The sequence below is a fragment of the Pontibacter sp. LHS1 genome, from assembly GCF_058932855.1.
Genome location: NZ_JBZYWF010000020.1, coordinates 1 through 41,126 on the forward strand (window position 1 = coordinate 1; position 41,126 = coordinate 41,126).

The following is a 41,126-nucleotide window of genomic DNA, read 5'->3' on the forward strand; positions in this document are numbered from 1 at the left end:
ACCTATAAAATAAAAAAGCCTCCGCTTAGCGGAGGCCCTTTTCCATAGTTCTAAGTATAGTACGTTATATGCGCTTTGGCTATTCTTGTTCTTTAGAAGCGTCCTGGCCTTGTTCGTCAAGAGTGATCGTGCCAGTCTGACCTTCTTTGTTTGTCAGGGCGATTTCGTAGACAACTTTTGCGTTCGCGTCACCTTCAGCTGGCTTCACTTTGTAGATATCGCCTACTGTCCACTCTTTGTAAGCTTCGTGATCCAATACCGCCTTTACAGGGGCTGGAAGCTGATCTTTGGTAACTTTTTCTCTATTGTCGTTCTGAGTTTGCGTCTGGGCTTGCTCAGCAGCCTGTGTAGCTTGTGCGTTCGCATCGATAGATGTAAAACCAAGTAAGGCAATGGCGGCTGCTAAAAAAGTTGCTTTTTTCATGTTATGTTAGTTTAGTTCGATTAACATTTGTTTCGCATAGCCCTATTGGTATAACCGTGCCAGAACCTTTTGAATTACATAGCGATCTGCTTATGAGGTAGTTATGGTTTTTTGGCGGGTTTTGTAAACTGTGGAGGAACACAGGGACATGGGGAATGATTTCCACACATTGTGGTGTGAGTACACAATTATAACCTGTCTCACAGAAGTACAGTTGCAGGTATACAACAGGTATAGCTGTTCAGGCCATGGCAAATAAAAAAGCCAACCCCTAGGAGCTGGCTTTGCTATCGTTCTGAGCTTATACCTTACGCTGCGCTCACTGATTTCTCTGCAGGAGCTGGAACAGCGGCTGGTTTCTGGTCTGTGTCGAACAGGAACTGGTTGAGCTTCACACGCAGGTCGGCAGAAGAAAGGTTGCGGTATACCTCGGCGTTGCGCACCAGTGCGATTTGGCCCGTTTCTTCTGATACTACCAATACGACACTGTCGGTTACTTCCGTAAGGCCGATGGCGGCACGGTGACGCAGACCCATAGAAGCCGGTATTTCGTTGTTCTCCGTAACGGGCAGAATGCAGCGGGCTGCTTTGATGCGATTACCCGATATGATTACGGCACCATCGTGCAGCGGACTTGTCTTGTTAAAGATCGACATCAGCAGACGCTTCGATATCACAGCATCTATCAGGTCACCTGATTCGGCGTAGTATTTCAATTCGGAGCTTTTGGCAAATACGATCAGTGCACCTGTGTTTTTGGCAGCCAACGATTTGGCGGCTTCAATGAAAGGGGTGAGGCTAAGCTTTTCCACCTGATCGCGACGCCAAGGGAAACCGCGGAAAAGGCGGTCGTTGTTAAAAGCGGTCGTTTTACCAATAAGAAGGAGGAAACGCCGGATCTCGGGTTGGAACACGATGATGGCTGCGAGTACACCCACTCCCATAAACTGGCCGAGGATGATGCTGAGCAACTCCATACCTGCCGCCCTTACTACCAGGTATAGCAGGTATACGGAGAGTAGGCCCAGGAAAATCTTAAGCGCCACACTACCAGTCAGAAGTTTATAGAGCTGGTAAAGCAATACCGTGACGAGCAGGATGTCAAGCACATCGAGCAGCTCAATTTCCAAAAAGCCTACTGTAAATAAAGGAATCAATGCGTTACTTTCGTGTATAGTTGGATAGTCTGTTTTGTCTCTTTTACGTCGTGCACCCGCAAAATGTCGGCACCTTTTCCTAACGCGATGGTGTTGAGTGCTATTGTGCCGGCCAGTGCTTCAGATTGGTCGATGCCCAGGTACTTGTAGGTCATGGACTTGCGGGATACTCCCACTAATAACGGTAGCTCAAGCACACGTAGTTCCTCAAGTCGGTGCATTAGCTCAAAGTTCTGATCCACAGTCTTGGCAAAACCAAAGCCAGGGTCTAAGATGATGTCGTTCACACCCAAACTTTTTAACTGCGCCACCTTGACCTGCAACTCGTCCAGCACGTCCAGTACGAGGTCCTTATAGTCCGTCAGGCTGTTCATAGTCTGCGGTGTGCCGCGCATGTGCATGAGGATGTAAGGCACCTGCAGTCGCGCCACGGTTTCGAACATGGCCTCGTCGAGGTTGCCGCCCGAAATATCGTTGATGATGGAAGCACCTGCCTTTACACTAGCCTCGGCAACTTTGGCCCGGAAGGTATCAACTGAAATCACAGCTCCCGGAAAAGCGTGTATGATCGCCTCAACGGCAGGTATAACTCTGTCCAGTTCTTCGGCTACTGAAACATCCGCAGCACCCGGCCGGGAAGAATAACCTCCCAGGTCAAGGATGTCAGCACCGTCTTCCAGCATGCTTTCGGCTCGTTGAACAACTTCGTCGAGAGAGCTGAGGCGGCTGCCTGCATAGAAAGAGTCAGGAGTAACATTGAGGATGCCTATGACCAGCGGTGTATCCAGTGAAAGGATTTTTCCGCGGCAGTTAAGTGTACTTTTCTTTCGAAAAAACTTATCTTTCGATTCCAATGTTGGCGTATCTGTCAATCGTTTAAAATTAAAGCTAAAAAGTTGATTAGTCAAACACTCCAGGAATATAATCAGGTAGTAAACCGCTGCAAAGATACCTTCGTCAAGAAGACCAAAGACTACGGCACCGCCTGGCGCGTGCTCCGATTGCCATCCATCACCGACCAAATCTTTATCAAGGCGCAGCGCATCCGCTCCATTCAGGAGAAGGGCAAGCAAATGGTGGAGGACGACATCCGCGACGAGTTTGTGGGCATCATCAACTACTGCGTGATCGCCCTGATGCAGCTTGGCTTGCAGGATAGCGACGAACTGACGCTTTCGGCAGAGGAAGTGGAGCGTATGTACACGGAGCACATTGAAGAGAACATCAAACTGCTCAACGCTAAAAATCACGACTATGGCGAAGCCTGGCGCGACATGCGTGTGAGTTCCATTACGGACATCATCCTGATGAAGCTCTACCGCACGAAGCAAATCGAAGACAACGAGGGCCAGACCCTGATCTCGGAAGGTGTGGAAGCCAACTACCGCGACATGATCAACTACGCCGTGTTCGCGCTCATTAAGTCGGGTTTTGCGGAGACGGTGAAGTAAGGTATAAATTAGATACACACGAGTATGTCATCTCGACGATAGGAGAGATCTGATTTTGTTATGTGAGACAGTTTCAGATTTCTCACTTAACGAGGGCCCCTACCCCCAGTTCGAAATGACAAAAGGCTGAAATGGAAGATTGTGGGGTATGTAGGTGATCCAGTTGTTGTGGTCTCCTAAACTCCCAAACTCTTAAAATCTCAAATTCAAAATGCGATATATCACTAAATTTTTCTGGCTCTTCGTGGGCGTGCTGTTCATCTTCTCTGGCCTGATCAAGATCAACGATCCGGTAGGTACAGCTATTAAACTGGAAGAGTACTTCGAGGTATTCGCCCACGACATTTCGCCGGTGTTCCTGTCGCTGGTGCCGGCCGCGCTGTTTCTGTCCATCTTCCTGAGTGCGGCGGAGATCGTGCTGGGCGTGGCGCTACTCATTCGCTGGAAGCTGAAAGAAGTGCTGTGGCTGTTGCTGGCCATGATCGTGTTCTTCACCTTCCTGACCTTCTACTCGGCTTACTTCAACAAAGTGACCGATTGCGGCTGCTTCGGCGATGCCATCAAACTCACGCCCTGGGAGTCGTTCACCAAAGACATCGTGCTGCTGGTGATGATTGTGTGGTTGCTCTTCAACCGTAAATACTTGCAGCCGCTAATGCAGCCAAAGGTAGGAGCGGCCGTAACAGCCCTTACCGCCCTGATTTCGGTTGGCATCGGCTGGTACGCTTATGAGCATCTGCCTTATGTCGATTTCCGCGCATATAAAATAGGCAACAATATCCCGGCGCTGATGAAGCCTTCGGCACCGTTGCGCTACAAGTATGTAATGGTGAAAGACGGAGAAGAGCAGGAATTTGAGGAATACCCGATGGACGAAGCCTATACCTTCAAGGAGATGGTGGCTGTGAATCCGGAGGATGGTCCGAAGATCACCGACTTCAACGTATGGAACGATCAGGGTGACTTTACGCAGGAAATCCTCAGCGGCAACAAGCTGCTGGTGATCGTGCACAATGTAGAGAAAGCCAACCGCAGTAACATCGATCAGATCAGCAAACTGGTTCAGGAGGCCGAGCAGCAAGGTATAACGCCAGTAGTGATCACCTCGTCCGGTCGTCAGGAATTCGAAGCCTTCCGCCACGAAGTAGGCTTGGCTGCTCCCTACTTCTTCGGCGACGGCACCGTGCTGAAAACCATGATGCGCGCCAACCCCGGCACCATGTTGCTGCAAGACGGCACCGTAAAAGGCATGTGGCACCACAACGACACGCCAAATGTGTCGGAACTGGTGAGCCTGCTGTAAAAGGAACTCTATACCTTGACCTTGCACACGCAACGCATTTTCCTGATCGGCATGATGGGGGCCGGCAAGACCACACTGGGCCGTGAGCTGGCTGAACGGCTAGGCTATGCCTTCGTGGACCTGGACGAGTACCTTGAGCAAAGGGAAGGCTGCAGCATTGCGCAGCTGTTTGCCGCAGAAGGGCAGGAGAGCTTTCGACTGAAGGAGCGGCAGGCGCTGGAGTCGGTGGTGCAGGAATTTGAGCAAGCTGTGGTAGCTACTGGCGGCGGCGCTCCCTGCTTCTTCGACAACATGGCGTTTATCAACCAGCATGGCACGAGCGTTTTTCTGGACGTGCCGGCTGAAGAACTCACGCAGCGATTGCTTTTAACAAACTTGAGTCAGCGTCCCTTGCTGGCTCAGAAAAGCGAAGAAGAGCTAAAGGATTTCATAGTCAAAACATTAGCTGAACGCCTGGTATTCTACAAACAGGCCAGGTATACTGTATCGGGAAAAAGGTATAACATTGAACGATTAGAATCGTTAGTTAAACCATAACAAAAACTCCTCGTTACCGCTTATGTATTGCAGCGGATAAATACATACGGGATACCTAATATTTAACTAGTTTTGCGGTAAATATCCGTTTTTAGCAAAATCTGACTATGAAACCCAATCACAAAGGACAAGCCCAGATATTCCAGAATCCTGTGCTGGAAAGACTGACCCGTACACACATTGCACTGCCTATTTCCATCTTTATCGTCATTGCCATCGGACTGATTTACTATGGCATCACGTATAGCTTTATCAATGTGCTGGAGGCGATCGGCTTCTTTCTGCTAGGCTGGCTTATCTTCTCGCTGATCGAATACTGCGCGCACCGCTTCGTGTTCCATATGGATACAGACACACCCATGAAAGAGCGCATCCAATATACCTTCCACGGAAATCACCACGAGTACCCGAAAGACAAAGAGCGCCTGGCTATGCCGCCGATTGTTAGCTTGTTCATCGCCTCGTTCTTTTTCTTTGTGTTCAAACTAATCTTCGGGCAGTTTGTTTTCGGTGTGGTGGCCGGGCTGCTGTTTGGCTATGCGCTATACCTGTTCGTGCACTATGCGGTACACGCCTATGCGCCGCCTAAGAATTTCCTGAAGCAACTTTGGATACATCACAGCATTCACCACTACAAAGATCCGAACGTGGCCTACGGCGTGTCATCTCCGCTCTGGGACTACATACTGGGTACTATGCCGAAGCGCAGCAACTCGAAGTAAGCGATCATAAAATCAAAAAGGGAGCCAATTGGCTCCCTTTTCTTTTGTTAGGTATTGCGTTTATCGTCTGAATCTGCTGAACAGCCAGCCTACCAGGGCTACGATCAAAACGATGATGATGAGCGCGGTCCACATACCGGCTTTAAATATATCGCCAATGATCTCGCAACTAGACATTGTCAGCGCCATAAATACGAATAAGATTGGCAGGTATAGTCTTATATTTTTCATAGTCTTATTATGTTTAAGTTATAGCACAGCACTTTAAGTTCTTAATAGAGAGTGCGGTCGCAGTTAATATGACGAAATTGTCATATATATAAGATACTTGCTTTTTGTGGAAAAGGTTGGCTTATAGGGTAGTGGACGCCTTAGGAAGATTCATAGCACTTTATTAACCAAAGGCAACCCGTATGAGTAAACACATGAAAATGTCTTCATGCTTATAAAGAACTGTTTTCTTAATGATAGATTTTTACAACTTTGTCAAGCGTTTTGCGACAGCGGTGTTTATCGTCCTGTTTGCTTACTTGCTGGTAAGCCAGGGTTACTTCTTTTTGCTTGTATTTTCGGGTATTTTGCTTGCCGTGCTCTTCAGTGGCATGGCGGAGTGGGTGGTCAAAAAAACAAGAATGAATCGTGGGATCGCACTGCTGCTGTCAGTGTTACTTTTCTTTGGGTTAATTGTAGGGGCTTTTTGGTTGTTGGCACCTACGATTGTTGAGCAGGTGGGGCAGATGCGAGAAACTTTGCCCAAATCTGTGGAGCAACTGCGGGGCTGGCTCAGTGAGCGGGGTTGGGGGGAGCGGGTTGAGAAGAAGCTGCCTGAGGACTTAAAAAGTGCACTCCCGGCACAAAAAGACCTTCTCTCCAGTATTGGCGGTGCCTTTTCTACTACGCTTGGGTTTCTTGCCGATTTTGTGATCGTAGTGATTACTGCCTTGTTTCTGGCCTCTAACCCCACCCTTTACACGCACGGCCTGACTAAACTGTTTCCAGTCCATAAGCGCACGCGTATACTGGAGGTGCTGGATAAGTGCTACAACACCCTTCGGAAATGGCTGATAGCCATGCTGCTGGCTATGACTATAATTGGTGTCAGTACCGCCATCGGCTACAGTCTGATAGGGCTGCCCCTGGCATTTGCCCTGGCCTTCATTGCTTTTCTTTTCGCGTTTGTGCCCAACATTGGTCCATTGCTGGCTGGAGCTCCTGCAGTGCTCGTCGGCCTGATGGAAGGGGGGCAGATGGCGCTATACGTGATTCTGATATATGGCGGCATACAGATGGTGGAGAGCTATGTGGTAACCCCCATCATTTTCAAAAAGACAGTGGACCTGCCGCCAGCTTTGCTGCTGTTCTTCCAGGTGCTGCTTGGTTTGCTGCTGGGAGCGCTAGGGCTGCTGCTGGCTGCTCCGATACTAGCCGTGCTCATGGTGATTGTGCAGGAGTTGTATGTGAAGGACGTATTAGAGGCTCAAAAGGGGCACTTATAAAAATGAATTGATCTTATAAAAGCACTTATATAGTAACACTGATAGTAACTTACCAGATAAAGCAAAAGTGTTACCTAGTCTCTCGTTTTTCTACTGATCTACTCGAAACTTAATAAATTACTCCATCTATGAAGAAGACTTTGCTAAGACGCAACTCCAGAAGCCAATAGGAATTTATATGGATATTTAGCTTGATTTTTAGAAATCAACTGAGAGTAAGAGGACGACTACTCCTATATTATTTATGCCTACATGTAATGCTTAGGGCTCTCTTCCCCAATTATATTAAAGGTTGTTCAATTAAAAGGTTCATATTAGGCTTATAGTCTTTCGTTCATCACATCAAACCCATCAGGCAACTGGTAGCCAAACTCTATACTGTAAACTAAATAAAATACAAATGCATAAGCGGTAACTGTAAAATAGTGAAATATCTGAAAGAAGACCGGTAGTTCGTCCTCTCCGAATGCAGAAGAAGACAAGATAATGTAAGAAAGTAGTGTTAAAATTATGATAGTGGTCATTACCATTCTTGCAAAGCGCCCAAAAATATAAGGTAACCTATGTATCCAATCAACTAATATGTTTCTTTCGTTAGGTATTCTATACTCTTCGATCTGTTCTAGGCCCTTAATAGCACCCGTCATACTAATATGATCAGAAGATGCCCTGCAGGAGTTTAACAGAAGTATCACAGCTCCTTCTTTTGGGTTGATGTAGTCAAAATCAACCTTTATAGTTGTAGCGGGCTGTTGAGTTTTAGTGTAAACGAAAGATTTTTCATCCCTTTTTGCTATGAAACCATTTGCAGGATTTTTCTCGTGAATTAGTTTAAAGCCAATTAATTCATTCATCAAGTAGGAGTGAATGTGCAGAGGAGCCTTCTTAGCTATCTCGCTTCCGTCGATCATTATGTCTCCTGAGTTCCAGATAAGAACTTTAGTAAGTGATATGTAGTTAAAAGTTTTTCTTTTAAACACCTCATACTTTTCAGCTAGCTCTGGAAGTTCAACTCTTAAAACTATAATAGTTTTAACATAGTAGGAGAGACGTTTTACCTTTTTACTTGAATAGTATAGAGCTGCGGAGTAAGCAATTCCGAGAAGGAAAGTTACAACAGAGAACCAAGGGCTTGTGACTATATCGGTTAAGGTAATTGAAAAGCGAAACATGAGGAGTTAAGGTTCCATTATTCAAATTGAAAGATAAGATTAATATTAAATTTATAACATGTTTTAATCTTGGTATACTTAATTTTATTATAATAAAAAGTAGTTTATGTGTTTTTGCGAGATTATACTTAACTATTTACCCAATAAGCTTGCGAAGGGCTTACAAGATTATAACTATGAATTCTAGGCAGTCCCCTGCCACCTATATCCGTTATTAAGAAGCTTCCAAAGTTTGAAAAGGCAGTATTACAAACGTAACATTGTGTTTCGATCTCTATGAACTTCACTTTAGGAATAGCTGTACGCATAGCTAGTAAACCGTAAGTCTATAGATCTGTAGGGCTTACTTAGTGAACTCTATGTAAGAATGTGAGATTAAATGCTATTTGCTGTTGAGATATCTGCAAATAAAAAAAGCCACTTGACGATTTTACTCGTAAGTGGCTTTTTTTAAGCTCCCCCTCCTGGGCTCGAACCAGGGACCCCCTGATTAACAGTCATGGCTATGGCCTTTATTGTTGGTTTTATATATTTGTAAAAATTGCCTATGAGATGAATAAAGGCGGTTTATACTTCTCTTTATTCACTGTTGTTTCTTGCTTTTTTGAGGGTTTGTGTGCAAATTGTGTGTACATAAAATTATTTGCACACACATGATACCCGTACTCACCTCCGTCATACTGGATACCCGAAGGGCACTGAAAGACGGCTCCTTCCCGGTGAGGCTGCGGCTCACCTTTCAGAGACAGCGCAAATACTACAGCACAAGCTACTCTATGAGCGAGCAGGATTTCGCGAAGGTGCAGGCCGAAAAGCCGAAAGGAAAATTCAAAGAGCTCCAGATAGCCTTTCAGGCAATAGAGCAGAAGGCCATCGGCATCATTCGCGGTTTGGAGCTTTTCACCTTTGAGCAGTTCGATAAGAAATACCTAAACGCTGCCGTTAAAAACGACGTTTTTGCCGCCTTCGAGCACCAAGTCAAAAAGCTGGCCGAGGAGGGTAGGGTAGGAACTGCGAGCAGCTACGAAAGCGCTAGCCTGTCCCTGGTATCCTTCATTCACAGGGAGCCCCTGACGAGAAACAAAGGCCTGTCAAGAGCCAAAGCCATCGAAAAAAGGGAGAACCTGCTTAAAAAGTGCAAGCCATTGGCCTACGCCGCTATCACAGTTGATTTCCTGACAGGCTATGAGAAGTGGATGCTCCAGAACGGGAGTTCCATCACCACCGTCGGTATTTACCTGCGGGCACTCCGAGCCATCTACAATGAGGCTATCGTGGCCGGGGAGGCGAAAGCGGAGCTCTACCCGTTCGGCAAGAGAAAGTACCAAATCCCTTCTAGCCGAAATGTGAAGAAAGCCCTGGCGCTAGCTGACATCGAGAGGATATTCTCTTATGAGCCAGCCTCCGAGAGCGAGGCCCGTGCGAGGGACTTGTGGGTCTTCTCTTACCTCTGTAACGGGATAAACATGAAAGATATAGCCCGGCTAAAATACAAGCAACTAGGTAAAGACACTATTACCTTCATCAGGGCCAAGACTGAGAGGACCAGCCGCCAGAACATCAAGGCCATTACAGCCATGCGGACACCGGAGATAGACCGTATCATTGAGCGGTGGGGCAACAAACCGGCTTACAATGAAGCTTATGTGTTTCCTTTGCTTGATCCGGGGCTGTCGGCGGAACGGGAGCGGGCGAGAATCCAGCATGCCACCAAGACGATAAATAAGTACATCAAGCGGGTAGCGGCCGCAGTGGGTATCGACAAGAACGTGAGCACCTACACGGCCCGGCACTCTTTCTCCACCGTGCTCAAACGAGCGGGAGCACCGATTGAGCTTATTTCTGAATCGCTCGGGCACTCCAACCTGAGGACCACCGAGAGTTACCTAGACAGCTTTGAGAATGACGTGAAGAAGCAGTTTGCGGCACAGCTAACTGCGTTTAATGCGAGTAAGATCTAGTTGATTAGCATCTGAAAGTCAAAAATTATGGAAAGATAAGTTCCTGAACAACTTCTACCACTTTAATTATGGATAAAACTAGACGTTCAAAAATCCTTATTATTTTGGAATAGGTTTCAAAGAAAATGTCAAGCCCCTACTACAGCAAATTGAGTGAAATTTCAATCCTCTTTACTCTTGAGCATCTGCGTGATAATATATGAACACAACTGATCCAAAGTACGAATCAAGGTTTCAATCCTTATTACTCTGGATAAACTATTGGAAGTCTTAACCTGTTCGCCGTTCATTATCAATCATAACAGTTTCAATCCTTATTGCTTTGGACAAGTTATTGGAAGTGATGGACGGGTAAGAAGGGACGGCTGTGCTCATCTGTTTCAATCCTTATTAATTTGGATAAGCTATTGGAATCACAAACGACCCTAACCACGGCGTTAACGGTCTGTTGTTTCAATCCTTATTGCTCTAGGTAAGTTAATGGAAGCTCAACAATACAACTTTAAACGACCATGATAGCACAAGAGATACGTTTCAATCCTTGTTACACTGGATGAGCTATTGCAAAAGGCTTTCCCTTTGGTGTTTGCTCCTGTCAGAACCTAGTTTCAATCCTTGTTACTTGGAAGAGCTATCGGAAGCAAGGACTCGAAGATTGGCTAGCCGCAGAAGGTATTATTTCAATCATTAATAGTAGCCTTTGCTCTGAAATGGATAAGTGATACGCTTAACCCGTTTCAATCCTCGTTACTTTGGATAGGTTATTGGAAGGCCACAAGGCAAGTGGATCAGAAAAGTGTATTACAAATTTCAATCCCTGTTACTCTGGATAAGCTATTAGAAAAAAAGCAACCAGTGCCAAAGCAAAGCATAGGCAGGAGTTTCAAACCTTATACTTTGGATAAGTTATTGGAAGGTTTACTGTGTTGAAACGATACCCGAAACCGGAATAGTTTCGACCCTTATTACCCTGGATAACCTATTAGAAGGATAGCAAAGTGGCTTTACAAGAATATCGATAAGTAGTTTCAATCCTTATTACTATGGACAAGCTATCGGAAGTTCGTTCGAGAAGTTCTTCTGCGAAAAGGTGATGCGGTTTCAATCCTTATTGCTTTGGACAATCTATTGGAAGCTAACACCTGCGGAAACGTGCGGTGCGCGTCACGTTGTTTCAATCCTTATTGCTCTGGATAAGCTATTGGAAGTTTCAACGGTATGCGCGGCAGGGTTTCGCGGCGCCCGTTTCAATCCTTTTTGCTTTGGATAAGCTATTGGAAGAGGGGCGGGTATACATATTCCCGCAGGATGGCAATAGTTTCAATCCTTATTACTCTGGATAAACTATTGGAAGCTTACTGCATTCTGTTCACTGGGTTCTCATGTGCCGTTTCAAACCTTATTGCTCTGGATAAGCTACTAGAAGTAGGTGCCCCCTACGCAAAGCAAGGATAGTCCCTTTAAGTTTCAATCCTTATTACGTTGGACAAGCTATTGGAAGTTCATCAATTACCCAGAGCGCTACGCCCTGTGCATGTTTCAATCCTTATTACTTTGGATTAAGCTATTAGAAGTGAAGTGCAAAAACATTCAGTGGGAAAGACGCCACTTGTTTCAATCCCTGTTATTCTGGATAAGTCGCTTAAAGTGGTGCATCGGTGGCATATACCTGTAAATATATGCAGTTTCAATACTTATTGCTATGGATAAGCTATTGCTATTGGAAGTTGCGGCCTAATCAGTATAGTTACCTCTGCCATTTTGTTTCAATCCTTATTGCTCTGGATAAGTTATTGGAAGGGTTGAGGTTCCCTTCGATCTACGACTTTTTTACCCGTTTCAATCCTTATTACTCTGGATAGGCTATTGGAAGCAACCTGTTGGGTGGTAATCCGGTGTTCTCCTTCCTGGTTTCAATCCTTATTGGTCTGGATAAGCTATTGGAAGAGCGATTCAGTGCGCTTTGGGGAACGCCCTGAAAGGTTTCAATCCTTATTGGTCTGGATAAGCTATTGGAAGTCGTGTCCGTGTACCACGTCTCTTTTTGCAATCTGTGTTTCAATCCTTATTGGTCTGGATAAGCTATTGGAAGCTTCTGCCCGTCCTGCTGCAAGATTTTGCCAACGGGGTTTCAATCCTTATTGGTCTGGATAAGCTATTGGAAGTGGATAACTTATCTATATTATAATTTGCGCAAATCAGTTTCAATCCTTATTGGTCTGGATAAGCTATTGGAAGGGAGTTCACGTCCACCACCGTTTCGTCATCGGTCAGGTTTCAATCCTTATTGGTCTGGATAAGCTATTGGAAGTGGCACCCAACACGCGGGAGGCATACACCTTCGAGGGTTTCAATCCTTATTGGTCTGGATAAGCTATTGGAAGCTTTCAGGCATACCCCGTATTCGACTGGACAGACTTGTTTCAATCCTTATTGGTCTGGATAAGCTATTGGAAGAGAGGAACCGGACGATTTACCTTTTTAGGAACAGTAGTTTCAATCCTTATTGGTCTGGATAAGCTATTGGAAGTGTATTGTCCATGTTGCTTTGTTTGTGTGTAGTGAAGTTTCAATCCTTATTGGTCTGGATAAGCTATTGGAAGGTTGTTTTAGAGTGTTAATTTTAAGAGTGAATTGTAGTTTCAATCCTTATTGGTCTGGATAAGCTATTGGAAGAAGACTACGGAGAAAAGGTAGAGTTTTCTTACATAAGTTTCAATCCTTATTGGTCTGGATAAGCTATTGGAAGACTTAACAGAGGCACTTAGCCGCAACCAGTTCAACAAGTTTCAATCCTTATTGGTCTGGATAAGCTATTGGAAGGATGTTGAACGCCTGCACCAGCCAGAACATGCCCAGACGTTTCAATCCTTATTGGTCTGGATAAGCTATTGGAAGTTCTCAGCAGCTCAGGGGTCAGGTAGTCCATCTGCTGTTTCAATCCTTATTGGTCTGGATAAGCTATTGGAAGTCAATAGACCTGATCTTATAGGTGTAGTTTTTATAGGTTTCAATCCTTATTGGTCTGGATAAGCTATTGGAAGTTGCCCAGTTAGTTGCGTCTTCTTTGCTAGAAACGCGTTTCAATCCTTATTGGTCTGGATAAGCTATTGGAAGTCCTTTACGGTTTGCATAGCTGCTGTAATTCTGTACGTTTCAATCCTTATTGGTCTGGATAAGCTATTGGAAGATTACCGTAACCTTAGACGCTAACGAGTACCAGGATGTTTCAATCCTTATTGGTCTGGATAAGCTATTGGAAGTGATGAAGATAGAGCAGAGCGGAGCATGAAGATTCTGTTTCAATCCTTATTGGTCTGGATAAGCTATTGGAAGATAGGAACTTGTACTGCGGTCTTTTGATGACTTCTGGTTTCAATCCTTATTGGTCTGGATAAGCTATTGGAAGGCAGTAGCAGGGCACGATAGCTTGTATTAGGCAAAAGTTTCAATCCTTATTGGTCTGGATAAGCTATTGGAAGATCTTAGACCCTTGCATCCCATAATCATAGGCAATCTGTTTCAATCCTTATTGGTCTGGATAAGCTATTGGAAGATGTGGTTTACTATTGGCTTGTTATCAGGATTTGGGAGTTTCAATCCTTATTGGTCTGGATAAGCTATTGGAAGAGTAACCCAACGCCTCAGAGCTTGTGCCCAACTCTAGTTTCAATCCTTATTGGTCTGGATAAGCTATTGGAAGTTCCCTGTTGAAAGCGGGATCGCTTAACTTATTGGCGTTTCAATCCTTATTGGTCTGGATAAGCTATTGGAAGATCCGGGGGATGTTACCCTGAGTGGCGATCAAGTCAGTTTCAATCCTTATTGGTCTGGATAAGCTATTGGAAGTTATAGACTTCTCAGGTCAGACCGTGGCGCACTTCTGTTTCAATCCTTATTGGTCTGGATAAGCTATTGGAAGCTGGGGGTGCACTGATTTTATACTTGACAGACAGACGTTTCAATCCTTATTGGTCTGGATAAGCTATTGGAAGGCTTCCTGAAAGTATTTCCAACACTTGAAGACGCAAGTTTCAATCCTTATTGGTCTGGATAAGCTATTGGAAGGTTTGAGTGGCTTCACTTTGATGCACTGCACATCAAGTTTCAATCCTTATTGGTCTGGATAAGCTATTGGAAGCTTTCATCTTCAGAAATGCCATAGTACTCAGGGCGGGTTTCAATCCTTATTGGTCTGGATAAGCTATTGGAAGTTTCTGCTTGACGGTGGCATCGGTCAGGATACTGTCTGTTTCAATCCTTATTGGTCTGGATAAGCTATTGGAAGTGCCGTGGTTCTTAAGCAGGTTGGCGTTGATTTCCTGTTTCAATCCTTATTGGTCTGGATAAGCTATTGGAAGGCTAGTATTCTCTCCTTTGCCGTCATTAGCTTACACGTTTCAATCCTTATTGGTCTGGATAAGCTATTGGAAGCTAGGGGTGCGATAGGATTATACTTGACAGATTGACGTTTCAATCCTTATTGGTCTGGATAAGCTATTGGAAGGCATGACCTATGAAACAATGAAGCCGTGACACTCTCGTTTCAATCCTTATTGGTCTGGATAAGCTATTGGAAGAAAACCCAAATCAGATAATCATGACAGCACAACAGCGTTTCAATCCTTATTGGTCTGGATAAGCTATTGGAAGATTTGGCGAGTTCACTTCTCCTATGTTCCCAGATCCGTTTCAATCCTTATTGGTCTGGATAAGCTATTGGAAGTGTAGAGGCATATTATTAGGCAGTGTGGATAAAATGTGTTTCAATCCTTATTGGTCTGGATAAGCTATTGGAAGTATTTCCTGACTGAGTTCTTTGACTACTTACTAACAGTTTCAATCCTTATTGGTCTGGATAAGCTATTGGAAGGAAATACCCGATTCCAACAGCCAGTCGAGGCGGGTTTGTTTCAATCCTTATTGGTCTGGATAAGCTATTGGAAGCCCTGGGCCAGAGATAGCGTGGCAGCTGATTAGAAAGTTTCAATCCTTATTGGTCTGGATAAGCTATTGGAAGAGGAGCGGCTTTTTTAATTACCCCGAATTCAAGGGAGTTTCAATCCTTATTGGTCTGGATAAGCTATTGGAAGCTTGCGGTCTGATTTGGTCTGGTTGTGCAGGTCTATGTTTCAATCCTTATTGGTCTGGATAAGCTATTGGAAGAATACTGTGACCTCAATCCCGTTTCCTCTGTCAGGTGTTTCAATCCTTATTGGTCTGGATAAGCTATTGGAAGAGGAGGTGCCCATCATGCTCACCAGGAAGGCGAGTGTGTTTCAATCCTTATTGGTCTGGATAAGCTATTGGAAGAATCGCACTACATATTCCGACTGGTACACCCTTTTTGTTTCAATCCTTATTGGTCTGGATAAGCTATTGGAAGAGGCAAGCCCGGTAAAGTGGAAACGGTGTTTTACCCGTTTCAATCCTTATTGGTCTGGATAAGCTATTGGAAGTAATTGCTTATTACAAAGATAATACATTAATCATAAGTTTCAATCCTTATTGGTCTGGATAAGCTATTGGAAGTTTTTCCATCCGCTTGCATTGGCACGCTCCACTATCGTTTCAATCCTTATTGGTCTGGATAAGCTATTGGAAGTTATGAAAACTTTACCAAGTGTAGAGATATGGGTCTGTTTCAATCCTTATTGGTCTGGATAAGCTATTGGAAGAGGTGCCCAACGCGGAAATAGCCTGGAACGAGGTGAGTTTCAATCCTTATTGGTCTGGATAAGCTATTGGAAGAGGTGCCCAACGCGGAAATAGCCTGGAACGAGGTGAGTTTCAATCCTTATTGGTCTGGATAAGCTATTGGAAGTTCTTCCGATTAGGTTCTTCATTCCTTATGAATTTCGGTTTCAATCCTTATTGGTCTGGATAAGCTATTGGAAGGCCTGCCTTATATGACGCAGATAGGGATTCAAGTTGGTTTCAATCCTTATTGGTCTGGATAAGCTATTGGAAGTCACCGAACAGATCGCGCCTTCCATCTGCGAGTCCATGTTTCAATCCTTATTGGTCTGGATAAGCTATTGGAAGACTAATCCCGATCTAACGCTATATACGAATTTATCAAGTTTCAATCCTTATTGGTCTGGATAAGCTATTGGAAGCACAGGAGCAAAAGAGTACACAAGAGAGTTACTAACGTTTCAATCCTTATTGGTCTGGATAAGCTATTGGAAGGCAAAGATGGGGTTGCATGGAACGGAATCGCATGTGGTTTCAATCCTTATTGGTCTGGATAAGCTATTGGAAGAAAAAAACCGTGCTTATGAATATGTGCCGAAGTATCGTTTCAATCCTTATTGGTCTGGATAAGCTATTGGAAGGAGCGTGGCAGGGCAAAAGGGACAAAAGACCCTGCTGTTTCAATCCTTATTGGTCTGGATAAGCTATTGGAAGTGTACCTGAGTTACTGCCTGAACGGGAAGCGGGATTGTTTCAATCCTTATTGGTCTGGATAAGCTATTGGAAGCCGTGCTTTTGTGCTATGATTTGACTTTCAATAATATACGTGTTATTTACTACACCTCTTTTTCTTAATTTACAATACGTCAAAGAGCTTTTTTTCATATTAAATTAGAATTTTTCCGAAAATGTTAACCTCTGACAATGAGTAAGTTATTGTATTTTTTAGATAACATCGAAATAATTTTGTGCTTGGAAACGACTTATTTCACACAGATATTCCTGTAAGTGCAATCTAAACATCTTTTACGGTACTTTGTAGCTTTTGGGAAAAAGTTCTTGTCGATAATCTCAAGAATCTGGTTGGCACAGTTCTCCACATCCTTCTTGTCCGATTCAGAGATTGCAACCTCCACCAACTTGTGCTGACTTCGGGTATAAACCAGGTAACCCTTGTTCACTTTTCTTCCGAAGTTCTGCTCTATTAGCCAAGCGTAGCAGTAGAGCTGGGTGCGGTAGGTATCATATATCTTGTCTTTAAACTGGGCGAACTTATAATCGAGCGGCGCCATTGAGCCATCGTGCAGCAACAGCACCTCATCTATGCGGCCGCGTAACAGTTCGTTGGTCAGGTATTGGTCCATGAATTTCTCCTGAACGCCTATCTTTCTGCGCAGGTAGTCTTTGTTGCGCTCCAGCTTTTGATCATGGACTTCGCGACCACGCATTACTTTATAGTTCTTCGTCTCATATTGCGGTATTGCCAGCACGTACTCAAAGTACGTGAACCGGGGGCAGTAGAGGTACTCAATGATATGTGAGGGGGTGAGGCTCATAAAGCTTAAAAAAATAGGGCTCTCACCTCATCAGATACCAGATCCTTGTCAAAGGCCTGTCCTAATAGCTCAGTCTGCTGCAGCTCAGCCTTATTCATCGGGAAGATGTATACCTTGTCGATTTCCTCATCTATTAAATCCTCGATTTGCAGGCGCAACGTATCCTTCTCGTGGGCGTCCAAGGAGCCCAGGAAAACAGAGAATTGAACGCGGTAGAGACCAGCCTGTTTACAGATTTTTGCCACCTTTGTGCGGCAGCGATCGTTTTTGATATCGTAGAGAACCCAAACTATCATGCCTTCTGAATTAAACTGTTGGCAAATGTGTGCGCGTCGTACTGGATGCTGTTACTGCGTGTCTGGTTCTTGCCCTTGTACCGTATCGTTTCCTCATCAAAGTACTTATTGAAAGCAGCCACCAGCAAGGCCTTCCCCTCGTTGTTGAGCGAATAGCCATTGGTGATTTGGTCGGTGTGTAGTTTGTTCACCTTCTTGCCGGAGAAGAGTCGAAAGACTACAGTCTCGGCATAGATACGGTAGGGCTCGATAAAGTCATAAACGAAGCTGAGCTGATTGTAATCGTCGCGGTGCAGGAAGCCCAGATAAGGGTCGAGGCCCGCTATAATAAGAGACTTCTCTATTTTGCTGTAGAGGATACCAAAAGCGTAGTTAAGGAAAGCATTGAAAGGGTCTTTTGCCGGACGGGTGCTGCGTCCGCTGAACTGATGTTCTTTAGTAAGCACGTAACTTAGTGTCTCAAAATATAGTCTGCCTGCCGTTCCCTCCAATCCCCGCAACGTATCAGCAATGTCAGACACCCGCTCTGCCTGCAGCGACGAAATGGAAACAGCCAGGGCCTCCAGCCGCGCAATTTTGTCGTTGAGGTAATCGGCATGTGGGGCGCGGTGTTTCTTCAGGTCCTGAATGAAGTCGCGCTGGTTCTCAATCTTGGTCAGCAGCCAAGTTTTTGTCCACTGCACTCCTGTGCCATTCAAGCTTGCTTCCAGCTGCTGCTTCCGAATTTTGGTGGTACTGCCCAATTTGCTGTGCCAAACACGTCCCAAGGGCTGCCCGTCCTTCTCAGTAAACACAATGTCCACGTTGTTTAGTATAGCCAGCCGTATGGCATCGGTGCTCAGCGCGGCCCCCGTCGTCATGATGATGCTGGTGACCTTAGAGGCGGCGAAGTGGTGTTTTTTGATGTCGTTCGTCTCCTTTTCGCGGATCCGTACCTCGAACATCTCGTCTTTGATGTGGACGTAGGTGCCGTAGGTGTTGATATACAGTTGCATGCTTTGTTATGTTAGAGTACACATAGAAAGTAAGGGTGAGACGTAGTTCGTTGCCGCTACACCTTCTTCACCGTGCCAAATCCCCTGGATACGGATTTACCCAGCCCTACGAAGTCGGGCAAGATCGCATTGGTGGTGAAGCCGCCGCTGAAGGCCAGCATATGCTGATTTTTGAAGCGTGTGCTTTTCTCCTGCACCTGCAGGCTCAGCAGGATACGTTGCTCCTCAGCCAGGCGCAAGTCAAAAGCTTTATAAAAAGCCAGGATGTTGCTAACGGCGATACGTTTAAGTTGTATATGTCGCTCTTGTTCTGACGATGCCTGCATGTACTTGCGGTGGTTATCCTGGTTTAGCCCCATCCAGAGCGTCTCGTAGCGGTAGTGGTGCAGATCGCTGTCGAGTCCGATCGTCCAGCACCTGTTGCTAATGTTCTTGCTTAGGATAGGGTAGGTTTGGTCGTCCAGCTGCAACTCCTGCACTTTCAAAAATAGCGAAGTGAGGAGCTCAGCCCCCTCGTTGATGCCCAGTAACATTGGTGTGTTGTCTGTTACCTTGTACTGCACCAAAGGGTAACGGTACTGGCTCTCGCCGCTCTCCAAGTGGTTATGCAACAGCGGTGAATGGTCTCTGAACAGGTTACCGAAATAGCCCCTCAGCTTATGTGCGTCGCGTGGGTTCAGCTGAATTTCGGGGAAGGTGATGGTGGTGGTATGGATGGTTTGTTGCATATTGTGCTACAGGTATTACAGCATCAAATAAGTTATTACTTCTCTTTCCTCTATTGCTTGTCTTATGAATCCTGTATCAAAATCATAATCTTCAGGCTGTGCTAACATAATGGAATCACCAAGATTCAGATTTTTATCCAAGTGCTCTGTATAATAAGAAGGAACAGCAATGATGCGTTGGTGAAAATCCTTTTTAAACTCTTCATCAAATTCCTGCTTGCTCATTTTATTGCTGAGCAGATTCATGAATGCTTGTCTACCTTCCGCAGCCCGTTCATCAACGAGTACAAACACTGAGATAGCTTTTTGTTGTTCTTCAATCACTTTAAAGTCTGAAACATATTTTACACTAGCATCTTTGTCAACAGCATCATACCTCAAAGCTTTCATGGCCTCAAATACATCACGAGAATACTTAAATGAGCTGCTATTGGTAAGTTTAGTGAAATAATTTTCAACTAATTCTAAGTAATCAGCTTCAGGAATTTCGGGGGCTAAACGTAAGGCTCCTTCAGCGTTTACTGTTGTAATTGTACCGTAAATTTTCTGACAATCTCCTGTATTAATCACATACAATGGCAAGTGTAATCGCTCTGGGTTTTGAGGATTACTTTGTCGATTGATACGTCCAGCAACCTGCACGATAGAATCTATAGGGCCTAGGTCTCGAAAGCCCATATCAAAATCAAGATCAACACCTGCTTCCACAACTTGTGTAGCTATGAGGATTGGTTTTTTTCCTGCTTTTAAATCTGCTTTTATTTGCTCAATCCGTTCTAGCCTATGTGCAGGTAAAATGTTGGTCGAAAGACAATAGACAGGATTGGTAAGCTCTTGCTCTTCCAAGTATTCTTTAATTTTTTGAAAAAACACAATGCAGCGGTTTACCTTATTTACAACAACCAAGCATGACTGACTTTGTGTCCACTTATTTGAAAACAGTTCTTGTACAAAAGTGTCTGCTACTGTATCTTTTGGAAATTCTACATCTAAGAGAGGAACGATCTTTGTCCTTTTATAGCTTCTGTAAATATCCTCGTGTTCCTGTAATAGCTCACAAGCTTTGTAATCTATTTTTGGCTCACCTTCAGCTTTTAAAATATGCTCATAAGCAAGCTCCAGAACCTTAGGTTTTGTAGCAGTCATCAAAATAACTCGTGCGTTCAGGTACTTTGACAGGTAATATAAAGCAGCTCCCACCAAAGGCACTTGTTCAAGCTTTATGGTCTGTACTTCATCTAGAATAATAATGGAATTTGCCAAGTGGTTAAACTTCTTCAGAATCTTGTTCCGATAACCTATGATGGTCTGAAGCAGCTGCACAAAAGAGGTAATTACGATATCACTCTGCCAGGTGTCTAGCTCCATTAGCTTTTGATGGTATGCCTTCTCATCATATCCTCCTTTACCTTTCTTGTTTTCTTCCCCGAAGATATCAGCATATTGGTAATGCGCCAGAATTTTACAGGAGCTGCCTAATGCTTTTGTGTACTCAGCATAGCTTTGCTCAATAATATTGATAAAAGGCAAGGCATAAATAATTTGGCTTTTATGAAGTTCAGGAACCCTTGCTTTAAGTTTTAAGGCAAAATCAAGAGCTGTATAGGTTTTGCCAACTCCTGTAGGGGCCGTTAACGTAAAAATTTTCTGCTTTTGCAGGTCAAGTTCATCTAATCTGCTGATTACTGAATGCCTTACTTTCGTCCGTAGCTGGTGAGTGCTGCTGTTTAAAAGACGGTCTACAGCATCAGCAGCTATATTTACTTTGTTATAAAGTGAGGTTTCAGATGCATCCAGTTTGTCTGCTTCAATAAGCAGTGAGAACAGGTAGTTAATGAGAAAATATGTTTCTGGAGCTCCATACAATTTGCTAAACTCCTTGCAAAACTTCTTGAACGGCCTTTGTTCTGGAAACTTTAAATAGTTTGGTAAAGCAGGCTCATCTAGATCCAATGCTATTTGCTGCAAGCTTGCTTGTATACTCTTCAGTTGCTCCTCAAAAATATATTCGTCATGATAAGTTTCGTCTCTAGCAATTAGATTATTTAGTGAGCTAAACTCTGTTAGATTGCTGTGATGATGAACAATGATATATAGAGCCAACCATGCCTCAAAGCTTCTGCCTTGCTGGCTCAGTTTTTCCAGTATTGCAAAAGCTCCGAACTTAGCATGTTGTTTTAGGGTTGCGTCGTACTTGCCTGATTGCAGCAAGTAATGCTGAAAGTGTGTGGAATACTTTCCTAGATCATGGTAAAGAGCAATTTCTTCCGATAGTTTTCCGATTCCATTTACTAATGAAAACGATAAGGTTTCAGATAAAAGCTGCTGAACTTTAGTATTTACGCCATCAGTATGCGTTTTCAGTTGTTTAGAACCGTACACCTGACCGTCTGTGCCCTGCTTACTATGAGAATAGAAAATCGTCATTCCAAAAAAGCTATATTTTGAGTTTCAGTTTTATCAATTAACTGGTAATGAGGAACACTCAAATTAACTTCAAGCGGTAAGTTTCTGGTGCTGAAAAGGGTGCGGTTAAGCTTTGACAACTCTCTGCTTCCATTTTGCAGAAAATCAGAAGGAAGTAACTCTTCTTCCAGAAAGTTAGAACCTGCTTCTGTATCTTTTTCAAAAACAAGCTTTTCCACTGTATCCGAGATAACAGCAGAATGTATCTGCACACTACCCGATGAATTTTTTTCTGCTACATTTTCATAATGACGCACATTTCGAACAAACGCTGAAAAATTAGCCACTCCCAATGTAAGGTTGAAATGCCTCTGATTAGCTAGTAACTTTTCCTTTAGTTGTTCGAAGGTTTCGGCACCAGCCTGGTTTGCAGAAACGAATATGCGGTAGCAAACCATATCTTTGCTGATGTCCAGGCCGCTCACTACTTCAAAAGGAGTTTGTATACGACCTCCTTTTCCCGTAAAGTCTCCGCCTCCTTTGGTTGCATCGCCGAGGCTTTTTATACTTAGCAAATTTAGCCTGTGGAAAGACTTCTTAAGCGGTGACAAAACACGTAACCCAATGCGGATTTTGTCTGAAGCTAATGTGTCGTAGTAGCTATCTCTTTCAAAACCAAGTATGGCTGCAAGCATACCCATCACAGTTGTTCGTGGCGGTATAGAATAACTCATGGCTGTATTGTTGCCATAATACTTCCTGAAATGAGCCATTTTCCCGCAGATATCAAATGAAAGTATCTCCATTGCCGCCCGATGTTAAGCTATAGAAAATTCTACACCTGGTGCTGCGCGAAAAACTACATCTTTGATGGATTTGCCTTCTCCTTTGTTTTCAGAAATTAGTTTGGCTAAGGCAGTTAGATCAAGAGATAAGTCGCTGAATTTTCGTATTTGTTTTTCATCAAGGCCATTCACTGGTGTGGCTGTAACATAACTTCTTAAATCGCCAAAGTGGCCGTTGTGAAAGCCATCATTATAAATTATCTCCAGGTAAAGTTTAGGGTATTGGTTCAGCTTAGAGCGTGTCGGTAAAGAAGGAATACTTTCCCATATCGAATTGCGGAATAGTTGCAGATCTTCTTCTGATAATCCCGTGCCTACCGCTGCATATTTGTTGATAGTGCCGTTGAAAGCTAACAAGCTATAATGTACACGGTAGTCTTTGCCAAAGGTACTGTTGTCATCGTTCATGATGGTGACAATAGAATTCGACTCCATCAGCTGCACCTTATTTAGTGAATAGCCCCAGTTCAATTGAATTGGTCCTATATAAGACTTATTGAATCCTTCAATGGCAAAGGCACTTCCAAAAAGCCTAATGTCCACAAACTTCTGTTTTACAAGATAGGAGAGCAGGAACAGGTTTAGGCGAAAGCTTAGATCACGGTTTTTCTTATCCTGCATAAATTTGAGAATGTCTTCGGCTGTTTTAGCTTTAGATTTTTCTCTCACTTCCAAGAATTTGCTTTTCATGTCTTCATTTTCTGCAAATACCCGATCAAGTTCTTCCTGATCAGCTAATAGCCTGCCTATTACCGCTTTTAGTTTACTATCTGCGCTAACTTTACTTTCCCCCTCCATGTCCACAAAAATTTGCTGTCCTGTCATTTTCAGAAAATCGCGGATATAGCGCTTTACCCGAGTGTCGGTTACAATATTAGTATCGGTGTCATAATCCATTCGAGGCTTATTTTCCTGGTCTGGGTCTCCATTAGGGTTGCATTGAGATGCTTCGTAAAGGAACAGTAAATCAGAGTTATTAGTAATTGTAGCCATATTTTTTATGTTGATTTATAAAATTCACTTAATAGTTGAGGTTATGCGTTATCACGGAATGAGTATCCTGCCAATAGATAAAAAAGAGCTTCCTCAGACTTTAATGGCCATTTTTCACTGTTGAAAAGCTGTGTGAACTGTGAAAATAATGGCTCATTATAAGATAGGATAGCGTACTGGCGGCATTTATCAAACAAATCTTTGTGCAGGCGTACAATGGTTTTCTTATCCATTCCATTGTAGTTTACCTTATTTAATACAGGCTTCGAATCATGCCCCTTTTTTTGTTGAGCATAGGCGACTGAGTTAAGGATTCTGCCGAGATAAAACAGCGCTTTTTGGCTATCGTTGTAGTTCATTTTTTTGAAGAAAGCATCAGAGGGTTTGAGCTCATCTGTTAATTCATCAGTTTTAATATTTTCCATTCCTTTTAGAAGATTAAATTGTTTAAGGATGTAAACAAGGGCATGATATTGATACACTGCATTGCGGGCAGCAAAATCAAAAATATCATTCTGGTAAACATTGCCGTAGGCTTTATAGCGCCCATACCAATGGCATAAGATCAGTTCAGTGAAGTGCTTATACAGCTGTTGCGGGTCTGTTTTCCGTTGTTCGAGTATGGCTTTGAAGAGTGCAAGAGCAACATTCTTTTTCTCTTTATCTTTTCTAACTGGTATAAGAGAGTATAAGCTATAAAAGTTAAAGCTAAGCCTGTTGTCTTTGCCTACTGTCATAACTTTATCCCATTCCATACCTGCAATACTTTTAAAAGCTCTGTCTGTTGATATGAAAGCTTCTATAAGTTTGTTGAAGTGGAGTTTACTGACATCTTGAATAGTGTTGATGGTTTTGAAAAAATTACCATCCGATTCATAGCCTAGAAAGTTCAACCAGTAAAGCTCATTATCTGAAAAGTCATCTACCATTTCAGCAAGTTGTTTGTAGCGAAACAGTAAGTCTGTCTTTTTGGCCACTCGCTGCATCAGTACATCTGGATCTACGTCTTCCCTGCTAAAGAAATGAGGTATTATTATGTGATCTACGCCAGCTATTTTTATAGTATAGTTGTTCAGTAGATAGTTGGAGCCCCGCTCCAGGTAAAGTTGAGCCAAAGCACTCGCCTGGTAATTACTACCAAAAGCTTTATCATTGAAATTGACTGCATAATTTTTGGTAGTGGTTACAAACATTTTGTTCATGCTGTACCTTGCTCCAATTGATATCTCTTCCACATCCGCTGTAGGTGCACCCGTAGCGTAACAAAGCTTCTCAGTAGGACTTCCTACTTTCTTTGGCTCATCTTGCTTTAAGAATTTGGCACGAAGGAAGTCTTCATAACCTGAGACGTTAGCTATTGGTGTTGGAAGAGGAATGCCAAGCTCCTGGCTTTTTACTGCAGTATACAAAAGCACGATGCGCTCGTTGCTGGGTAACTCCAGTGCCTTTGTTGCCTTACCAAAGTCTGCTTTATTTTTCTCCTTATCGACGTACTTGGCTGTAAAATCCTCTGCAAGAGCAAAAGCTTCTTGTAATACCCGATACAAGGGCGAATTTTTCAAAAACTGGAAATCTTTATCAATTGCTTCAGTGAACTGACCTTGGTCAGGTGCATTTCCGTTTTTGTCCGTTAGCCCAAAAAAGGTTTTACGGATTTGTTCAAAAGACTTTTTAGGAGATACTGTAGCGTAAATAGCTTTATTGTTCCCTCCCTGGATTTTGATGCTCATATAGGTATAAGCATCCTGCGGCTCGAAAACCTTTAGCTGTGTCTTGTTTATAACTATTTGATTACCATCCAAATCCAAGAGTAATTGCGCAACAAGAGGGGTAATGCCTTTAGTCTGTTCTTCTGTAGTATCTGGTACATCTATAATATCATCCCATTCTCCGCGATCTTCACTAAGATGTTTTCCTATTCTAATAAGTGTGTCTAACATATAATAATGTTTTAAATCTTTTATCCTCAGTAAGGGATTTACATTGTAACATGCTTCAGGCTACCCTTCCGCTAATCTACCACTACCCCTCAGCCAAATTCTGTCATACCTGCATATTTTTTCAAGGCTTTTTGCAATTCTTCCTCTATTTCCTGCCTCAGTTGGGGTGGCTCCAGTACCTCCACCTTGCTACCATAGCTGAGCAACTGCATTTTCAGGTCGTAGTTCAGCACCACCAGCAGCGAGATACGCAACTCAATTTCATTGTCTGCTAATATCTGCTGGGAGTGGTGGAGGGGCAGGCTTTTGATATACTTGCCCTGCTGTGGCGTGAAGGAAAGTACGACTTTGCTGGGGGCTTCTTTTAAGCAGGTGATGCCATAGGTATACTCAAACAGTTTTTTATAATCAAAGGGCGCTGCTTCTAAGTAAGGTTGCAGGAGTTGTACCTGCTGCATGCGGTCTAATCCGAATGTCTTCACCTTAAGAGCCTGCTGATCTTGGCCAAGCAGGTACCAGCGGTTGCGGTGCTCCATAATCAAATAAGGAGCAACTGTATATTTATCAGCCTGAGATTTCTGATAAGAGTGGTAGTCGAAGCTAACAAGAATCTTCCGCTGAATGGCATCTGCGAGGATTTTCAAATATTCAGAGCCCTTAAAGAAATCATTGTGCTCAAAAACAATGCTTCTGGAGGTGTTGGCGGCAGCCTGCAGCGTCTGCGCTATTGTCTCCACGCGCTCGGCAAGTTCCAGCAGTTTGAGGAACTGATTAAAATCGCTTATGTCCTCATCAGAGGGTGTACTGATGATATAACCCCGTTTTCGCGGATCATGTTCTATAAATATACCAAACTCAGCGTACAGCGTCTGAAAGTCACGTGACAGCGTACGGCTGGAAGTGTTGTTAAAGCCGTGGCTTTCCAAGTGGGACTGAATCGCTTTTAGCGAGGGAGCTTTCTGTTTGTTTTCCTGAAGCAGCCTGACGATTAGTAGATACTTCTTTAGATTTCCTGAGCGGGACATACAATTATATATTAACTTAAATTTATATAATTGTGCCTATATAAACAAGAAGGTATTTTAGTTATGGTAATTTACCTGTAGGCCTATGTGAAAATGCACATTTGGGTGGATAAAAAAATAAGAGGCTTTGGAGGCCTCTTATAGATTAATAGTTTTATTATGTACAGGTAGTTTAAGGAACGAGTGCCGTTTTGTACCGAAAGATAAAATTCTTACTTCTTCTCCCTTAATATCTCGACCTTCTCACGCTCACTCTGTAGCAAACGCTCATACAACTTTTTATTCTCTTCGATTACTTCCATTAACTTATCTAATGGATTGAAGGTACAGTTATTAGCATTATATGCTCCATTGTTGAAGCTATGATCGTTGAAAGTGTTAAAATAATTAAACACTGCCTCCTCGCTGAAGTTCTTGATAGCTTCAGGCTGAACGCCTAATATCTTAGCTACTTTTGCCAAGATATCTTCTTCCACTGCCTCGCTTGCCTCCATTCTGGATACTGTCTGTTGGCTCACGCCCAACTCCTGGGCTAACGTTTCTTGCTTAATGCCGCGCAGCTCGCGGATGCGGCTGATCTTACGGCCAATATGTGCTGGTTTCATCGTCGTTTCCATTTACCAAATATAGCGTTTTCGGGCGAGTAAGAAAACCGTAGGGTGGGTAAAATACACAGGTCATGGGTTCGGTACACGAAAGCAATGCGCCATCTTAGGGTAAACCTTTAACTGCACTTATGGAAAGCGTGAAAAACAACTCAACGGATGGGATTATTCACCTCTCAGAAGAGGAGAGACAAGATCCTGTATCGGTTATCTTGGAGCTGTTTGACTACTGCCGGATTTACCACCTGCGGGTATACCTGTGGCAGTACCTGAAGGCAGCCACCTGCAAGATAGGATGGCACCAGATGGCGCAGCCCCTAGATGCGGTGGTGCTGCAGGAGCGGCTCGAAAAGCTTATGGAGGCCTGCTGGCTTCTGCTCCAGGAAAAAGAGGCGCGGGATGGGGAGGTATTGGTGCCCCATTACTCGCCGGGCTCTTTGGAGTGGCTGGAGGACGACAGGCAGATGTCCTTGGAGCGTTATAGGCTGGAGGATGACTATGGGACAGACATCCAGTGCCTGCGGCAGCGGGAGCTGGAGTACCCAATGCTCGTGCTCAAGGACTTCTTTGACACGCAGTCGCTCGACGAGTGGAAGGGGCTGCTCGCGGAGTGGACCGAGTACGCCCTGTGCGCCACCAGCCTGCTGCAGGACACGGAGAACTACGACCTGCTGCTGCACTACGAGCAGCTGGAGCGCCTGCTGGAAGTAGCTCACTACTTCACGCTGCTCCTCGACTGTCAGGAAGACATATTTGGAAAGATAACGGAACAGATCACTGCAGTAGCCGGGCTAACAGATGAAGGACATAAAAACAGTACGGGAGGGGAGTGAAGCGCAGCGTGCGCCTGATGCCTTGGCGCCGGCAGAGCTTTCAGACGATGTGGCGCAAATCATCTCCTTCCTGGCAGAGACCGTGCAGCCTGAGAAGATTTTCCTGCTCAACCACCTTGCCCTGGACGGTGCGTGGGCGGAAGGCTATGTGGACCTGCTGGTGGTGCTGCCCTGCAAACCCCATATCCGCTTCACCGAGCACCAGTCTATAATAGAGTTTGCCAACCTGCGGCACCGGCAGGTGACCTGCTCTCTGCACCGCTCGGACGCGGTACGGGAGGCTTTGGAGCGGGGGCATATCTACTACTCGCTTGCCTGCAGGCCGGAGAGGCTGGTGTATGACAACTGGGGCAGTGATACCCTGCCTGCAACACCAGCGCACTTGCTCAAAGGAGTAGGGGAGCGGGCCCGCCTGCAGTTCGAAGCCAGCTATAATAAAGCCCTTGCCTTCTACGACTGTGCCCGAAGCTGTACTAGCTTGCCTGTTGCCGCGTTCCAGTTGCACCAGGCAGCCGAAATGACCTATAGGGCCATCCTGCTCTCGCTGATGGAGAAGGAGATGCACACCCACTCCATCAAGGCCCTTATCAAGCACAGCCGCCGCTGCGCTCCACAGCTCAACGCTGTCTTTCCCAGAGACACAGCCGAAGAAAGGCAGTTGGTGCACCTATTGGAGGAAGCCTACTTAAAAGGTCGCTATGAACCTGAATTCAAAATTGGTGACGTTATGCTAAGGGTCCTGTTTAATCGGGTTTGTAAACTGCAGGTGCTAGCAAAGGAAGTATTTTATGAGAAAGAAAGGTTATTAGAACAAGAGTAAAATAGATAGTAGAATGGAGCTTTTATTTGCTGTAGTAAGGGCAGGGGAAATTACTTTAGATAGGGCTTTACTATTGTTTCGCCACTATCAGGATCTTGCCAAATCTCAACCCCTTGAAGGGGTGGTTTCAAGGCAGCCGGAGTAGATGGCCGATTTTTAGGTTTAGGCATGCTTGTGTTTTTACCGGGCACCCTGTATGCGTCTGTAGGGTAGAGTTCCAGTTGTTTACTTGGGAATCTATATAATTGATTTAATTCACTATGCAATTGAGCGGTAAACTGATCTTTTAGTTCTTGGTCTTCGTTTTCCTGCTCAAGCAACTTCACTACTTTAAGTGTCGCATCATCAGGTGTAATTTTTCCTTTGTTTACCTCAACCATTATTGTTTTTATCTGTCCGGGAAAACCAGTTGATCTACTATGAGATAGAATTTTGACGGTGCCTGAATCGTGATAGTTGATTGATTCATTTGTTATATAATCCATGGCTTTGTTGCTATAGTGGACCATTTTCTCAACACCACCAACAAATCCATCAAAATTGCCTACGAAGTTGATTAAGGTTAACAAACCGTAATAAATCTTGGTCCTATGGTTAACAGATCCCTGCTCAACCCAGACATGTACACTGCCTTCAGGTAAATTGTAGAACTTTAATTTAGCTTCCTGTGCCAGGTTATAGGAGCGGTATCCAAGATCTATTATTTCATCATCTGATACGTTTAAATTAAGTTTTAGCGAGAGGTCTGCAACTTCGAGCATCTACTATGGTTTTGTTATTTCATAAAAGCCAAATGCCAGACTAATTGGCTATAGCTTGTTTTGTATTTAAATATATGGATATTTTTTTAATTTGTTGAGTGTTTGTTGTAAGGGTACCGTTGCTATCTCATAAGCAGTATTGCGTGTTGATTTTCTACTTTTCTTCTTTAGGTCAGTCGATAACACCTTCTGCTATATAATGATAGATTGAATCTACCTTTGCAGCAGCTTCTGGATGGTTCTGTTGTACCAAACTGTACTTAACATCATTTACCTGCAGTCTGCCATTCTCCCAGTAGAGGCTAAAGCACAATCCCGCGGAAATGGCAGCCAACAGCAGACACACCATTCCCCCGATCACAAAGCCCCTGGACTTGTCCTCGAAATGGTGGTGATGCCGGACGGGCAGCACCTTGGGCAACTTAGTAATCGTCTCCCGGAAGGAGGTGATTTGCGCGTAAATCTGCAGGGCCTGCGCGCCCATGTCGTGCCGCTGCACAAGCGCCTTCAACTCTTCAAACTGACTGCTATAATCAGGTGTCGGTGCCTCCGCAGGTGGAGTCGGTATTGCATGCTCTTCGAGTTTTTCCAGCCGCTTGCCGAGTAGGGCCAGCACGCGCTCCACGTCCAGGAGGCGCTCCTCCAGTTCCTCTGTTTTCATAAGCGAATCCTCTTTTTCTTTTTGCGTTTCTTTTTCCTGAAATGATAATCATTTGCGTCCACTGCTTGCGCCGCGCACGGGGTGAGCAGGCTGTCAAGCAGGTTAGGAGCGGAGTGGTACACAGGGTCCCCGCCTGTCGAAAGGTCAGGTGAAGTTTTGCTAGCATCGGGCATGCTCTTTTGCAGCTTGGGGCCCGGTGAATGCAGCAGCTGTTGGCGTTGCCGCTCCAGCTGTTTGCTGATGGCCCTGTAGCTCAGGCCCCGGTCAATGCTCGAACCCTTGAAACAGAGTTCGCCCATACGGAAGCTGATTCCCTGCACCTGCTGGGTGCCTCGCTTGTACTTGAAGTCGATACTGATGCCCTTGCACCGGAGCAGGTTCTCCAGCTCCTGCCAGCTCCTGGCCTGCGGCAGGGCCAACTGAATGGCGTCGTGCAGCGCATACCGGCCCTGGTCGGCGCCCTTCAGCCGCTCCCGGTTCACCTGCCCTTTGCCCGGAGCCAGATAGTAGCCGTGCCTTAGGGTCAGTTCCCGGCACACCTTGGCGTTGTGCCTGTACTGGAATCTGTCTGGTATTGTTTTCCCCTCATAGTTGACCCGGTTGTAGACGATGTGCACGTGCGGGTGCTCCCGGTCCCGGTGCAGCACAACCAGGTACTGTGTGTTTCGGATCTGCATCCGCTCCATGTACTCCTTTGCCCGATCCACCATCACCCGAGCATTCAACTTCGCCTTGTCGTACACGCTCCAGTTCAGGGAGACATGGCCCACGGCCTTCTCCAGCTCTGGCCTGAGTTTGCGCTGCAGGTTGAAGTCGGCCACCATCGAGGCGGCTGTGTCCGTGCGGATACCGTCCGAATCGAGCACCGTGGCCTCCGGTTTCTGGACCACGTAGCGCACGCAGCCCGCAAAGCTCTTACCGGTCATAACCTTTCCGATCATCTCTGCCTAATTGTTGAAGCGAGTGATTGATCCGGTCGAGCGCCTGGCGACACTTGCCCTGTACCGAGAGCAGCCCCTCGCGGTGGGCCAACCGGGTCAGCTGGTTGAGGTTGTTGGCCAGCCCCGAGAGCATGCGCAGCGTAGCTACCTCCTCTGGACGAAGACGTGCTACAACTACCGCTTTCTTCGCCGCTACCCTAAACCATGCCGAGACGCTCATACCCGCCTCCTGGGCCTTGCCTGCAATCAGGAGCCGCTCCGTGTTGGTTACCCGCACCACGAGCGTAAGGCTCCGCTTCACCCGCTTGGCGGGTCGGCCGCCCTTCTTTCTGTCGGGGAATTGCCGCCGCTGCGCTACCGCTGTATCCATGTAGGTTTTGTTTTAGATTGGGGGATAAATTACCTGCTGCGACCACCGGGAGCAGAGGGCCTTAAAAGAGGTTTTTGTATGACAAAAACACAAACTTGCTCCCTAACCGAATGCCCTTTGCTCAAAGACCTTGTTTAAGCTGTCCATCAATGGTCTTTTCCGGTGATTCTTATAGGGACGGAATTATGTCAAGAGGTCCGGTCAAAGAGGAAAATCTGCCACGAGCATTATAAAGCTTTCTTCCTTTTAGCTGGAGCATATTGGCTGGCCTCCTGCTGAATCTCGGAGACGGTCTTTTTCCGGCCCTGCCGTATCCATTCCTCCAGCTCGCTTTTTTGAAAATACAGGCGCTTGCCCCGCTTGCTGAAGGGGACCTCCCGGCAGCTGACCTTGGTGTAGAGGGTGGCCACGGAGAGGTGGAGGAGGGCGGCTGCCTCGTGGACATTGAGGATGGCCGCCGCTTCCTGCTGGGGCCGGTGCTCAGCTATCAGCCGCTCGATGCGGTCCATTTTCTCGTGCAGCAGGCTGACGGCGCGGGGGAGTTGCTCGAAGGTGAAGTGTTCCATGGCGGCGTTTCGTTTGGTTTGTGCTGCAATGGTAGGCCCTTTGTTGGATGGGCTGCAAGAAGGCCGCCCCGTATCCTTCCCGTTTCCTACTGATAGTTATAGTTTTTCTGCGTGCGGAGCACTGGGTAGACGGCATAAGTGCCGCCGGGTTGCTTTCGCACGTCCAGAATAGGGGACTGGCAGGGCTTGGCGTTGGAGGAGATGATGGCGGCCAGGTAGCTGGCGGGCAGCGTGCGCTGCTGTTTGCGCAGCACGTAGGCGAAGTGCCTGGAAATCCACTCCTCCAGGTCAGATTTGAGGCAGCCCACGATGAGGTTGGCCTCGTAGAGCTGCTTGAAGGCATCGGCCAGCTGGTTGCCGTTTCCGTGGAAGAGAAGTGGAGAGTCAGAGGAGCGGTTCTCCTGTAAGAGGAGGAGTAGCTGTTGCTGATCCTCTGGCGCGAAGTACCCCTTGAGGATTTCGAAGAGCCTTTCCGGCACGCCGTCCACAAACCGGGGTGCGACTGCGACAGGCTTTGCGGGGATGGTGTTTTCCGTGGTCGGCTCCTGCTCTTCCACGGGGGCGGGAAGCAGTGCCTGAGCATGCCGGATGAGGCCCGCCAGCAGGGACTCCCGCAGCTTGACCGACTCGCCCAGGTCATCCACCAGCTCCTCCCGGACCTCCACGTTGGCATGAACAGGTTGCAGGTTGCGCACGACAAACAGGCCGGGCAGGTTGAGCTGGTGGAGGTAATTGGCAGGGCAGGCCTGCCCGTAGCCCGGGGCGTGGCTGTGGAAGTTCACCCAGAAGGCCCTGAACCGCTTTTCTATGGAGGCGGTCTGCTCCAGGAGCAGTTGGAGTTGCTGGCCGTTAAGGGAGAGCAAATCTAGGGCAGCCGTCTGGGAGAGGAGCCGGAGCTCGCTTTCGAAGACGGCGGCCTCGTCGTAGGGCGTCTCGTGCCGGATGTCGTAAGCGGCCACCTCCCTGTTACCTAGTGGGCCCACGGCCACATTCCTATGGACAAGCCTAAGCTCAAAGCTCTGCAGTCGGGTCAGGAATTGCTTCAGATGCTTCATGTACAGACTCTTCTGGGGACCTTATTTTTATAAGTTTTAGCTTCTTACAACTATTCCCGTTTCACCGAGCTATTTATAGGAGCTCCAGCCTCTTGTCTTTAAAAAATCTACGCATAGACTCTATGCCTGTTTTTGAAGTATGACCAACAAAGCAAAGAGACATTGTTTTAGATTTTTAATATAAACATTGACAACAAGAAGTGCAAGTAATTGGCAGAGATGGAAGCGCTTAAAGACTTCTCCCTCTGCAGAGAGTAAGCTGATTAGGATTTAGTGTCGGCAATGTTTCGACTTGGCTGCTAACAGTCAAGAGCAGAAAGAAGCGTGGAGAGTGTGCAGGCCTCAAAGACGTTTAGGGAATGAAAAGCATCCTGAAAGGGGTTGACAGTTGGGAAGCTTGAAGGACCAGGTTTACCGTGAAATTTATTCAGTTGCGGACAGTTTATGTCTCTGAAAAGCCAAAAAAGGAACCAATGCACCATCTTTTAACCAATGTAATAATTTTTGCAATTATATAAGTTTTTGATAATCACCAATTTAAAAATAATGATGTCATTTGCTTTAGTTTTTTTTGCTTTGCCCCCTTACTATTGCAGAAATAAAAGTTATAAGGGCAGTGGGACAAAACAGACTATTCAATACAAGTAAGGCACCCAAACAGTATGAGGCTTTTATAAGAAAGTATATCAGCCTTAAAAAGTTTGTGTCAGGGAGAGACCTAAACTCTGAATTGATCGAGAGATTCGGCATTACCAGTGACAATGCAAGAAAGATTGTGCAGAGGTCAGTCGCTGCCGGTCTACTGACCTCATCCCACCCCTTTACTTTTGGGAAAAGGCAGTATGTCTACCTGCAACCCGGGGAGCAGTTGAACCTGCCGAGGCTCAAAGAGATAGCGCAAAAGTACCGCCCGCCGATCTTCCGACTGCTGGAGTCCATGGATTTGAACGAAGGCATCATTTCCTTCTATGAAGGGCTGAAGGTAACCGCATCCCCCATGGGAGCTTCTTCCACAAAAGCAGACTCCCTTAGTGATATTGTCCGGGACCTCAGCCTTCAAGGGATTGTAAAGGAGCGATCCGATAAAACCGGTATCAGGTACATACTCTACGAAAATCAGCCCTTCGATAATGAAACAGAAGAGAGGTTGATGAACTCCCACCGGAGTAGGATGGTCACTGATTGTATGTTTCTCCCTGATATTATGCGCTGGCTCAGCAGGAGTAATATCGTAGACAATTACAAAGTAATATACAGGAACAAAAAGACTCCATCAATAGGGGCGCGCCAGAATAACCTCATTTGGGATGCCTACGCATACACAAAGACAACAGGTCTTAACCCAGGCCTAGCAGCGAAAGCTAATACTGCTGAAAAAATGACTTTAGTGGTAGTGGACGTTGTTATCGCCAGGCCTTACACCCTGGTGGACTTGGATGGGTTCTTAGGGCGGTTGCAAATCAATTTAAACTCTGTAAGTGAGGGAACCCGCAAGGTGATCCCCATTATCGTTTACAAGGATATAACAGAACATGCCCTGAACAAGGCTAGGGTGCTAGGTTTCATATCCTTTGATTTGGGTTCTATATTCGGCACCAACATCTATTCCGTAATCGAGAGGCTTAACCTCATAAAGGTTAATGATCTGACATTGAAGGATGATGCGCTTGCCACTTCGGTTGAAAGCACGCTTGAACTCATCAGGAACTCTGGACAGGAGGATAGCCTCAGGGAAATAAGAGGGGTTCTTTTCGAATACCTTCTGTACCCACTGATCAGTGCCTTTTACGGTAATGCGCAGATTGAACAAGGAAGAACATTGACCATGATTAAGCCCGATGGAACGAAAGAATACTATGAATACGACTTTATAATCAGGTCTTCTGTGCCTAAAGAAGTTGTAGTTGTTGAACTGAAGGGGTATTCAGCTACCTCCAGGATTCCAGTTGGAGACACTGACTCCAAGAACACGTTGCGTTGGTTCTTCAGAAGAACCCTTCCATTTGCAGCAAAGGCATTGGACAAAGAGGTGCAGGAAAGCGGGAAACCGATAAAAGGATGCTTCATCACATCCGCCTCCTTTTTTGATGATGGCAAGGAGTTCTTAGAGACTATGAACAAGAGCAAGCATAAACCTAAGACACTGAACGCCTATTATGATGGCAAAGGTCTACTTGATCTACTGAGAGAAAATGATCTGATAAAAATCACAAAGATTATAGAGAGGTTCTATATCAAAAGTGATGTAAAAGAACAGTCCTGACATAATACGGCTAGAGGCTGAAACTGGGTGTTTTGTCAGAGTTACTCGTTGGCGACAGGCTTTAGAGTTTCATTGTAAAAGACATTCTGACAGCAATGGAGGCCCATCAAATAACTCCAGCAATTAAAGTATAAGAGCCGTTTGTTCAAGATATTAAGACAAAGCAGATTTTTTCAGACTAGGTGAGTCATCAGACGCGCTAATTTTAGAGAATAGCGAGCAATAGTGTTTATTGAAGTGAAGGGCTACAAGAGCCCTTCATCTGCCATGGAATAATACGTCTCGCTGGTGAGGATAATGTGATCCAGTACGACAATGTCGAGCAGCTCCCCGCCTGCTTTCATCTTGTTCGTCAGTTGCAGGTCTGCCGCGCTTGGCTTGGTGTTGCCGGAGGGGTGATTGTGGCAGAGGATGATGGCGCTGGCGCAGGCCTTGAGGGCAGCGGCGAAGATGAGCTTCGGGTCGGCCACCGTACCTGCCACGCCTCCTGTGGAAAGCTCGTAAATACCCAGCACCCTGTTGGCCCTGTTAAGCAGCAGCACTTTGAACTGCTCCACAAACTCAATTTTTCCAGTATCCCAACTTTGGCGAAGCACCTCTGCGCTTTCTGTAGAGGTGGTTACCTGTGGACGCTCGGATGGTTTCACTTTGGAGCGGTAAGTCAGCTTGATTTCTGCTACTCTGTTTAATCCGGATTTTTTTGTCAGCTTTTCCATAATCTTGTTCTTTAAAGGTTTGAGGAATTGATTATGGTGCCCTCCCTGCCTGTCGGGCGGACTAAGGGCATAGGTGGAGCCTGTAAAAATGCGGAGGGCTCCCCTCAGGGATACCCATTTTTTTCAGGACTACCTTGTCCCGTGTCCGGGCCGCAAGGCTAAATTGCGCCGGAATGAATGACAATGGACTTTTGCTTTAGAGTGTCTTAAGACCAAGAGATGGTCCCTGAAAAAACAATGGAGGTCAGAAAGTTTGCGATCTTGTGCAACAGGCACACAGTTTAGTTTACATTCCCTGTTCTCACGCGTAAATTTACCCTCTTCCGTTATTTCCTTAATCTTAGATTCAACACTTCCATCTGCGGAAAGGCTTTGGCCTGACTATACCGAATGATCGCTTCCGTCTCAATACTCTGGGTACTTACCTTTTACGGGAAAGGTAGGTGATGTCAACGACAACGAACTTATAATAAAAGTCCATTTTAATAATTCAGCTTACCTAGGCTTCAATGTTTGATTTAATACACTTCAAAATTTTGAATAATTTTTAGATCAAAAAATCAACCTTGGTGTGCCTATGGTAAAGACAAAAACAAAGGCCAGAAAATAAAAAATTATATGTTTTTTATATTATATATAACAATATTATATGATATAAGTATAGGGATTGTGATTGGTTAATAGATAGGGCTACCGTAAGTACAGGTCCACATAGAAGCTGAATCTAAGATTCATGTTGCTCAAACTACTAAAGCATTACTTAGAAACAGTAGGAGTAATAGTTTATTGAAAATTAAGGGATTGCTTTTATTCCTCTCGAATTAACAGAAATCTGTGTCTGATTCAAGAGGTTAATGCAACTAAGGCGTTTTCGTAAGGCTACCCTGCAAGAACAAAAGCGACAACCGAATATGTATTAATATAAATAACGATGAGACAAGTATACCTTTTACTTTTCTTTATTTGTTCGGCGTTCATTGGCTTAGGTCAGGATGCCCGGGACACTGACCCTACAGCTATACCTAACGTTACTCCTCCTTCACCAGAAGGCGCTTCCTTGGGAAAGTACGGGGACATACCAGTTGATAAATTCAACGGTGTTCCCAGCATAAGTATACCGGTCTATGAGATAAAACTAAAACGACTTTCCTTACCCATAGGTTTAAGTTACCATGCCGGCGGTATAAAAGTAGATGAAATAGCCAGTAATGTCGGTCTAGGTTGGACTTTGAATGCGGGAGGGGCAATTATCAGCTCGGTTAATGGAGAGTCAGATTTAATGGGGTCTGCTGCAAGAAAGCTCCCTGTTTTTCCAGAGAATTTCAATCCTAATAATTACAACACCACTTCTGGGAGCGACTATGATTATGCAATGAAGGCTGTGAATGGGCAAATTGACTCAGAGCCTGATAACTTCTATTATAACTTTGCAGGAAAATCTGGAGCCTTTACGGTAACTGAAGATAGAATATGTTATCCTGTGCCCTATGCTCCAATAGAAATCAAGTTTATTGTCCATGCAGATGGGAATTACTTTCAGGTGAGGGACGAAAGTGGCAACGTATATTTATTCAAAGACATAGAAGCAACATTGACAAGGCAGCAATGTATTGGCACTGCAATCAGGAGTCAAAATCAAAGCTTTCCCTCAACTTTCTATCTGAGCTCAATCTCCACACCTTTCGGGGAGTCAATCAGCTTCGAGTATGAAAGTATCACTTACCATTACTTTCAGTCATCTTCCATGCAAAACTACTTTCAGCCGGTGGCAGAAGCCTCATGTTCTCCAAGAGCAGAATTTCAGTGCGAAGTTTCTCAAAGTGTATTTGGGAAAAGGTTGAAAAGGATCACGGCATCTAACGGCCAGACAGTAATAATTGATTATGCTGATGAAGAGAGAAAGGATCTGTTTGGCACTCATGCTGTATCTGGTATACGTGCCGCATACAGAGATAACTCTGAATCCATCAAAGAGTTTAAAATGGAGTACGGATACTTTTATTCAGCCGGTTATGAGAGTGTATCAGAGCCTGAGCTGAAGAGTCGCTACGCCCGGCTAAAATTGTCCCAGATTAGAGAAGTTGGAAAGGAACCGTATGCATTTTTATATAATGAGCAAAAGCTCCCGCATAGAGGTTCACTTGCACAGGATCATTGGGGGTATTATAATGGGGCTCATGTAAATACTACTTTGATTCCCACGCTGAGGTTCGGAGGGGCAGTGTACCAAGGGGCAGTTAGAGAGCCAAATAGAACTACATGTCAGAATGGCGTGCTGACAAAAATCGTGTATCCGACAAAGGGTTCTTCAAACTTTACTTATGCTTCTAATGAATATTTTATAGAAGGGGAAGAAATAAAAGTGGCTGTAGAGGATAGTAAATTAGTTGAAGCTCCTGCCCATACCAATGTAACAGATACTTTTTACATAGACCCCGACAAAACAATCATTGGTATCTGGGTAAGCTTTGATTTAGGAGAAATAGGAGGTACAGACGAAAATGATGAAGTAAATAGGAATTTGGGCTCATTAACTGTTACAGGCCCGAACGGATTTGAGTTCAGCAAAACAGGAGGGACGGGTCAGACGGCCAAAAATCCTTATATCATTCCTGGAGTGCCTGGCATGTATACGATAACTGTACGTGGAATAAGGTCACCAGTGCCTGTTGGTGCATCTATACATGTTTTGTATGAAGAAATTGAGGTGTTCAATGGAAATAGGTTAGCAGGAGGGCTACGGGTTGAAAAGATAGTCGATAACCCTGAGTTTGGTCCTGCTATCACTACGGAATATCAGTATGTGGAACCAACGGCACCTACTAATTCAAGTGGAGTCAGTGGGGGTAAACCAACGTATTCAATGCTTTCCAGGTTTTGGACCTTCATACCTGTTGACCCATGGACGCAGGCGTTGTTTCCCTGTAGCTACCAGACCCTGGTATCCTCAAGTGTTGTTCCTCTCGGTGTCGTGAAGGGTAATCCGGTAATCTATAAGTGCGTATCTGAGTATAGGATATCTGATTTTGATAATGGGAAAACAGAATACAGGTATGACTTTACCCCTTCTTTAACGGTGCAATCGGATATACCATTTATTCCGTCAACCAGTTATGACTGGCTTTCCGGTAACTTGAAGAGAGAGACGCACTACAAACACGATGCGATCAACAACACATACATTCCTGTCAGAAGAACATATCATCAGTATAAAACGCATCATGATCCCTCTAATTTCTGGGCCTTCAAGAGCAACACTGATTCTCCTAATGAAATAAATAACCTAGGCTTCAAGATTCAATACCTGCATGCACCAATTGACGGACCTCCTTTTGTGCCTGCCTATTTTCAATTCGCGGTGTATAAGCAGGTCTCTGCCTGGAGCTACCTGCAGAGTACAGCGGTAACGGATTATTTCCCGGCAACGGGCGATTCTATTACAACCTTTACGAAATTTCACTATGACAATCCTGCACATGCGCAACCCACAAGAATAGTAACACAGACCAGTGACAGGAGAGAAATAACGACTAGGCTCACTTACCCGCTTGACTATCCAGGGGCAAACTTAGCCAGCAGTGATGGGAGAGTGCTGGGTTTGGCACTGATGAAAGACAGACATATTGTCTCTCCGGTTGTAGAGCAGCAGCAATGGTTAAGTTCAGGCATGGATTCTGTGTTCTTAGCTGGAAGTATTACATTTTCTGCCAATGGTTTGCCCTCATCCGTACTGCAAACAGAGAATTCAGCGGCGCTTTCTACTTTGGAACCGCTGCGGATCGAGAATGGATCATTATGGTACGATACGAATTTGTATAAGTTGAAAGCCAATTATGTTTATGACACGCAAAACAACCTAATTGAGATCAATATTCCAGATGGAAACCGGATAAGCTATTTATGGGGATATGATAACCAGTATCCGATTGCAGAGGCTATTGGTGCAGGGTGGAATCAAATCTACTATAATGGGTTCGAAGATGAATCTTCTACATACGGCGGACCTGCAAAAGTTGGAAGAGGAAGTTCAGATGGCTTTACATTCATCGCGCCTCCAGGCTTTCAGGCAGCTCAGAACAGCATCCTTACTTACTGGCAATTTGTTCGACAGGAATGGCAGTTTGTTAGCCAACCATATTCGGGTGGCACATTCACGCTCACCGGCTTGGTGGATGAAGTTAGAATTCATCCAAGTGGTGCACTAATGTCGACCTACACGTATGACCCCCTTGTTGGTGTAACCAGTGTTACTGATCCGAATGGTATCACGGCTTATTATGTCTATGATGCACTTAGCCGATTGAAGGCAGTGAAGGATCACAAGGGGAACGTAGTTAAGAGCTACGAGTACCACTACGCCGAGCAGTAAGCCTGGCACAGTGGTTCTTAGGTATTTGCCAATTAATTCTGCACTACCTGGTGCTTATATCTACAAAACCGGGCAGGCGTAACACGCGACGTTTTAACCAAGGGGCAGTGCGGGAGAATCAGAGAAGGAGACTGGATGAAGTGCCTTGGTTGTATTATATCATCTAACAGGATCATTCAAATAACAACTTCTATGGATTCCACCCCGCTCTCCCTTTCCCGCCTCTGCCCTTTACGCGCAGCAGGTCTGCTGATTGTGGCCCTCCTGCTGCTCTTCTACCCGCCCGCGCTGCTGGCCCAGAGCCCCCACCCCCGGGAAGGGGACACGGAGGCGCCGGTGCAGCTTCGGCGGCAGGAGATGCTGCAGCAAAGAGAGACGCTGGCCGAAGGCCCCCTGAGTATGCATATGGCCAGTGTGAGCAGCTACGACCTGGTGCCGGACGCGGTGGAGCGCGCGGTGCTG

General features: G+C 45.2%; 33 protein-coding genes and 1 CRISPR repeat array. Of the genes, 11 read left to right on the forward strand and 22 right to left on the reverse strand.

Annotated elements, in window-relative coordinates; translation table 11 throughout:
- Positions 1-79: 79 nt before the first annotated feature.
- The 3 genes from AC5FXQ_RS21135 to folP form a co-directional block, all read right to left on the reverse strand.
- On the reverse strand, positions 80-424 hold the full coding sequence (locus AC5FXQ_RS21135) for a hypothetical protein (protein ID WP_007652294.1): 345 nt from the start codon (positions 422-424) through the stop codon (positions 80-82).
- Positions 425-732: 308 nt separating this feature from the next.
- Complete coding sequence (gene cdaA / locus AC5FXQ_RS21140) at positions 733-1,581, reverse strand: diadenylate cyclase CdaA (RefSeq protein ID WP_493604400.1); 849 nt, start codon at positions 1,579-1,581, stop codon at positions 733-735.
- Entirely contained in the window at positions 1,578-2,435 is an 858-nt protein-coding gene (folP, locus tag AC5FXQ_RS21145) for a dihydropteroate synthase (protein WP_493604430.1), read from the reverse strand. Before folP ends, cdaA begins: the two co-directional genes overlap by 4 nt.
- A gap of 42 nt (positions 2,436-2,477) precedes the next feature.
- Here folP and AC5FXQ_RS21150 point away from each other — a divergent pair, with 42 nt between their 5' ends.
- The 4 genes from AC5FXQ_RS21150 to AC5FXQ_RS21165 all read left to right on the forward strand — a co-directional run bounded on the left by AC5FXQ_RS21150 (position 2,478) and on the right by AC5FXQ_RS21165 (position 5,594).
- Positions 2,478-3,032 carry a DUF1599 domain-containing protein gene (locus AC5FXQ_RS21150; RefSeq protein WP_299984344.1) on the forward strand — a complete coding sequence of 185 codons (555 nt, stop codon included), beginning with the start codon at positions 2,478-2,480 and terminating at the stop codon, positions 3,030-3,032.
- A 211-nt stretch (positions 3,033-3,243) separates the two neighbouring features.
- Positions 3,244-4,335: a BT_3928 family protein gene (locus AC5FXQ_RS21155; protein WP_493604401.1), complete on the forward strand. Its 1,092-nt coding sequence runs from the start codon at positions 3,244-3,246 to the stop codon at positions 4,333-4,335.
- 21 nt (positions 4,336-4,356) lie between these two features.
- Positions 4,357-4,872, forward strand: a complete 516-nt coding sequence (locus AC5FXQ_RS21160; protein ID WP_493604402.1) for a shikimate kinase — start codon at positions 4,357-4,359, stop codon at positions 4,870-4,872.
- 107 nt (positions 4,873-4,979) lie between these two features.
- Positions 4,980-5,594, forward strand: coding sequence for a sterol desaturase family protein (locus AC5FXQ_RS21165; RefSeq protein WP_493604403.1), 615 nt, complete (start codon positions 4,980-4,982; stop codon positions 5,592-5,594).
- A 60-nt stretch (positions 5,595-5,654) separates the two neighbouring features.
- Here the strand turns inward: AC5FXQ_RS21165 and AC5FXQ_RS21170 are convergent, their stop codons facing one another.
- Positions 5,655-5,825, reverse strand: coding sequence for a hypothetical protein (locus tag AC5FXQ_RS21170; protein ID WP_493604404.1), 171 nt, complete (start codon positions 5,823-5,825; stop codon positions 5,655-5,657).
- Positions 5,826-6,058: 233 nt separating this feature from the next.
- Here AC5FXQ_RS21170 and AC5FXQ_RS21175 point away from each other — a divergent pair, with 233 nt between their 5' ends.
- Positions 6,059-7,090 (forward strand): AI-2E family transporter, encoded by a 1,032-nt coding sequence (locus tag AC5FXQ_RS21175; RefSeq protein ID WP_493604405.1) that lies wholly within the window; start codon positions 6,059-6,061, stop codon positions 7,088-7,090.
- A 320-nt stretch (positions 7,091-7,410) separates the two neighbouring features.
- Here the strand turns inward: AC5FXQ_RS21175 and AC5FXQ_RS21180 are convergent, their stop codons facing one another.
- Entirely contained in the window at positions 7,411-8,262 is an 852-nt protein-coding gene (locus AC5FXQ_RS21180) for a hypothetical protein (RefSeq protein ID WP_493604406.1), read from the reverse strand.
- 653 nt (positions 8,263-8,915) lie between these two features.
- Here AC5FXQ_RS21180 and AC5FXQ_RS21185 point away from each other — a divergent pair.
- On the forward strand, positions 8,916-10,223 hold the full coding sequence (locus AC5FXQ_RS21185) for a tyrosine-type recombinase/integrase (RefSeq protein WP_493604407.1): 1,308 nt from the start codon (positions 8,916-8,918) through the stop codon (positions 10,221-10,223).
- 1,684 nt (positions 10,224-11,907) lie between these two features.
- A CRISPR array of direct repeats spans positions 11,908-16,707; the repeat unit is 37 nt; unit sequence GTTTCAATCCTTATTGGTCTGGATAAGCTATTGGAAG.
- Between the two features lie 196 nt (positions 16,708-16,903).
- On the opposite strand, the gene cas4 is transcribed toward AC5FXQ_RS21185, so the two are convergent.
- From cas4 to AC5FXQ_RS21235, 10 genes are all read right to left on the reverse strand, one after another.
- Positions 16,904-17,476, reverse strand: a complete 573-nt coding sequence (gene cas4, locus AC5FXQ_RS21190; RefSeq protein ID WP_493604408.1) for a CRISPR-associated protein Cas4 — start codon at positions 17,474-17,476, stop codon at positions 16,904-16,906.
- Positions 17,477-17,481: 5 nt separating this feature from the next.
- Positions 17,482-17,772 carry a CRISPR-associated endonuclease Cas2 gene (gene cas2 / locus AC5FXQ_RS21195; protein ID WP_493604409.1) on the reverse strand — a complete coding sequence of 97 codons (291 nt, stop codon included), beginning with the start codon at positions 17,770-17,772 and terminating at the stop codon, positions 17,482-17,484.
- A complete protein-coding gene (gene cas1, locus AC5FXQ_RS21200; protein ID WP_493604410.1) occupies positions 17,769-18,767 on the reverse strand; it encodes a CRISPR-associated endonuclease Cas1 in 999 nt (332 codons plus the stop codon). Before cas1 ends, cas2 begins: the two co-directional genes overlap by 4 nt.
- 56 nt (positions 18,768-18,823) lie before the next feature.
- Positions 18,824-19,495: a CRISPR-associated endonuclease Cas6 gene (locus AC5FXQ_RS21205; RefSeq protein WP_493604411.1), complete on the reverse strand. Its 672-nt coding sequence runs from the start codon at positions 19,493-19,495 to the stop codon at positions 18,824-18,826.
- Between the two features lie 15 nt (positions 19,496-19,510).
- The gene (gene cas3 / locus AC5FXQ_RS21210; RefSeq protein ID WP_493604412.1) at positions 19,511-21,922 is read right to left on the reverse strand and encodes a CRISPR-associated helicase Cas3'; all 2,412 of its coding nucleotides are present in this window, start codon (positions 21,920-21,922) and stop codon (positions 19,511-19,513) included.
- Positions 21,919-22,707, reverse strand: a complete 789-nt coding sequence (gene cas5b / locus AC5FXQ_RS21215; RefSeq protein ID WP_493604413.1) for a type I-B CRISPR-associated protein Cas5b — start codon at positions 22,705-22,707, stop codon at positions 21,919-21,921. Before cas5b ends, cas3 begins: the two co-directional genes overlap by 4 nt.
- A 12-nt stretch (positions 22,708-22,719) precedes the next feature.
- Positions 22,720-23,739 carry a type I-B CRISPR-associated protein Cas7/Csh2 gene (gene cas7b, locus AC5FXQ_RS21220; protein ID WP_493604414.1) on the reverse strand — a complete coding sequence of 340 codons (1,020 nt, stop codon included), beginning with the start codon at positions 23,737-23,739 and terminating at the stop codon, positions 22,720-22,722.
- 41 nt (positions 23,740-23,780) lie between these two features.
- Entirely contained in the window at positions 23,781-25,679 is a 1,899-nt protein-coding gene (locus AC5FXQ_RS21225; RefSeq protein WP_493604415.1) for a hypothetical protein, read from the reverse strand.
- An 89-nt stretch (positions 25,680-25,768) separates the two neighbouring features.
- Entirely contained in the window at positions 25,769-26,605 is an 837-nt protein-coding gene (locus AC5FXQ_RS21230) for a helix-turn-helix transcriptional regulator (protein ID WP_493604416.1), read from the reverse strand.
- A gap of 311 nt (positions 26,606-26,916) precedes the next feature.
- Positions 26,917-27,321 carry a helix-turn-helix domain-containing protein gene (locus AC5FXQ_RS21235; protein ID WP_493604417.1) on the reverse strand — a complete coding sequence of 135 codons (405 nt, stop codon included), beginning with the start codon at positions 27,319-27,321 and terminating at the stop codon, positions 26,917-26,919.
- 119 nt (positions 27,322-27,440) lie between these two features.
- Here AC5FXQ_RS21235 and AC5FXQ_RS21240 point away from each other — a divergent pair, with 119 nt between their 5' ends.
- Together AC5FXQ_RS21240 and AC5FXQ_RS21245 are read left to right on the forward strand one after the other, a co-directional pair.
- Entirely contained in the window at positions 27,441-28,142 is a 702-nt protein-coding gene (locus AC5FXQ_RS21240) for a hypothetical protein (RefSeq protein ID WP_493604418.1), read from the forward strand.
- Positions 28,108-28,962, forward strand: a complete 855-nt coding sequence (locus AC5FXQ_RS21245) for a HEPN domain-containing protein (RefSeq protein ID WP_493604419.1) — start codon at positions 28,108-28,110, stop codon at positions 28,960-28,962. The genes AC5FXQ_RS21240 and AC5FXQ_RS21245 overlap by 35 nt, the downstream gene beginning before the upstream one ends.
- Positions 28,963-29,012: 50 nt before the next feature.
- Here the strand turns inward: AC5FXQ_RS21245 and AC5FXQ_RS21250 are convergent, their stop codons facing one another.
- The 6 genes from AC5FXQ_RS21250 to AC5FXQ_RS21275 form a co-directional block, all read right to left on the reverse strand.
- Positions 29,013-29,723: a hypothetical protein gene (locus AC5FXQ_RS21250; RefSeq protein WP_493604420.1), complete on the reverse strand. Its 711-nt coding sequence runs from the start codon at positions 29,721-29,723 to the stop codon at positions 29,013-29,015.
- Positions 29,724-29,895: 172 nt separating this feature from the next.
- Positions 29,896-30,384: a hypothetical protein gene (locus AC5FXQ_RS21255; RefSeq protein WP_493604421.1), complete on the reverse strand. Its 489-nt coding sequence runs from the start codon at positions 30,382-30,384 to the stop codon at positions 29,896-29,898.
- Entirely contained in the window at positions 30,381-31,325 is a 945-nt protein-coding gene (locus AC5FXQ_RS21260) for a relaxase/mobilization nuclease domain-containing protein (RefSeq protein WP_493604422.1), read from the reverse strand. Before AC5FXQ_RS21260 ends, AC5FXQ_RS21255 begins: the two co-directional genes overlap by 4 nt.
- A complete protein-coding gene (locus tag AC5FXQ_RS21265) occupies positions 31,300-31,695 on the reverse strand; it encodes a plasmid mobilization protein (RefSeq protein ID WP_493604423.1) in 396 nt (131 codons plus the stop codon). Before AC5FXQ_RS21265 ends, AC5FXQ_RS21260 begins: the two co-directional genes overlap by 26 nt.
- A 227-nt stretch (positions 31,696-31,922) precedes the next feature.
- Positions 31,923-32,261: a helix-turn-helix domain-containing protein gene (locus tag AC5FXQ_RS21270; RefSeq protein ID WP_493604424.1), complete on the reverse strand. Its 339-nt coding sequence runs from the start codon at positions 32,259-32,261 to the stop codon at positions 31,923-31,925.
- A gap of 86 nt (positions 32,262-32,347) precedes the next feature.
- Positions 32,348-33,316, reverse strand: a complete 969-nt coding sequence (locus AC5FXQ_RS21275) for a hypothetical protein (RefSeq protein ID WP_493604425.1) — start codon at positions 33,314-33,316, stop codon at positions 32,348-32,350.
- 730 nt (positions 33,317-34,046) lie between these two features.
- Here AC5FXQ_RS21275 and AC5FXQ_RS21280 point away from each other — a divergent pair.
- Positions 34,047-35,579 (forward strand): hypothetical protein, encoded by a 1,533-nt coding sequence (locus AC5FXQ_RS21280; RefSeq protein WP_493604426.1) that lies wholly within the window; start codon positions 34,047-34,049, stop codon positions 35,577-35,579.
- A gap of 245 nt (positions 35,580-35,824) precedes the next feature.
- Here AC5FXQ_RS21280 and AC5FXQ_RS21285 read toward each other — a convergent pair whose 3' ends face one another.
- The gene (locus AC5FXQ_RS21285) at positions 35,825-36,295 is read right to left on the reverse strand and encodes a JAB domain-containing protein (RefSeq protein WP_493604427.1); all 471 of its coding nucleotides are present in this window, start codon (positions 36,293-36,295) and stop codon (positions 35,825-35,827) included.
- A 931-nt stretch (positions 36,296-37,226) separates the two neighbouring features.
- Here AC5FXQ_RS21285 and AC5FXQ_RS21290 point away from each other — a divergent pair.
- Both AC5FXQ_RS21290 and AC5FXQ_RS21295 read left to right on the forward strand, forming a co-directional pair.
- Complete coding sequence (locus AC5FXQ_RS21290) at positions 37,227-40,664, forward strand: RHS repeat domain-containing protein (protein WP_493604428.1); 3,438 nt, start codon at positions 37,227-37,229, stop codon at positions 40,662-40,664.
- A gap of 135 nt (positions 40,665-40,799) precedes the next feature.
- On the forward strand, positions 40,800-41,126 hold a 327-nt coding region (locus tag AC5FXQ_RS21295; protein ID WP_493604429.1), incomplete at its 3' end, for a hypothetical protein.

What these genes read in the sequence shown, in the direction of transcription:
- AC5FXQ_RS21235 (WP_493604417.1), bottom strand. Translation starts at nt 27,321, where the DNA reads ATGGAAACGACGATGAAACCAGCACATATTGGCCGTAAGATCAGCCGC.
- AC5FXQ_RS21270 (WP_493604424.1), bottom strand. Translation starts at nt 32,261, where the DNA reads ATGGAACACTTCACCTTCGAGCAACTCCCCCGCGCCGTCAGCCTGCTG.
- cas4 (WP_493604408.1), bottom strand. Translation starts at nt 17,476, where the DNA reads ATGAGCCTCACCCCCTCACATATCATTGAGTACCTCTACTGCCCCCGG.
- AC5FXQ_RS21245 (WP_493604419.1), top strand. Translation starts at nt 28,108, where the DNA reads ATGAAGGACATAAAAACAGTACGGGAGGGGAGTGAAGCGCAGCGTGCG.
- AC5FXQ_RS21290 (WP_493604428.1), top strand. Translation starts at nt 37,227, where the DNA reads ATGAGACAAGTATACCTTTTACTTTTCTTTATTTGTTCGGCGTTCATT.
- cas5b (WP_493604413.1), bottom strand. Translation starts at nt 22,707, where the DNA reads ATGGAGATACTTTCATTTGATATCTGCGGGAAAATGGCTCATTTCAGG.
- AC5FXQ_RS21155 (WP_493604401.1), top strand. Translation starts at nt 3,244, where the DNA reads ATGCGATATATCACTAAATTTTTCTGGCTCTTCGTGGGCGTGCTGTTC.
- AC5FXQ_RS21165 (WP_493604403.1), top strand. Translation starts at nt 4,980, where the DNA reads ATGAAACCCAATCACAAAGGACAAGCCCAGATATTCCAGAATCCTGTG.
- cas1 (WP_493604410.1), bottom strand. Translation starts at nt 18,767, where the DNA reads ATGCAACTGTATATCAACACCTACGGCACCTACGTCCACATCAAAGAC.
- AC5FXQ_RS21265 (WP_493604423.1), bottom strand. Translation starts at nt 31,695, where the DNA reads ATGGATACAGCGGTAGCGCAGCGGCGGCAATTCCCCGACAGAAAGAAG.
- AC5FXQ_RS21180 (WP_493604406.1), bottom strand. Translation starts at nt 8,262, where the DNA reads ATGTTTCGCTTTTCAATTACCTTAACCGATATAGTCACAAGCCCTTGG.
- AC5FXQ_RS21240 (WP_493604418.1), top strand. Translation starts at nt 27,441, where the DNA reads ATGGAAAGCGTGAAAAACAACTCAACGGATGGGATTATTCACCTCTCA.
- AC5FXQ_RS21275 (WP_493604425.1), bottom strand. Translation starts at nt 33,316, where the DNA reads ATGAAGCATCTGAAGCAATTCCTGACCCGACTGCAGAGCTTTGAGCTT.
- AC5FXQ_RS21185 (WP_493604407.1), top strand. Translation starts at nt 8,916, where the DNA reads ATGATACCCGTACTCACCTCCGTCATACTGGATACCCGAAGGGCACTG.
- cas2 (WP_493604409.1), bottom strand. Translation starts at nt 17,772, where the DNA reads ATGATAGTTTGGGTTCTCTACGATATCAAAAACGATCGCTGCCGCACA.
- AC5FXQ_RS21225 (WP_493604415.1), bottom strand. Translation starts at nt 25,679, where the DNA reads ATGTTAGACACACTTATTAGAATAGGAAAACATCTTAGTGAAGATCGC.
- AC5FXQ_RS21255 (WP_493604421.1), bottom strand. Translation starts at nt 30,384, where the DNA reads ATGAAAACAGAGGAACTGGAGGAGCGCCTCCTGGACGTGGAGCGCGTG.
- AC5FXQ_RS21250 (WP_493604420.1), bottom strand. Translation starts at nt 29,723, where the DNA reads ATGCTCGAAGTTGCAGACCTCTCGCTAAAACTTAATTTAAACGTATCA.
- AC5FXQ_RS21170 (WP_493604404.1), bottom strand. Translation starts at nt 5,825, where the DNA reads ATGAAAAATATAAGACTATACCTGCCAATCTTATTCGTATTTATGGCG.
- AC5FXQ_RS21205 (WP_493604411.1), bottom strand. Translation starts at nt 19,495, where the DNA reads ATGCAACAAACCATCCATACCACCACCATCACCTTCCCCGAAATTCAG.
- cas3 (WP_493604412.1), bottom strand. Translation starts at nt 21,922, where the DNA reads ATGACGATTTTCTATTCTCATAGTAAGCAGGGCACAGACGGTCAGGTG.
- AC5FXQ_RS21285 (WP_493604427.1), bottom strand. Translation starts at nt 36,295, where the DNA reads ATGGAAAAGCTGACAAAAAAATCCGGATTAAACAGAGTAGCAGAAATC.
- AC5FXQ_RS21175 (WP_493604405.1), top strand. Translation starts at nt 6,059, where the DNA reads ATGATAGATTTTTACAACTTTGTCAAGCGTTTTGCGACAGCGGTGTTT.
- cas7b (WP_493604414.1), bottom strand. Translation starts at nt 23,739, where the DNA reads ATGGCTACAATTACTAATAACTCTGATTTACTGTTCCTTTACGAAGCA.
- AC5FXQ_RS21135 (WP_007652294.1), bottom strand. Translation starts at nt 424, where the DNA reads ATGAAAAAAGCAACTTTTTTAGCAGCCGCCATTGCCTTACTTGGTTTT.
- AC5FXQ_RS21260 (WP_493604422.1), bottom strand. Translation starts at nt 31,325, where the DNA reads ATGATCGGAAAGGTTATGACCGGTAAGAGCTTTGCGGGCTGCGTGCGC.